We start from the raw sequence: 57,671 nt of genomic DNA, 5'->3' as shown, positions 1-57,671 counted from the left end.
TTGGGAACTCGAAACCAATGCCAAAATTATCCTTAGTAAGTTAGGAATTTTTGACTTTGATGCCGTAATCAGTACCTTATCTGGAGGTTATCGTAAGCGCATTGCTTTAGCAACAGCTTTGCTATCAGAACCAGATGTTCTACTCATGGATGAGCCAACAAACCATCTTGATGCTCTTTCTGTGGAATGGTTACAAAGTTATTTAAATCGCTTTCGTGGCGCACTATTACTCATAACCCATGACCGCTATTTTTTGGATAGGGTGACAAATCGCATTATAGAAATTGACCGAGGTGATATTTTTACTTACGCGGGGAATTATTCATACTACCTGGAAAAAAAAGCTTTAGCTGAAGAATCTGCCATTAGTAGTCAACGTAAACATCAGGGTGTATTGCGGCGTGAATTAGAATGGTTAAGCCGCGGCCCAAAAGCTCGAAGTACAAAACAAAAAGCTAGAATTGAGCGCGTTCACGCCATGCGAGACACTGAGTTTAAACAAGCTCAGGGGAAAGTTGATATTTCTACAGTTGGTCGCCGCATCGGTAAAAAAGTTATTGAACTAAATAATATTTCTAAAGCCTACGATGGCCGGACTCTAATTAATAACTTTACCTACGAATTTAGTCCTGAAGACCGCATTGGCATTATTGGTGGTAACGGTGCAGGTAAATCTACTTTGATGGATATTATCACTGGGCGTGTTCAACCAGATGCTGGTAGTGTGGAAATTGGTACTACCATTCATATCGGTTATTTTGACCAGCATTCTGAGGAATTACTCACAGCTTTAGACGAAAATCAGCGCGTGATTGATTACATTAAAGAAGAAGGCGAATTTGTCAAGATTGCCGATGGCACTCAAATTTCAGCCTCTCAAATGTTGGAGCGTTTTCTATTTCCTGGGAACCAGCAGTATGCTCCCATCCATAAACTTTCTGGTGGAGAAAAGCGACGTTTATTTCTATTGCGTATTCTGATTAGTGCGCCCAATGTTTTAATTTTAGATGAACCTACCAATGATTTGGATGTGCAGACACTAGCAATACTAGAAGATTATTTAGAAGATTTTGCGGGGTGTGTAATTACAGTTTCTCACGATCGCTACTTTTTAGACCGCACTGTAGACACAATTTTTGCCTTAGAAGCAGGTGGTAATTTACGGCAATATCCAGGTAATTATTCAGTTTATCTAGATTATAAGAAAGCCGAAGAAGAGGAAGAAAAACAGCAGCAAGCTACTAATAATAAAGATAAATCCAAAAATCTTGCTGAAGACAAAGTTGCCTCTGTTCCCAAGGATACAGAAAATAAAAAGCGGCGTGGATTATCCAATTGGGAAAAGCGGGAATTTGAACAATTAGAAGGTAAAATTGCTCAGTTAGAAGCTGATAAAGTAGCAGCAGAAAAAGCAATGACGAGTGTTCCTCCTGGAAATTATAGCCAAGTCCAAAAACTCTACGAACAAGTGGAAGAACTTAAACAAGCTATTGATGTGGCTACTGAACGCTGGTTAGAGTTAGCTGAAATTGATTCTTAAATTATGCTCAATAGTCCAATTCAAAACCTCCGTTCTACTGCTATCCAGTTTTTAGAACAAAGTCCCTTAAAACGTCTACAAACTCTACAAGCGCTGGGTATAGGTCGTTATGACTTTTTAACTCAAATGCGCCTTAATGAAGCAAACATAACCTGCATAATGCGATTTTTTCAAAATCCCAACCAGCTAAAATTTCCAAATTTAGCCGGAGCAGATTTATCTGGTTTAGTTTTAGATGAAGTCAATTTTATTCGAGGAAATTTATCAGCAGCCAATTTGCAAAAAACTAGTTTAGTCAATGCAGACTTATTATTTGTAAATTTTACCAAAGCCGACATGAGAAATGCCAATTTAAGTGATGCAACCCTGAATGAGACTATTTGGTTAGATGCTCTGGTAGATGGATGTGAGTTCGGCTTGGGTATAGGTTTGACTGAATTGCAACGTAAATATTTACAAACGCGGGGAGCCAAGTTTAACTTTTCAGTAGATGATTAATTAAAATACAAAACATTGAATTAATTAAAATTAATCTGCATAAATTAATGAATAATTCGATTAAATTACCCAAAAAATTGATGCTGCTAGGTTCAGGAGAACTAGGTAAAGAATTTGTAATTGCGGCTCAACGCTTGGGAAATTATGTAATTGCTGTTGACCGCTATGCCGATGCTCCAGCTATGCAAGTGGCTGACTGTTCTGAAGTGATTTCTATGCTGAGTGCTGATGGTTTAGAAGCTGTAGTAACGGAGTACCAGCCTGACTTTATTGTACCAGAAATTGAAGCTATTAGAACTGAAAAATTGCTAGAATTTGAGCAAAGAGGAATTACAGTTATCCCCACTGCCACAGCAACTAACTATACAATGAATCGTGACAGAATTAGGGAATTAGCACATCAAGAATTAGGCATTAGAACTGCTAAATATGGGTATGCAGAAACTTTAGCAGAATTGATTACTATTTCTCATGAGGTAGGGTTTCCTAATGTGGTTAAACCTGTAATGTCATCTTCTGGTAAAGGTCAATCTGTAGTATCATCTACGAGTGAAGTAGAGAAAGCTTGGAATTATGCGATCGCTAATTCTAGAGGTGATAGTCAAAAAGTGATCGTTGAAGAATTTATCAACTTTGAAATCGAGATCACTTTATTGACAATTAAACAGTGGAATGCACCGACAATCTTTTGTTCTCCTATTGGTCATCGTCAAGAAAGAGGAGATTATCAAGAGTCGTGGCAACCAGCAGCTATTTCTGAAGACAAAATATTACAATCTCAACAAATAGCTCAAAAAGTCACCGATGCTTTGGGTGGAGCCGGGATTTTTGGTGTTGAATTTTTCATCACTAAAGATGAAGTAATTTTTTCTGAGCTTTCCCCTAGACCCCATGATACGGGAATAGTGACATTAATCTCACAAAATCTCAATGAATTTGAACTGCACCTCAGAGCAATTTTAGGCTTACCCATTCCCCATATAGAACTATTAAAAGCATCAGCCAGTGCCGTTATTTTAGCCTCTGAAAAATCAGACTCTATTGCATTTACAGGTGTCGCTGATGCTTTATCCGAAAAAGATGTAGATATTAGACTTTTTGGTAAACCCAGCGCTCATCCTTATCGCCGCATGGGGGTAGCTTTAGCTAAAGGTGCTGATGTACAAGAGGCAAGAGCAAAGGCTACAAAAGCAGCCAGTAAAATCACAATCATCTAGTCAATTTTATTTTATTGGTAGTAAGCAGTAAATAAACAAAAGTTTGTAGCCAGGATTTTAATAATTCAAACCTTTACTACAGACCATGAGGTTCAGTAGGTATGAACGACAAGCAAACAGAAATTTTTTTCCAAATTCATCAGAGTCTTCCCAGAGAAGGCCCTGGTAGTTCTGAATCTACAAAAAATGCTTTTCTTAAAATGATTGATTTGCCACAAAATCCAAATATTTTGGATATTGGCTGTGGCCCAGGCATTCAGACTTTTGATTTAGCTAGCCTGATAAATGGAAAAATTACTGCTATCGATAATCATCCTGTTTATGTCGATGAACTGAAACAAAAAGTCTTTCATAAAGGGTTGTCAGACCAAATTGAAGTCATCAATGCTGATATGTTTGCACTTGATTTCCTTAATACAAACTTTGACATTATTTGGGTTGAAGGTGCAATTTATATTATCGGGTTTGAAAATGGGCTGAAGCAGTGGAGACCCTTGCTCAAACTGGAAGGTTACTTGGCTGCTTCCGAAATAACATGGCTTAAACCATATCCACCAGACGAACTCAAAGAATTTTGGAATACGGGTTATCCTGCCATGCAAAACATTGAAGGTAATCTGCAAATTATCCAAAATTGTAAATACAAGATTATTGACTATTTTGTACTACCTGAGTCATCTTGGTGGAATGACTACTATAATCCTCTTGAAAAAAGATTACAGATAATGCAAAAACATTACCACGATGATGCAGAAGCTCTGGAAGTAGTTAATATGGCACAATTTGAAATTGATTTATATCGAAAATATTTTGATTATTATGGTTATATCTTTTACATTGTTCAGAAATTATCAAATTAACTTCAAAACTTGAATTTTTAAATTATTATTTTAGCGTTGCTGAATGATGAGATGATTTTTGCCTCACGCAAAGGCCAGGCAGCGCGTTGGGCAGACAGCGCCGTGGGCGAAGAGAAGTGCGGTCTTGGGCTTTGCCCAAGTGGAGCAACTTCGGGGTTTCCCGACTTGAGGCGACTGTCGTCGGCTTTGCCGACTTGTAGCGACTGTCGCGCAAAAACGCAAAGAATCTACCTTTGCCCCTGGTCGAAAATCTCAATTCATCCCACAACTATGCAACGCCATTATTTTTAATACTCTAAAATCCTAAATCAACAGCAATGCGGTGGGCGCAGGCAAATCCAGAAAATGCCACTGCATTTAAGCCCTGACCAGGAAAGGTACTATCACCCACACAATAAAGTCCGGGGATAGCTGTGCGATTAAAGGGCATTCCCAATAATCCTCGTAGCTTGTGCCGAGGAATCGGCCCATAAGTTCCATCCTCTCGCCCCAAAAAACGGCGATGAGTACGAGGGGTTCCTACTTCCAAATAATCTAAGCCAGCATCTAAACCAGGAAAAATTTTCTCTAGTCGGTCAATTATCTGCCAAGCTGCTTCTTCTTTCTTCGCCTCATACTCACTTGCAGACAGTCCCTGCCACTCATCAATCCAATTAGGCGTAAACGCATGAATAATGTGATATCCTGCTGGTGCTAAATCTGGGTCAAGCAATGTAGGAATCGAAACAAAGATTGTACCTGCCGATGCTGCCATTTTTTCCCAATCTTCTAAGACAATATGATGGCACTCTGTTCTAGTAGGCAACACTGACTCTTTTACCCCTATGTGCAAACTCAAAAAACTGGGCGATTTTTGATATGATTGTTGCCATTTTTTCTCATTATTAGGTATTTTCTCTACAGGTAGTAATTTATTAAATGTATCCCAGCGTGTAGCATTAGAAACTATGCGTTTACCTCGATAGACTTGACCATTAGCTAATTGCACGGCTACAGCTCGTCCCTGCTGCGTGATAATTTTCGTAACTCTAGCTTGGTACTGAATCCTACCTCCAGCCTTTTCTAAGCCCTCTACTAATTTCTGGGCAATTTGTCCTACCCCTCCTTTGGGATAATTGACTCCGCCATAGTGCCTGTCAGAAAAGACCATCCCAGCATTAATCATTGGTGTCATGTCAGCTGGAACCACCGACCAGCAGTAACACTCCATATCGATAAATTTCAATAACTGGGGGTCTTTAATGTAGCGGCGTGCGACATCCCCAACATTTTGAGGCAGATACTTGACTAAGCCAAGACATGCTAGAGGATGCTGGAAAAATACCCGCATTAAATACCGAGGTTCTTCTAGCGACAATAAATCTATAGTGTTAAGGTAATTGAAAACTTTCCAGCATTCGTCATAAAAGCGACGAATCCCTTTTTCTTCATGAGGGAAATAAGCAATAAGATTTTGCAAAAAATTATCATAAACTCGGTCAACTTTGATGTCTAATCTGTTAGGCAGATGATAATGAATCTGTACCGGGTCGATAATTGTCTGTTGATTAACATTTACAGCCTCAAGGGCGCGGGTGAGTAAGTTGGTTGTGCCATTGTGTCCCAACCCAAAAATCATTGATGCACCCACATCAAATCGATACCCTTGGCGCTCAAAATAGCCAGCACTACCACCTGGAATTAAATAGCGCTCTAATACCAGTACTTTCGCGTTTTTTGCTGCTAACTGGGTTGCTGTTACCAAGCCGCCAATACCAGAACCAATAACAATCACATCAAATAAAGGATCAAGGGAGAAAGTAGTGGTGCTGGAGTTTGGATACATAGGATCAGCTGTTAAATGAAATCAATCAAGAAAATAGTACTGTATATTACTTTGATTTGCATAAATAATACGTACTAAATCTTCTTTATTCTCCAATTAGCTGCTAGATATTAAATATTAAAGGAGGTAGACAAATTTTTTGTTATCACTTTTAACTTGTGGCTTCTGACACCACAGCAAAAACCTATTAAATACAATTAAAAACCGCTATATTTTGTTTTTAATTCCATAAAAAAGAGGGACAAGCCTGCTACCGCTGGCTAATCCCGTCTGCCGATCCTTAAAGAGAGGAGAACACTGAATAATAATATAACCTTGATTGAGAATAGATGTCAACTATTAATGAAAAAGATTTTCAATAAAATTAACGGTGTTGATTTTAGCGCTCAGCAGTACGCGCGAAAGAGTATGATGATGTTTCAGTTCCAGTACAATAAAAGTGCCTATTTCTGGCTATGGTGCCCCAATTGCGTGTTTATGTTCCACCCCATCCCCTAATTAAGCACTGGCTGGCGGTTGCCCGCGATGCTGCTACACCTTCAGTATTATTTCGCAGTGCGATGACTGAGTTGGGCCGATGGCTAACTTATGAAGCTGCGCGAGAATGGTTGCCGACTCTAGAAACGATGGTGCAGAGCCCATTAGATTCTTGTCCAGCAACTTTGATTAATCCTGAGATCCCTGTGGCAGTTGTGCCAATTTTAAGGGCAGGGCTAGGATTATTGGAAGGAGCACAAACGTTACTGCCTTTGGCTTCGATTTACCATCTTGGCTTAGTGCGAGATGAAGAAACTTTGGAAGTTGCGTGTTATTTGAACAAGTTGCCAGAGAAATTTGACCCCCAAACACGAGTGCTAATTACCGATCCGATGTTAGCAACGGGAGGGTCGATCATGACTGCAATGGCAGAATTGACACAACGGGGTATTGATCCAAGTTTGGTGCGAATTGTTTGTGTAGTTGCGGCTCCCCCAGCATTGCAAAAGTTGAGTGCCACGTATCCCGGTTTAATAGTTTACACGGCGACTATTGACGAAACCGTAAACAACAAGGGTTATATTGTACCTGGGTTAGGAGATGCAGGCGATCGCATTTTTGGGACTTAAGCTAGTATGCAGCTAGGGAAGGAAAATAGCTTAACTAAATTTAACAGTTGCAAAATTTCTTCAAGGGGGTAAAGTATGAGTCAGCGCGACGGTTTTGCCAGTGGTTTTTTAGCAGGGGCCTTTGTTGGTGGCGTAGTAGGTGGTATTGTGGGGGCGGCGATCGCTTCAAGGCGTGATGGGGAATTGTTAACTGAGGAAGAATCAGAACTGACCAATAGCCCCGCCGGAACTAAGAAAGTATCAACAAAACGCCGTCAAATTGTAGCCTCAGATAGCGATGGTATGGAAATGGAAACGGCAAGGCGATCGCTAGAAGATAAAATTGCCCAACTCAATGCCACAATTGACGAAGTGCGAAAGCATCTGGGTAATGTCAATGGCAATTCATCTGCGTCTATGAATGACCCTTCCCTCACCAAAGATTCTTAAAAAATTCACCTTTAGCAAAGGTGTTGATGGTGGTTAATACGGCAATAATCTGCAAACATCATGGCGTAGACTAAATTAAAATCAATAATAAGACCATTTTGAGACTTAGCAGGAAACCAAGCCATCCATGAATTTACTGATTACCACACTCGTTACCTTCTTAACGATTTATAGCTATTTACTAATTATTCGGGTTTTGTTGACCTGGTTCCCCAGCATCAATTGGTATAACCAACCATTTAGTGCTTTAAGCCAGATTACCGATCCTTATCTAAATCTGTTCCGCTCAATTATTCCCACATTGGGTGGTATGGATTTTTCACCTATCTTAGCCTTCTTGGCACTTAATTTAGCTGGTGACTTACTGAGAAGCTTGACTACCTTGCCATTTGTACAGGGACTTTAATTACTGTACTTTTCCAACACAGCTTATTTGTAGAGACGTTTTTGAACTAAACGTCTCTACAATTTTTAAGGGCTTCTAAATTACTGATAATCTTTCCTTAGCTCCAAAAGACTGCTCATTTGAATTACAAGTTATCTACGGACTTGGCCGCTAAACCCAGCAGCTTTAAACTGCTTCAGTTGCAGAGGTAATGACTGATTGGCTGGTACAGAAATTCTAAATTCAAAATCGCTGATACCTGGTGGAACCTCACTAATTGAACCAAGACGAGTCCGATTTTGCAATACCGGGTTGTTATTGGCATCATAGATGCGCCCGAAGATATCTGCATCATAAACGGTTTTGTAAGTAGCATTTTCCGCTTTGCCAGTAACAATAAAGCAATTGGCAGCCGCACTACCACTGCTGATCACAGCTCCTTGTGCCAATTCTGGGGGACAATCCTTATAGGAAACATCAGAAAGTTTAATCTGTGTCAATGCTATGGCAGAGGGAATAAACGCCCACGATAGAAAGGTGACGAAACAAGAAAGAAAGACAACCGTGAGTGAGCGCAACCGCATAAAGAACCCCGTGATTTAATCTAAATAATATGCAACTTGTAACCCCAGCTTACCTGAATTTAATTACTTGGGGGTTGTAGACTTGAATTTAACGTTTGTAATAATTAAGGAAACAAACCCTTAAATTTCCATTAAATTATGACTCCAGATGAGATTGAAACAGCCTTGCAAGCAGCCTTTAATAGTTGTGATGCAGCAAGCTGTCCTCTCACTGATATACAAAAACAGATATTACTACAAGTAGTCGAGCAAATTCAGGGAAATTCTAAATCTCGAACGTCAGATGTAGCCAATCCCTTAGATGACCTGACACCAGAAGAATTAGAGATATTTTTACAGTTCGTCAAGACACAAGAACAACAAAACCGCACCTGGAAAGTGCAATTACTCAACGATTGGCTGCATGACAATGACTCCGGAGAAGTAAAATTTATTCGCCAACGCTACGGTTTACAATGGTTAAATCGTCTGCAGTCATGTCATTTCGACAAGTATTCTTACTTTGAAGATGCACTGAAACTGAGAGTAGGCGATCGCATTGAGGTTTCCAATGCCATGTGGGAATGGGTACAAGAAAATGGCCCGTGTAAGCGGGAATGGTTTGGTTGCATCGTCCTTGAGGTTAACGAAATTAACAATGGTGATGATTCTTCTACCAATTGCACTGTCCGTTTCTACAGTGGTGCTGAGTATGAAATTCAAGGCATCTATGAATGGAATCGCTATAATTGGCGCTGGCCTCAGTAATTCGTAATACTCGCCTTTGGCGAGAAGCAAGCTACGTAATTCGTAATTCGTAATTTGCGATCGCTAATTTACTGCCCAAGCTAAAAACCTCTCGGTATGATATAAAGCTAATTGATTGCTTACACCATTGAAAACAGCATCAAAAGCGTGTTCTGCCCAAGGAATTTCGAGAAAAACCGCAGTTTTACCAGATTGAAGTAAACGTTTGTACATCTGTCTGCCAAATCGTACTTCTACTAAATGATCGCGGCTACCGTAAATTAACAAAGTTGGTGGTATGAGACGGGTCAAGTAATTTATTGGTGAAGCAATTTTGTATTGATTGGGTAATTCTTCAAGGGAACCACCGAGAAATCTTCTTAATACAGCGCGGGTATTTATGGGATCTGGACTTGGTGGTGATTTGTATCCTTCAGTTAAATCAACAGGGCCGTAATAGTTCACCACAGCACGGATAGGTGGTGCATCTGGTTGATAAGCCGCTAGCATAGCTAAATGCGCTCCCGCAGAACGACCTAAAAGTACCATGCGTTGTGGATCTGCTTCATATTCACTTGCATGTTCACGAATAAAATCAAGGGCTGTACGCACGTCATCTAATTGAGTTGGAAATTGATATTGAGGTGCGTGTCGATAGTCAATTGAAAATACTGTATATCCACGATTAGCTATATATTGATTAAACTCAGCATTGGCTCCAGGATTGCCACGTTGCCAAGCTCCACCATAAATTACTACCAAGGTTGGATACTTCCCTATCTCTGGAGGTTGGTAAACTTCCATTGTTAAAGGCACTCCCGCAGGCTTAGCAAAGAGAATACCTGTTTGATGACGTGTTTTACTGGATGGAATACCTCTAAAAAAATTAACTAAATTAAAAGGATGGGTTTGCATTTGAGCGCTGACTAGGGCTGGAATTTGCTTGAAATAGTCTCCTCCCAATCCTTGTTTCATCGCCCTAGCCATCTGCATTTGAGTTAGTGGTATATTCACCAGTACCCATCCACAAATTAGCAATCCGATTAAACTCATAATGCAAATTAGACGCTGTAATTGACGGCGATGGATGTAAAAAAAAGCAAGTAACAAACAAAGCAAATTTAATAAAAATAACCAAGGGCTGATTTCTGGCGCTCCCACCCCTAAAGTCAATAAGAACATATTGGGAGCAGGAAGAAAAATCCAAGAACTGAGAAATATACTGCCAAAACTGAGCAATAGCGTCAGCCATGATAAAATTATTTTGGATTTAGAAAACATAAATACAAGCGCTATAATCAATAAATTAACAGTATAACTAAATACTTTATTTTTAAATAACTTGTATTTTTTAGTATTAGTAAAATAGATCAGGGTGTAAATTTAAATTGTCCCAAGTATTGGATTATTCAGAATGCCAAAAGCTCGATTTGCTCCAAATCAAATAATTTGGTCTTCTTGTTTGGCAACAATTTTACCTTTAGCGCAAAACTTTTTCTTCTGTGACTAATTTTGGTGACATCAATAATGTAAAAATTACTGACGGATAATAGTTTTATATTATGCGATCGCTTGCGCTATCCCGCTGCTAAAAATAGATACAATCGAGTTAATAATTACGAATTATCAACTTGATTCTTCATCAACCTTTGTACATTCACCAATGCCCGATTAAATTCATAATTCCGTGTTTGAGAATTTTGTAAATACGCTTGCTGTTCTTCCTCAATCATTTGCACATCTTGAACAACTAAACCATCAAGTAACTTTTGCGCTGCACCAAACAAACTATCTTTCACAAATCGCCGAAACCAAATAGGCAATTTATGCAATCGCCAAAAGGCATTTAATGAAGTGAAATGAATCAAATAAGCCTTTGTTTGTATCTCATTTACTGGACATAATAAACAATAAATTTTAAAATCTTTTCCCAAAGTAGAAACCCAGTGAGGATAAATATAACTTACATCCAATGGCTCAGGATGTAGCCGCCGCAAAGCAGGGAAAAATAGCTGGGATATAGACCAAATTTTATCTATTTTATAATAACTTTGTGCTTGATAATGAGCATCCACCCGGTTAGCATCTTCGTCTATATCTTGCAATGTTGCTTCTGCCCAAGCTTGCAAATCTTGATGCAAATGTCCGTGATACATATCCATCAAATTTTCAATTAAATAAGAATAATGAGCATTGCATTTAATAATTGCAACTGTGGCAATATAATTTAAATGTTCCCATTCTGGTAAGCCTAAAGGTTCTGTAGAAGGTTCAACATTACCAGGAAATAGCCAAATAAAACCGTCTTGTTCTATTACAGGATAATGACGAATTTTACAATTTGGTAATTTCTGATTTGCTGCTAAGTAGGGAACTGTTGTACATTTGCCCTCAGAATTGAAGCGCCAACCGTGATAGGCACATTTTAATTCATCAGCGATCGCCTGACCATGACTAAGTTTCACTTGACGATGGGGACAGCGATCTTCTAAAGCGTGGATTTGTCCTTGACTATCTCTATAGAGTGCGATCGCCTGTTGCCAAATTGTCACACCTAAAGGCTTATTTGTGACTTCATCACTACGTGCAACCACATACCAATGATTGGGGTTAATACCCAACTGGCGGATATCACGATTTTGCGCGGTTTGAAAGATAGATGATATAGGCTCGGACATGTTTTTCTGCGTTAGACTTTAAAGCGTGCTGTGCTGCTCACTTTTTGGATAGCAAGTACAGTTAAAATATCTTACAAGTAATTGCTTACATAAATATCTAGTATTATTTTTTACTCAAGTATTCACAGAAAACTTAATTTAGTATGACTAATGACCAAAATATCACTTAGGGGACTCAAACTAACTGCGCCCACAAGCTATAAAGTATGTGTAGATCAAACAGCTAGTATATTGAGACAAAAATCTGTATGACAAGCTACCAACAAACCCTATCTAGCAACGAACTCGATAATGCTGTCATTATGGAGACAACAAGCATTAATCATGTAGATGTCATCGAAAATGTCATTGACAGTTTAGAACAAGATGACAGTGCAATGGTCAGCCACACGCCAGAGGGCGGTTATCTCTGGAAGTTTAAGTATGGCAGTGTGGAAGTGTTTGTACAACTTACTGGCAAAACTGACGAAGACACCATAACAGTGTGGTCTGTAGTACTAAAGTTACCTGCTAAAGATGAACCCAAGTTGATGCGGCATCTTTTGGAAATGAACTGCTCTGGCACTCTTGAAGCCCGTTTTGGTATTATTGACAATCAAGTGGTTGTGATATCAACACGTACTCTAGAGGAGTTATCTCCTGCGGAAGTTTCTCGGTTGATTACTATCGTAGCCACGATCGCTGATGACAACGATGAAGCTTTACAAGCTGAATTTGGTGGAGCTTGACTAAATAATTACTAATTCGTAATTCGTGAGGTAACCCCCGTCTTGGCGGTTCCCGACGATGGGGGACTACCGAACCCGGAGGGTAATTCGTAATTAAATGGGTTTCAGTCCCCTAGAATCGTAAATATGAATTACGAATTATGTTGACTAAGTAACTAACTTTTAACTCTTGAATTTTAAAGTGTGGCGACTCATTCCTTTACTAGAAACTTCTGGTGATGTGCAGATGGCAATTGATGGGTGGTTGTTAGAGCAACACTTGTCTGGCCACCATCCCCCAACTCTGCGTTTTTACACTTGGTCGCCACCTGCTATTTCTCTGGGATATCATCAACGCCAATATCCGCAATATTGGCAAAACTTGACTTGGCAAGGTCAGAAGCTAAATTTAGTGCGGCGTGCTACTGGCGGTAGAGCAGTACTACACCAAGGTGATTTAACTTATGCCGTCATCACATCGGGGCTAACTGGTAGTCGCCTCCAGGCATACGAAAAAATTTGTGAGTTTTTGATTCAAGGATGGCGATCGCTTGGCGTTGAGTTACACTATGGTACAGCTGGGCGAGGCTATATCCACAACCCTAACTGTTTTGGCACTGCTACAGGTGCAGATTTAGTTTTACCAGATGAAACCAAATTCATTGGTAGTGCCCAACTGCGACGCGGAAAAGCAATTTTACAACATGGTTCAATTCGCCTAAACCAAGATGCAGAATTGTTTGCTCAAGTATTTGGTGCAGAACATTCTACAACTGTGCAACTTCCCCAAAATTTTAAGGTCGAAAACATTATTGCAGCTTTGATTGCCGCTGCTTGTGATTGTTTTGGTATGGAAATAGAAGTGCAACCCCTCTCACAGTCTGAATGGCAAGCAATTTCGGCGCATCAGTCTTGAATTTAAAGGGCTGCTGAAGATTCTTGCAGATACCCTGCTGCTACACAGTCTTCAATTAGTTGAAGAACAAACGGCCAAAGTTCTGGCGCACCTGTTTCTACAGGCGCTACCCGTTTCATCACTTGATCTCGCCTAATGCCATGAATACGCCAAGTTCCGCCCTCAGTTTGCTGATTATGCAATAAAGGTTGTATGCGATCTAAAGCTGCGGCAAACTTAGCTGTGGGTGTTTTCCCTGTTTCAAACTCTTCCCAGAGTAAACGTAACTCACTACCTTGATTTGCGGGCAAAATTCCAAACAGCCTTAAGGCGGCTTGAGCTTCTTTTTCTGCCTTGCTGTGATTACCCTGGACATCATAACAAAAGGTATCACCAGCATCAATTTCTACCAAATCGTGAATCAGTAGCATTTTGATGGCATGAAATAAATCAACTCCTTCTGGAGTATATTCTGCTAATGCGATCGCCATCATCGCCAAATGCCAAGAATGTTCTGCACTATTTTCTCGGCGCGATCCATCGGTGAGCAAGGTTTGGCGAAGTATTTGCTTGAGGCGATCAATTTCAATAATGAACTGGAATTGTTGAGTTAGTCGATTGATTTGCACCTGAAATTTCTCAAAAACCACCTCATTTAGCTTAGACTCAGATCCCCGACTTTTTAAAAAAGTCGGGGATCTTGTTTTTCAGATGATCAGCCACCCATTTCTATCGTTCGGCTGATTAATTTTTTCTGGCCACCCGAACACAATAAATATGTATAAAATAGCAAAGAGAAAAATTCGTGACTGAAGAATTAAAGAAAGGCGATAAGGTGAAGTGGAATACGGCACAGGGTGAAACAACTGGTAAGGTAGAAAAAAAATTAACTTCACCTATAGATATTGGTGGACATCATGTTGCTGCCTCAAAGGAAAATCCACAGTATCTAGTGAAAAGCGACAAAACTGGAAAAGAAGCTGCTCATAAACTTGATGCCCTAGAGAAAATTGAAGAGTAATGTAGCGTTATGAGTAAAGAAATCGAATCAGTAATAGATGAGTTTCATTCTTCAGTCAACATGACACCAAAGGAACTAGCATCTTGGCTGGAAACAGAAGAATCTCAATCTGTGGGACAAAAGAAAAATGACGATGAATCAATTGGGCACAAATCCGGTAAGCGCATCATCGATTTGCTAAAAAAGAACAAAGATAGTTATACAGATGATGATTTATCGCATATCAAAAAAGTCGTTAGTTACATTCATCGCCACTCAGCACAGCAGCCTGGAGGTGATGTTGAAAATACACGCTGGCGCTACTCATTAATGAATTGGGGACACGATCCACTAAAAGGTGAAAGTTAATCGTTCTCGAAAACAAATTTCCCATTGTTAACTATGGGTAACAACGGGAAACGATAAAATTTTCTGTAAACTATCTAGAAGCGACTTGTGGCCCTGCCCAAACTTCTGTAATTTTTTGACCGAAGGTAATAGGTTGATCTGTATCTGTGGTATTTATTGTCTTACCGTCAGTGCCAACTTGTACCAAAGGCCAGTTTTCGTCTCCCATTTCGCCTGCACGGAACAGAACGCGATCTGGTTGATTTTTACTCCAACCTAATAACACAGCAATTTTCTCATGCCCATCTTCTTCTTGAGATGGAGCAACAGTATTGGCATGATCTTTTTGCCGATCCCAAATTACTGCATGATCTGTCGCATCGCCTGTGTTAAATATCCCTTCAAACTTACGGGCTAAAAAGCGATCGCCTTTTTCCGACCAGCTAACAGGAACTAACACCCCTATTTTGCCATTTTTATCTTCTTGTTCTGACGATGCAACATTTGTACTTAATAAAGGATCGTTTACAGAAGCAGTAGAAGCCATCACCCGCAACTTCTTAGTTTGTTTATCTTCTACAAATAGAACACTAGTAACCCTGCTGTTGTACATTTCGGGTTTTACTTCCATTTGTACCCTGCTATAAACCGCATACTTTCCATCAGGAGAAATCACAGGCACACTACGGTAATAGCGCACTCCAGAACTACCTTTGGCACCAATAGTCTCCTGAGTTCCTAAAATCCATTTCCAAGGGATCGGATGAGGACTTCCTATTGGATCTGCTTGTACTGCTTGTTCTTGATCAGGTTGTTTTGTGATTGGTACTTCCGTTGTGGAATTTGGTTGCGATTCTGTAAGAATTGGTGTTATTGGCGCAACGTGAACTGCTGCTAATGATTTAACAACAGGAACTTTCTTGGATAGAGAATTATTTTCTCTTGTCAAAGATTGGATTTTTGCAGCTTTTAATTTTTGTATTACATTTAATTTATTAACAGGCATCTCTGGGATCGGCGCGAGTTCCACTGCTGCCAATGTATCAGCAGTAGCTAAATTGCTACTTGATACGGAATAATCTTCTACTACCAAAGACTCTATTTTGTCTTCTTGTAATATTGGCACTTCCCCAACACCATCCATTGTCAACCGCGCAGAGTCAGACTCTTCAGTTCCAGAGTAAACTTCAGATGGTTTTAATATTTCAGCTAAATCAGGTTGGCTAATAGTAGCCACTTCCTGTGGTACAAAGTCAGAGTCTCCAGTCTCAGAAGCAATTTTTGCTACTGCTTGCGATTGTTTCGCTGAGGTAGAGTGACCTGATGCTGCAATTAAGGGAGCAATCAGCATCACAACAACAACATAATTGAGAAATGGTTGAACGCGGAACCATCCTGACAGCAAGAGGGGTTTAAGCATGTGTGGACTCTCTAGAGTAGAGGGGTGGTTGCTGTGTAAGGAGCAATGACTATGTAGCAAAGGGGAGGTGATGATTACAGGTATAACAACAAACTCAAAGGTTTAACGAGATAATTTCTTTAAGTTTGTAGATTTTTACAAAAGTTCAGTATCATTGTTCACCCTTTTACCTGCCATTTACGATATTTTACGTAAAAAACACCAGCACAAAATAGACGCAGACTCATTAAATAATTACTGGATAAAATAGACTTTTGCTGCTTTTAATATCCAACCGCACCAGATAATTGGCATTGGTTAAAAAGTATTAAGCATATCGTGTAAGCCACAGATACTAGCAGCACAGAAGTGGAGCAGAATATGCTGAACTGTTGGGAATGGCGTTAGCAACAGCTAAACCGCAGGAAACTTCCCTATTTATATCCTGCTACAACAGCACAGACCCTGATAACGGTAGAAGTGAGGCGTTACTTTAAAAGCTGGGAAAGATGACGCACAACATATAATACTCGAAAAGCACCGTTAGCATCCACCATGAAATGGAAATTGCTAACAATCTGTCAAAAATGCGAGAATACAATCCTATTTGAGAACACAACTACACTTCTAGCCAAATAAACTTACAAGTGTACTGTTAATAGTAGGTTATTTGCTAACAACTTGCTCATAAGCTTACCAAATAAACATCAATTCCGCCAAGATCACGCCATCTAATTGCATAACAATAAATTTGCCTTGCAAAAGCCTGATCGAAAATTGTGGTATCAGCTATCATTTGTCAGTGGTTAGTATTGACTATTGGCTCAAAACTAATGAAAGTAGTTTTTTTTGGTACTCCTCAGTTTGCCGTCCCCACTTTAGAAAAGTTACTAAATCAACCAGAATTTGAAGTTTTGGCAGTCGTTACTCAACCAGATAAACGTCGGGAGCGAGGAAATAAACTTACTCCTTCACCAGTCAAAAACGTTGCCGTGGCTCATAATATACCAGTATGGCAACCCCAACAAGTGAAAAAAGACGTTGAAACTTTAACCAAACTCCAAGAATCAGACGCAGATGTGTTTGTGGTTGTTGCTTATGGACAGATTTTATCGCCACAAATTTTAGATATGCCGAAGTTGGGTTGTATTAATGTACATGGCTCAATTTTACCTAAATATCGAGGTGCAGCTCCGATTCAGTGGTGTCTGTATAACGATGAGAAGGAAACAGGCATCACCACAATGTTAATGGATGCAGGTATGGATACTGGGGCAATGTTACTGAAAGCAACTACACCCATTGGATTATTAGATAATGCCCAAGATTTAGGCGATAGGCTATCTGCAATTGGTGGAGATTTATTGCTAGAAACTCTTTGGAAACTAGAACATCAGAAAATTGAACCGATTCCTCAAGATAATTCGCAAGCGACTTATGCACCTTTGATTCAAAAGCAAAATTACGGGTTAGATTGGTCAAAAAGTGCTATTCAATTACACAATCAAATTCGAGGCTTTTACCCAAACTGCATTACTACATTTCGCAACCAACCACTAAAGATAACGGCTACCATTCCCCTTGGTTCTGCCTACGATCGCCAACTACCAAAAGATTTACAAAGCATACTTCAAAAACTGCCTGATTTATCAAATCTATCGGGTAATCCAGGGGAAGTAGTAAGCATCGCCAAGGGAATTGGAGCAATCGCTCAAACTGGCGAGGGTTTGTTGTTGTTGCAAGAAGTTCAGCCAGCTGGCAAACGTCCCCAATCGGGATGGGATTTTGTTAATGGTACTCGCTTAGCTGTAGGAGAAGTGTTTGCAGAAGGTTGAAAGATGTCTTACTTGGTTTTTTCGTAGAAATGGCAACATTCACAAGGCCCGTCTGGTTTGACTGCACAGCGAATAATCTCAGAATGAGCATTGTAGCGACAAGTGGCATCACCTACTACCCAACGTCCTGCTACTAAACTTTTCTCTGCTGGTCTTTGAGCAGATTGCACATACAGGGCTATATTGTTTAAGCGGTAACGTCCTAATTTAAGTTGGTATCTGTGACGGCGTTCTAAAACCGCGTAAGTTTTACCTTCAAAATCGAGATAGTTTCCTGGTTGGGGTGTCCAATCGAGTTGGACTTTGCCGAGTGACTGACGCGGATGTGTCAGAATCACCTCAGTTGCTAAAGAATCTGGCTGCATAAGCTGATGTTATGTGATTTACATTATAAAAATGGTATCGCAGTAGCTTACTCTAGCTTACCGAATTTAGATTATGATTATTGTTTTGCTACATTTGCTGTAAATTTGCACATAGCGATCGCTACATATAAGCAGTTAAATATTTATACCCGATTTTAAAATAAAAGGTGCAGCCTTCTAAATTTTACATCAAGGGTTTTAAAATTTTATTGTCCAAATCTTGAATAAGTTTGAGTAGATTTAATATTTTTATAAAAAAATATTTTACTAAGATTTATTTATCTTAATAAACAGTTTAATAAAAATAAATAAAGTCCGCGATCGCGGACTAAAAGTAAGGGGCAATTGTTACTTTTATGGGTAACAATCTTGTCAGATTGTATATTCATTGTTGATCAACAAGCTTAAAAAATCAAGTAGCAAATACTAATTATTTGGACATAATCTATATATCTTACTTAACCGAATGTATAAACATAAAAATGTCCGCATTTGCGGACATTAGTAAGGCTTTCTGTCACTTTTTGGCTACAATCATGTGGTACATGATGTTTTTAGTTTCAATCATATCTGTCTATAAATCAAGGCAAATAAAACATGTATTTAGACATAAGCTATTGAGTTATATCCTTTATTTTAATATATTTAAATGTAGAAAAAGTATAATTTTTATATTGTGTTTATTCTGGATTAACAATACATGAACTCCAGCCCTAGAATAATCTACGAATTAAAACAAATTTGTGATCAATCGTGTAGAAACACATTTAAATATGTATCAGACACAAATCAGATATTTATGTCTTTGAGAGAGGGGGCATTTTAAAGATTTTTCAATTACAAATATAAAGGTGGTCAGGTTAACAACCCCAGAAATTCCCAGTTCTGGGGTTTTACTTTATTTCCATTTGAAGCTTAAATTTTATGGTGACAGCGTGCTTAAATTATTTGATTGGATGTCTAATGTATTCTCGTATTTACCAATACGAATAGGCTACCTGGATACTAGGATATCAACTGCGCCAAGAGTCAACAAATTTGATTTCTGTGCCTCTGTCAAACTTGTAACACCAAAAATATTCATCTTTTCATACATTTGTTCTGCTTTGAGAGTGGTAATGCACTTTTTCGTCTGCATATCCCAAAATTTAATCGCAGCATACCCACCTCCAGCAATAAGGATATTACCATCAGGGCTAAAAGCAATGCACATGACCCAAGTATTATGCCCTTCTAGGGTGGCAATACAGCGACCCTCTGCGATATCCCAAAGTTTGATTGTACCGTCACTGCTACTACTAGCTAGGATTGTACCATCAGGATTAAAAGCGATCGCCCAAAGCATATCTCGATGGGCTTGGAGAATATGCAGACATTTTCCTGTTTCTATATTCCATAATCTGATGATTCCCTCGACGCTACCGCCAGTGGCAAAAGTCCGGCCATCAGGACTAAAAGCAATCCACCAAACCCAATTACGATGTCCTGTAAAGGTTTGATAACATTGTCGAGTGGCAATATCCCAAATATTCACTGTGTTATTAAAGCTACCAAATGCTAATTTTGTGCCATCGGGGCTAAAAGCCACTGACATTCCTAGATGTACTGGAAAAGTATCAAGAAGTTGTCCTGTTAATGCATCCCACAATCTACTGTTGTTGTCATAACTGCTACTGGCTAACAAACGACCGTTGGGACTAAATGCGACTCCTGTCACCATACCTGTATGCCCTTGCAAGACTTTGGTACACTGATTTGTTGCTACATCCCATAACCGAATTGTTTGATCTGCGCTACCACTAGCGATAGTACTACCATCAAGAGTAAAGTCTACAGCAAAAATTAAATCTGTGTGCCCAGATAAAACACGACATTCACCTTCTGCTGTCCACAATCTAACGGTACGGTCTTCATTACCACTTACAATCATCGGTAGCATCTTTGATTGAGGAGAAGCACTAGGTAAAATGGGACTACAAGCTATAGTTTTTACCCAGTTATTTCTGCCCTTAAATGTCCGCAAACACTCCCCACTGGTAACATCCCATAACCTCAGTGAGAAGTCATCAGCACCGCTAGCAATCAGGGTTCCTTGGGAATTAACAGCGATCGCATCAATAGAATTAGTATGTCCTTGCAGGGTTTTAAGACATTTTTGTGTGGTAATATCCCAAAGTCGAATCGTGCCATCAATACTACAACTAGCTAAGATACTTCCATCTTTGACAAAGGCGATCGCTAGTATGCCATTTAAATGTCCTGTTAAAACGCCAATACAATTACCGCTGTTGATATCCCAAAGTCGAATTGTTCGATCTAAGCTACCACTGGCAAGTATCCCTGATGAACTAAAAGCGATCGACTTGAGCCAGTCAGTATGTCCTGATAAAGTTTTGATACATGAGCCTGTAGCTAAATCCCAGAGTTTGATAGTGTGATCTTCACTGCCACTAATAAGGATGTCGCCTTGTAGATTAAACGCTATTGACCAGACTCTACTGCTATGTCCTTGCAATATTTGGGTGCATTCTCCCAGGCTCAGATTCCAAAGCCTAATGCTAGAGTCGTGACTACTACTAATTAATGTATTCCCATCACGGGTAAAGATAACACAAACGACTCCACTTTGATGGTCTTCTAAAGTTTTCTCACACTGTCCAGTTGTAACATTCCAAAGTTTAATTTTTTCGTCTTGCCCCCCAGTAACCAAAATGTTACCATCTGGACTAAAAACAATAGACCAAATCAAACCGACATGTCCTTGATAGGCAATTAACTGTTGACCGCCGGCGACATCCCATAATCGAAAATAACCGTCGAAATGACCTGTTGCTAAAGTTTTACCATCCGGGCTAAATGCTACAGAAATGACTGTAGAGAATGTTTTTGCAAATACAGATTTTGATAAATCGGTATGAGCGAAGTTAACTTTCTTCAAAGGAGTATCTTGAAGATAAGCTTGCCAAATTGTCAAATAAGAAAAGTCATAACCAGTTAAATCAATTTGCAGGTGACAGAGAAGATTAAGAATATTACCAGCTGTATATCCGGGTTCCGGTTCGGTATAGGGAGATGACTGTTTAAGTGTGTGCAAAATCTGCGTGAGCCGAGTTACAATTGCCTGTTTAGTTCGCAGTTTTTGTAACAAGCGCTCAATTACAGGTTGAAGGATAAGTTTAGTTTGGACAACTCGCAGATAATCTTTGGTAGTAGCTTTAATGAGAGCGTGGCTGTTAAAAAGTGGAGAATTGATCACAGGTTTCCCCAGAATTTCTGCACACACCTGCTGTATGAATTGATCTGTCACATATTCCATTACCGCAGGTTGGAGGGTAAAGTGGACAGCAGTTTCTGGGATTGTCTTTTTTTCAATCAGACTTCGCCGATTGAGAGACTCTAACGCCTCTAACAATTTTATGGATGATACAGGTAAAACTAAATCAGCACATAACTCTGCTAATGTGATAGCTTCTCGATTAATTGCTAGCCAATAAATCAAGTCTTTTTCTAGAGATGAAAGGCGATGAAACTGCTGATTGAGTAAGTCGTATATACTACCAAAAACAGTAGAACCGTGAGCAAAAAAATCAGCGCTATTGCCATTAAATAACTCTTGAATGGTAGTAGCAATAATCTTAAGAGCTAGGGGATTACCTGCGTAGTGTTGAATTAAGTTTTGCCAATCTATATCTGAGCCACAAAAGAAATTTTTAGTTCTTACCAATTCTAAAGCAGCAATCGCACTCAAGCCCGTTAGTTGCCATGAACGTACTGGCAGATTTTCTCCTTCTAAGGCTGCAACTTCTGGGACTTTTTCTCGACTCGTTAACAATACGCAGCTTTGATGTGTTGTTTCTCCTATCTGGTTCAGGAGTTGTCCATAGTCTTCATATCCAGGCTGGTAGTGTCCCGATTGCTCACCACTATCTAAAACTGATTCTGCATTGTCCAAAATTACCAGACAACGGTGCGATCGCAAATGTGCCATGAATTGCGAGATAAGAACTTGCAGATTTTCCGATAAATTGATTGGTTGTCCACTGGCGAAGAATTGGAGTAGGTTTTTTAACAGTTCTCCCAGAGGTGGACTATTACGGAGACTGCGCCACACCACAAACTCAAACTGCTCTTGAATCTGCTGTGCTAGTTTTACTGATAGGGAAGTTTTGCCCATTCCACCCATCCCTAGCAGTGTCACCAAACGACAGCGATCGTTGATAATCCAGTATTTTAACTTACTAAGTTCATCTATGCGTCCAAAAAAAATGGACACATCAACAGCTTCACCCCAGTCCACTAAATTTTTAATTGTTTTTTTAGTCTCTGTATTTAAATTTTCCCGCTTTCTAGAACCTTCCTCAATACCTGCTCTGACATAATCGCTTGGTGTCAGTTCTAAGCTAAAAGCTCTAAAAAAGTAATTAAGAGATTGTTTATCAACTCCTTCTACTCGCGCCAGAATTTTGGAAACAGTAAAAGGAGCTAATTGAGTGCGATCGCTCAGTTCTTCTAAGGTAAATCTGGCTCCATCATTTTCTAAAATCTCGGCTTGATGCCTAGCCTCCTGAAGCTTTTGAAATCCTGGATGGCTAAGGATAACACCACGCCTGCGTCTTTGCTTGGGCAATTCCATTGGATTACAAGGCTAAAGCTAAGTTGAAGTTAATTTTACTAGTTTTGAGACAACAAGCAAAATGCTTGATTACTTTCTCATTTCAGGAGTTCGCGCATTTATGACAACTATGATTGTGTCGCAGAGCTTAAGTTAGCACCTTAACACCTTGATCTTTACTGGTAAACTTTTGAGCTTGATTAGAAACTGAAGATATCAATTTTTCACCAGCAATTGCCAGCATTTCTCCGACGAACATCGCCAAAGCTGCCATTGTTGAAAAACTTATTCAATATTTTAGGGTACTCGACCCATGACAAATACAACTATCAATCCAATTGAGTCTCCCGAAGTAACACAACAACTATCTGAAAATATCATTCTTACAACGCTAGATGACCTCTACAACTGGGCAAAAATGTCTAGCCTGTATCCCCTGATGTTTGGTACAGCCTGCTGTTTTATGGAATTCATGGCTGCTTATGCATCTCGTTTTGACATGGAGCGATATGGCATGATTCCCCGTGCTACTCCTCGACAAGCAGACTTGATGATTACCGCAGGCACAATCACAATGAAGTATGCGCCTAACTTGGTACGTCTGTATGAGCAAATGCCAGAACCCAAATATGTAATTGCAATGGGAGCTTGCACCATTACAGGAGGTATGTTTAGTGTAGATTCTCCCTCTGCTGTTCGCGGTGTAGATAAGTTAATTCCAGTTGATGTTTATATACCAGGATGCCCCCCCAGACCAGAAGCAGTTCTTGATGCTATTATCAAACTGCGGAAAAAAATTGCCGATGAAAGTATTCAAGAACGGCAGAAAACTCAACAAACTCACCGCTTTTACAGTATCTCTCATCGGATGAAGGTAGTCCCTCCTGCTTTTGATGGGCAATATCTTAGAAGCTCAACACGACAGATTCCACCCCCAGAATTAACCACAACACCAGGATTACCCTTAGTCTTATCAGACGCGATTAAATTAGACACAATAAATCGCGTCTCTACATGAGGCTTTTTGGCTTAACTAAAAGGTATTGAGATCAAATTTTAATTTACGAATTACGAACTTGTACTGAGCGCAGCCGAAGTATTACGAATTACCAACCACTAGCACCAATATTTTTGCACACAATTTGCATTGCTTTACCTGGGGAAGAACTGGCGACAAAAGCTACTTCCCCTTTTTTCTGCTCTTCTTGAAGTACCTGTCCTTCTGAGCCGTAAATGGCAATGTGATCGAGAAAAAGCCGTGATTGTCCGCATGATGCCGAGAATGTAGTCTCAAAAATACCATCACCATACATGCCATAAAGCTTATATGTCGTGCCACTAATAGTTTCTATATCTAGAGCTATACGGTTGCCTAATTTATCATGTCCCACTGTGATATATCTTTCTATATCTTCAGCGATCGCAGTACCATTACTGAATAAAGCAGCGATCGCTCCTACAATACCACCTATTTTTAATAACATTGCGTTAAAAGTATCAGATTTGATATCTTTCTACTCATAATCACAGCGATTCTGGCACGGTATAAGCACTGAATTGGAATAAAGTTGAGAAATCATTGACCTGCAATGCCAATACATCGACTTGTAATGCCAATACATCGGCCTGCAATGCCAATACATCGGCCTACAATGCCAATGCATCAACCTGCAATGCCAATGCATCAACCTGCAATGCCAATGCATCAACCTGCAATGCCAATACATCGACCTGTAATGCCAATGCATCAACCTGTAATGCCAATACATTGACCTGCAATGCCAATACATCGACTTGTAATGCCAATACATCGACTTGTAAAAATTAATCTATCCTGCGTTACGCAGCAACTCTAAAAAACTTGGGTGTACAAGGTAGCTTTAGTAGAAAGTAAAAACGTTACTGTTACTTTCATTTGGTAAAGTAATTCTAAACCACTAAAATTTCTCACTCATCCAGAGGCACTGCAACTATGAAAGTCCTTCATGGCACCTGGATACCAAATGCAGACACCGACTTTATGCAGTCAGGTGCTTTTTGCTTGTGGGTAGAAACCTCTACCGTAAAAAAAAGCCGTGCTAATCATCAAAACACTCATCCTGGACATTTACCAAAGGATGAATTAATCGCATTTCTAAACCAAGAGTTGGGAATTAAAGAACCAGCGCCTAAATTAAGTCAGCGGATATCCCCAAAATACTTTGCCCTGCCAACTATCAATAATCAACCCCTCCCTTCACCCGAATTAATTAAGTATTTAGAAGTGGAAATTCCTGAAGATTACGAGGAATTTCAATATTGGCAAGTAGATTGTTATCAAACGGTGATATCTACTAAAGCCGAACCAGCAATCAACGTAATTAAATTCCTCAACGACATTCATTTTTTAGCACTGTATAACTCTGGTGATATTCAACTTGGTTCCGATTTGTTGTTTTGGTATCACTACACCCAAGCTTTTAAGCAAATAATTCTCAAAGATCAATATATTCCGGCGTTGAAATATCGGCAGTTAGCAGCTAAAACGACTAAGAAAAAAAGCAAACTGCCGACTTTGCCGCCATTTGAAATCTACGCCACTTGGGAAATTATTTCTGAAGAATACACAGCTAATATTCAAAAATACCTTGATTACATGCCGCTGATTTGTGTGGCAGGTTCTACAACAGCCAGTAGCATTGAGTTTTTCGATAAAGAAACTTTGTTGCGTCACTTTTCGGAATCTGTACTTAACAATTTGGTAACGCACACACCTTCTACAGCCACTTTTGACAAACAAATTGCCGATTCTCTCATTGATTATTGCTTTTATCCCCAGCGACATAACCCGTTAACAAAAAATGCTGCACTAGAAGAATACAAGCAATGGCAAGCTTGGAAAGCTAAAATTACCCGCACTCAAGCAGACTCTCCCTTTCATCTTTGCTTTCAGTTACATTCCCCTCCTACTGAAAAGATAGATAACTGGCAAATGCAGTTTTTGGTAGCTAACAAACAAGACCCTTCTTTGAAGCTGGCTTTGGCAGACTACTGGAATATGAATAAAACTGCTAAAACTGATGTCTACAAACAATTTGGCAAAGAATTTGAAACTAATCTGCTGTTAAGTTTGGGTTACGCAGCCAGAATGTATCCCAAATTGTGGCAAGGATTAGAAACAGACCAACCTACAGATATGCAACTGACTTTAGATGAAGCCTTTGACTTCCTCAAAGAAAGTGCTTGGGTGCTGGAAGAGTCTGGATTTAAAGTAATTGTACCTGCTTGGTATACTCCCGCAGGTCGCCGTCGCGCTAAAATTCGCCTGCAAGCATCAGGACGTAAACTTGCCCCAACTAAGGGTGAGACAAAAAGCTATTTTGGTTTAGATTCGTTAGTACAGTATCAATATGAGTTAGCGATTGGTGAGCAAGTTGTCACCCCCCAAGAATGGGAACAACTGATTAATGCCAAATCTCCCCTAGTGCATTTTCGCGGTCAGTGGATGGAGCTAGATCGAGATAAAATGCAGCAATTACTCGAATTTTGGCAATCTCACGGCGATGAACAGCCCCAAATGAATTTGCTGGAATTTCTCCAACGCAGTGCCGAAGTTGGGGAAGAATGGGAAATTGAACATGATGATGTGCTGTCAGAAATGATAGCAAAGCTCCAAGATAAAAGCCGACTGGAACCAATTTCTGACCAATTAAATCTGCAAGGAAACTTGAGAGAATACCAAAAACGCGGCGTTTCGTGGCTGGAATATTTGGAACGTTTGGGTTTAAATGGCTGTTTAGCAGACGATATGGGTTTGGGTAAGTCGGTACAGGTGATTGCGAGATTAGTACAAGAGAAGGATTTACAGTCAACTGTTTTACCAACACTGTTAATTGCACCTACCTCCGTTGTGGGGAATTGGCAAAAAGAAATTGCCAAGTTTGCACCTCATTTAAAAACTATGGTGCATCATGGTAGCGATCGCCTGCAAGACTCTAAAGAGTTTAAACTTGCCTGTCAACAGCATGATGTCATCATTACTTCCTTTACCCTAGCCCGCAAAGATGAGAAGTTATTAAATAGTATTGAATGGCAACGCCTAGTTTTAGATGAAGCACAAAACATCAAAAATCCCAAAGCCGCGCAAACTAAAGCTATTCTTAAACTCTCCGCAAAACATCGGCTAGCGTTAACAGGAACGCCTGTAGAAAACCGCTTACTAGATTTGTGGTCAATTTTTAACTTTCTTAATCCCGGCTATCTGGGTAAAGAAGCTCAATTTCGTAAGTCTTTTGAAGTTCCCATTCAAAAAGATAACGACCGCGTGAAATCAACTACCCTCAAAAAGTTAGTTGAACCTCTAATTTTACGACGCGTCAAAACAGACCAATCGATTATTAATGATTTGCCTGATAAAGTTGAACAAAAACTCTACACCAACTTGACAAAAGAACAAGCATCACTTTATGAATTAGTAGTCAAAGATGTAGAAGAAAAATTACAAGAAACAGAAGGTATTAAACGTAAAGGATTAATACTTTCAACTTTAATGAAATTGAAACAAATTTGTAATCATCCAGCCCAGTTTTTACAAGATAATAGTGAATTTTCCACCGAGCGATCGCATAAACTCAGTCGGTTAGCAGAAATGGCAGATGAAGCAGTCTCCGAAGGAGAAAGTCTACTAATATTTAGCCAATTTACTGAAGTTTGCGAAAACATCGAAAAGCATATCAAACATCATCTGCATTGCAATACTTACTACTTACATGGCGGCACTACCCGCAAGCGCCGCGAACAGATGATTAGTGAATTTCAAGAACCAGATACAGAACCATCTGTATTTATTCTTTCACTCAAAGCAGGTGGTGTTGGCATTACCCTAACTAAAGCTAACCATGTCTTTCATTTTGACCGTTGGTGGAACCCAGCCGTTGAAGATCAAGCAACCGATCGAGCTTTTCGTATCGGTCAAAAAAAGAATGTTTTTGTGCATAAATTTGTTGCCATTGGTACTCTAGAAGAAAGAATTGACCAGATGATAGAAGATAAGAAAAAACTCTCTTCTGCTGTGGTTGGTAGTGATGAATCATGGTTAACAGAATTAAATAATGAAGCCTTTAAGCAATTAATCGCATTAAATAAAAGTGCAATTTTGGAGTAGTTTTTATGACTAAATTTAGTCGGACTTGGTGGGGCGATCGCTTTATTAAAGCATTAGAAGATTTTACAGATGATAATCGACTCAAACGAGGACGTTCTTATGCAACTGGCGGTAAGGTTTTGAGTTTTGATATTGACCAAAATAGAATTACTGCTAGAGTTAAAGGCTCAATTAATCCCTATTTTGGTGTTTATAAAGAACCAACATATAATATAAACATTGAAATCAAACCCATTGCCAAAACAAGCTGGAATGAAGCTATTAAAAAACTTTCTTCCAAAGCTAGTATTGTGTCTCGATTACTGCTTAATGAAGTGCCAGAAAATATTGAAGATACTTTTTCTCGCTTGGGATTACACTTATTACCCCATAGTAGTAAAGACTTCACTACTAAATGTTCTTGTCCAGATTATGCTAATCCTTGTAAGCATATTGCCGGAGTTTATTATCTAGTAGCCTCACAACTAGATAACAATCCATTTTTATTATTTGAACTAAGAGGATTATCTCAAGCAGAACTGCAAGCAAAACTCGCTGATTCCCCATTAGGTAAAGCACTTGCAGAAGAACTGAAAGCTAAAGAAATTTCTTTAGAAAATTCCACCTCTTTTTATACCCAATTAGAAAAGCAATCTATTGATCAAAAGCCAACTGCAAGGGAATTTTGGTTAGGAACCAAGCGATTACCACAAACTATTGAAGTTCCCACCCCTAGCGGTGTATCGGCAATTTTGATCAAAAAACAGGGAGATTTCCCTGCTTTCTGGTCAAAAAATAATTCTTTTATTGAAACAATGGAGGAGTTATATCAGCGAGTCAAAACAAAAAATCAAAACTTAATGTAACTCTTCCCTATGCTCTATGCCCCATATTAAATAATAGGCTCTAGTGACTTCTTATAACAACGAGCTGTAATTAAATAAGGGTGAAAAACTTCTAAATAATGTCGTTGAATTGTACGAAAAAACTTTTCTATTACTTGTGGATCTTCTGTATGAAAAGGAAACTCATTATTCAATCCCTGAGAGAAGTACCAATTGACAATTAACTTGCCGTTAGATGAGAGAACATTATAAAAATCTAACAATTGTTGAGTTGGATCTGGCAAATGTTCTAAAACATCAAAACATAAAATAGTGTCAAAAGTTTCTGTAGTAGTAAATTGTGGAGAACAAGTCAGTTTATCCTCTAACCCCAGTTTTTTTGCCCGATATTTGACAAATTCACAATGAATAGGATTAATATCACAATAGATTACCTGCGTTACTTCAGGGCAAAGAGCAGCTGCGATCGCATGAGTACCAAGACCTCCACCAAAATCTAGTACTTTGCCATCAGCTTGATCTGCAATTAAGCATAAGGTATCTCGAATATAGTCTTGGCTTCCTAAATGAAAAGATGCTAAATCAAATAAATAGTTACTACCTACTTGGTTATTATAAAACTCTGTCGCTGTTTCCCATTGGAAATCATTCTGACCTAAATCAGACATCTTTTGTTGGCCTGCAAGCAGCTTAGCTTGTAAAAGGTCTGGCTCTAAATTCAAAAATGTTTGTAAATGATGCTCTAAGTGAAAGCTATTATTCCAGTATGAACTAAAAAAAACAGGGATAGGAAAAGATAACATGCGTTTAGTTTTTGATTTTATTTACGCTAAGCGTGTCAGTTGTCATTTGTTAGTTGTCAGTTGTCAGTTGTTAGTTGTTTTTAATTTGATTTAATATCGCAACGCCATAAGTTTTACTGGGAGCATCCACTTTTGAAAGAAATACCAAGCGATTAGAAATCGCGGCTATAAAAACCAAATTCACCTGCGTGGATTGTGTTGAGCCTGCGGAGGCAGGCTTTGTTTGTCTAGCCCCAGACTTCTAGTCTGAGGGGTTATTTGCCGAAAGTGGATGCACCCGTTTTACTACTGACTACTGGCTTTTGCAAAGCGGTTGACCACTGACCCCTGACCACTGACCACTGACCACTGACCAAACTCTATCCCCTTGTAGGTAGAGTTTTATGCTTTTCTAAGCGTAATTCAAAGCGATCGCCTGGAGTAGGATCAATCACCTGGGTTTTCAGATTATTCTTTTCTAGTAACGAACGAAACTCCTCTACACTCCCCTTAACTTGCAATATTTTCATGAGCAATCCCTCAAACATCACATCTCCTCCGGCTGCTGTGGGAAGCATTACTTGTGGTTGTAAAGATTTTGCCACTTCTAATGCACTGTTTGTTCCTTTAATAATCGGCCCCAGCAAAGGCAGTGCCACATCAACTATTGGTGTAATAATGACATCAACTGCTGCAACTTGTTTAACTTGGGGAGAATGATAACCGTGAGGCTCGTAATAGAGTGTTAAACCAGTTGCTAACTCTTTGAGGAGATAACCATTTTCTACGAGGGTAGGGCCAATTGGAGAGCCCGGAAAAGCTGTAATCTCTAGTTGATTATTTAACGTGAAACTTTCCCCATGAGTCAGGGATGTCACAGCAGTGTAATCTAATTCTTGCACTACTTTTGCAGCACCAGGAGAACCCACAACCTGAATTTTGTGGTCAAGCTGCTTCAGCGTCGGTGGGTGAGCATGATCTTCTAAACCCTGAGACAGCAAAATCAAATCAATATTTTCTGGTATTGGGCGTTCTTGAGATTTAGAGCCTGTAAACAACCAATCCAAGTTACTAAAGGTTAATGAACCAACTAGCCAAGGGTCAATCAGTACCCGTTGATTGCCGATTTCAAGTAGCCAACTATTGCTGTCTAACCAAGTTAAGTACATAACCAAAGCAAATATAACACCTGCCTTTATTATCAATCGTCCAGCTTGGTTGTGAGTTTTGCCTATTCCAATCTCCTACTTCCTACCTTTAAAACACCTGGAGAACACAGAGGTAGTGCAAATGAGTCAGCAGGCATTAGCATTGAGAAAATAAGTCATAAGCTATTACGCCTTTAAATTACACAATCACTTCCTAAGTTTGTTGATTGCTGACCGTTAACAGTCCATACAAAAAGATGTGCAACTTAGATACGTGACAGCTTAGTACAAAAAGACTATGAATGATTCAACATTTACTATCTTTATCGTTTTTGGAATTATTTGGATTTCAATGGCCACCGCAGGTGTAATTGCTGTTCTAAAAGCGGATGGGCAAAAAATCCGTTTTGGCAAAACGGGACTAATTATTATTATTCCTATCATTGTTCCAATTATTGTTACCCTTGCGTATGCTGCATTTAAGGGTACATTTTGAACAATTTATGCTGAATTATTGAACCTCAGACGACTCAAAGTCGTGTGATTCCTAGCTCAGCAACGCCAGCTATCCAATACTACTCATGACTAGAAGCTGGAACCTTTATATTTTGCTTAATCAAATATGGCTCAGGTCGGATTTGAACCAACGACCCCAGGCTTATGAGTCCCGTGCTCTAACCAACTGAGCTACTGAGCCAAGTTTTTCAATCCTTTGTTAATATAGCATAGACATTTCGCAATGGCTAGTATCTTTAGCAATTAATTTTGGTGAGATCTCACCAAAGTCCTTTTCGAGTAGTTTTTTTGGTATAAAGAGATACGTAATATTATTTTGGAACAATTGGAAGATCGCGTAAAAAGTAAAAGCGATCGCTTTTCCAATCACTTCCTTTTTTTCTTCCTAAATAGCCTGTTAATGGTGAAGAAAGTTCAATCAATAAATCATTAACCGCTTCTTCAGCTAGCTTGGGGGTATGAGTGGCATTGTAATGAACACGAATTTCTGTAACTGTAAAACTCTGATGTGTAGCTTTTGAACTTTCGTTGTCTTGTTCAGACAGTTCTTTTACTGCTGTGATAATCTGCGATCGCAAATTGATTTCTTTTTCAGCTTTATCAATATATTTATCAATTTGGTAGTCAATTTGCTCAGGTTGTAGATATTGCTGTAATTCGACTAAATTAATAGCACCTGGATATTTTGCTTTGAGTTCAGCTAGTTTTTGTAAAGTCATAGCGTTAATAATACTTACTTCCCATTCTTTAGCAGCTTTCAGTGTATCTGGCGATGGATTACCAGGGCCGATTACTAACTTAGCTGAGCCTAATAATTGAGTTTTACCTAAATGCATTCCACCCAGCTTAAGTAATTCTTCAACAGTACGGCTAGGAATAAGTTTACCTGCCTTACATTCGCAAACTAGAGGGTAAGGCTGGGAACAAAATAAATCTAGCCCTCCAGCACCACCTTTGTAAGCACTTTCAACTTTAAATCCTAAAAACTCTAGACTCTGACGTGTGATGTTTTCAAAATCTGTACCAGCTTGATAGTTGCTTTTTTTCTCTTCTAGCTCGATGCTGCGATCGCCCAATTTTGCAATATTATTTATCCAAGCTAAATCTGGATCGGGTTGCTTAATTAGCTTGTCACTACTCCAACCTAAAAATATTTTGATATCGTCGTCTAATTGTTTCGCTACTGGTTGGCTAATAGTTAAAGATGCTATCGCACTCTGTAATTCTTCTAGTTCAGGATATAGGGGTGGCTCTAGTTTTTCTAACTGGTGTTTGCGTTGGGCGAAAGTGCGATCGTTTAATATTGGCTTTTCTTCAGAAGCACCAATATTAGGTAAAGCCACAAATTTACCTAGTTTTTCTTGAATGTTGGGTTCAGCTACAACTGCACATAATTGAGGTAAATGATAAACTCGCAAGTAAGCCAAAAAAATATGCGGTTGTTTCTGTAAAATTGCCTCAAATACTTCTGTTTTCCATATAGTTAATTGAGACAAAATATCTAAGTTTTTAGTCGGATCTAGTATTTGGCAATGTTCACATTTAGCCCAAGCTTTAATTGAAACTGTCTCATGAGATAACAGGGGTAATTGTAACTGTTCATCATTTTTAAGTAAGCTTATTTGCTTAGGCTGTAACAAAATACCTTGACTATTTAACTGTGTCAAAGCACTTTGAGCAAGAGGTACAAAATTTGGGTGGTAGTATTGCTCAATTGAAAGCAAACTTGCTGAATAATCAAGGGGATAAAGAGCGAATTTCTGCTCAGTATTAAGCAATTTACGAGGCATGACTGCAATAATTCGCCCTTGTATTAAAGCTTCAATATCAGGAGCAGGTAGACATAGAGCGTTATAAATCAAAATTGATTCACTCATGTTTAATTACAACCCGCTCAATTCGTCTGAGTCTTCTATTTCACTCCTACTAGATAAATCTGTTAATTCCCCTATTAGTTCAGTCTCATCGTCTTCTATTTCACTCCTACTAGACAAATCTGTTAATTCCTTTATTACTCCACTATCATCGTCTTCATCATCAAGTTTAGGAATATTACCAGACGGATTACTTAAAATCTCTCGAAGTAAAAGATTATCAAATGTAATCTTATTCTTAGAAATAAGGTCGAAAATATGCTCCTCTGTTAATTGATAATTTTGCCGCTTTTGAGAAATAGCTAAAATTGCCACAAGTGGACGAATTTGCTCTTCTATCAAATCTACGTGTTCTCCACCTCTTTTTAGTACAAGCTCGTCTAGTAATTTATATGCAGATGAATTATTTTTTATCTGTTTTATTTTGGATTCAGAACGAACTAAACACCCGCGAGTAAGATCATATTTTTCGTAATCTATTAACCATTTTAATCCTGCTGTTAATGTAACTTGAGAAGACTGTATTACAGCTACGCCGATTTTGACTTCTTTTCCTTCTTCATTACCAATAATTTTGAAGTCTATATAATGTTTTATATGATATGCTTTAGGCTTTACATCGGTTGTAACTTCTTCAATCATTACTCCTTCTAAAGTCTGATTTTTTAAAGTTAAAAAGCCAAAATAGAGAGCTTCAGCAATTAGGTCACTATTCTCTAAGTAATCTCCAATATCTGCCTCGCTTTCTCTTTTGAATGCCAGAGCAAACCTCTCAAATGGAGCAGATGGAAGTGGCTCATCATCAATCTTAAAATTATCTGCACACCATCGCAGAGCTTCCCTGACACTGGGCTTACTTACTTTGCCGTATTCTCTTAGCTTACTTTCTTTAAATGGGTAAAGTAGATGAGTAGGAATTAAACTTTTTTTACTGTAAAATTCTTTCAACCAAACGGTGACTAATTCAACCATAGAATCGCCACTAACGTGTTTTAACTCTAGTGGTTTTCTTTGTGTATACTTTGAAATTCTATCAGGCGTACCACCTGGCATAGAATTTACTTTATCTCTCCATGTTTCAGGCAACATTACTGTGAGAATAACAACACCTTGACTAAGTTCAGAATTTTCGAGAGTGTCATGGAGAATTTTGACCAAATTAGCAATTACGCTTTCGGTTGGAAACCCATCCTCAGTAGAGTTATTTTTAACATCTATTTCGTCAAAACAAATAACGACTGGGTTATAAAAACTAACCAGATTCAATATTTGCTGAATATTTTTAAGAGCTTCAGCTTCTCTATCTTGATTTGCTTTGCTAGGATTAGGTAGTCCTAACTCATCAGCATTAACTTGAGCTAATTCTCCACCAGATAACCATTTGATTGCAAAAGGTGCTTGAGTTTCTGAAAGCGTCCACAAAATAGCCCGAAGAATATAGGGATCTGCATTGGTTTTAGTTTTGATAACTTGTTTTTGCAGAGCATTCATCAAGTTTTTGTTTTTAGCCAAACTACTTGCATACACTTGGTCAAATTTTTTTACTAACTCTGCTGGAGTGGAGGAATTATCAGTTTTAACTTCGCTTACCATAGCTGCGGCTACTTCTTGCCACTGCATTACTTCTTGGCTACCACTTTTACTTAGACTATCTGCCAAGGTTTGCTGGAATTGGTACTTAACCAGATTTAAATCTGTATAGTTATTAGCGCTCGCATACACAAATAAAGCACCACCTTCTTTTTCGAGATGATGACGAATGCGACTAAGGAGGTGGGTTTTACCAACTCCCTGCTGTGCAGTTATAGCAATTGAAGTCACTTTGTCTTGACTAGATTGACTTGTTCGCACTAATTCAATTGCTCGAAAAACTGCATCAGAAGCATGGGCATTTAAGCTAGGTACGTCTGGCGATTTCTTCTTCCAAATATCCTGTTCTTTAACAATGCCAGAGTTTATAAATGGATTGTGGCTTTGAATGGCAGCATTGACAGCTTCTATGGGAGACGTAAGGTTATTGGTCATAGTGATTCTATAAGGTGTAACTTAATGCACGGGGATTAGTGGGAATCTGATTAATTCAAACGCTTCGCGTAAGAGCGTAATCCTACTCCAGGTATGGTGATTGAGTCGTCACGTTTATCAGAATTAAAGTCTGGTATCTCTCCAGTCATCAGCTGAAAAATATCATTAGCTTGCGTTTCCAGCAGCCAATCATTAAACTCTGTACGACTAACTCGTTCGCCTATTTCTCTCCTGATGCGATAAATTGGCACAAGATCGTTTAAGTTATAGTTTTGGTTCAGCTTGTCGTAGACTTCCAACGCCACTGATTTAAACTCGTCGTAAGAAGCGATCGCACTCTTACCATTAACTGGTACATCTGCACTAGCGTTCGCAACATCAATCTGACTAATCCACTTCACTAACGCATTCGCCGCCCAAGTTCCGACAATCGTCCCTTCAAATTTAAAATCATCACTTCTCAAACCATCACCCAATACCTCTAAACCCTTGGGAGATGTTAGAGAGTATCCCTTTTTGGAGATTGCGATCGCTCCTTGTTGCTGTAATCCTTCAAATACATCCTGATAATCTGCTGCTTTCTTACCTTTGGCTACAATCCGCTTCGTAAGTTGTCCTTTTTTTACTTCTTGCTGTTTTCCTCCCAAATCCCACAAAGCTAGCAAAAGACGAGTTTGAGTTTGGGCTGTTTTTTTTGATGACATATTGGATATATTCTTTTGACCAAAAAATCACAACTGTATCTTTTTAAATTATTTAGCCCGGATAAATAACCGGGAAATTGCTGAATATATCAGCGTTACAGTGGGACTGATTCATAAAAAATAAACGACACCCAAATTTGGTGTCGCTAAGATAAAAAATTTACATAAATTATTGCTTATTCAAAAGCAAATTTACTAAAAAAACTCCATGTAAACCTATTATTTAATCGCCAAAATTTCTTGCGCTCTCACAATATTTTGACGCACAGATTGAGCCGAAGTATGCAAAGCTTCTCTTTCACTATCACTAAGATTTAATTCCAAGACATTCTCAATTCCACCGCAACCCAAACGACAGGGAACGCCAATTACAACATCTTCTAAACCATATTCGCCTTGCAGATATGTTGCAATAGGCAATAACCGCGATTGATTCAACAAAATCGATTCCACCATCACGCTCGTAGCAGAAGCCGGGGCAAAAAATGCTCCACCTGTCTGCATCAATTCCACAATTTCCGCACCACCATTGCGAGTTCTCTGCACTAAACGTTCAATTGTGGCTGCATCCAGCAATTCTGTGATGGGAATGCCGTTGACAGTGGCATAACGAGACAAGGGAACCATTAAATCGCCGTGACTACCCAATACCATCGCCTTAACATCAGCAGGTAACACTCCTAATTCTAAAGCGATGAAGGTTTCAAAGCGAGCAGAATCTAACACGCCAGCCATACCCATAATTCGCTCTCGTGATAAACCTGTAGCTTGCCAAGCCAAATAAGTCATCACATCCAAAGGATTAGTGACGACTATAAAAATAGCATGGGGAGAACAGGCGATCGCATTCTTGGCTGCTTCCACAACAATCTTGGCATTAGTTTTCAGCAAGTCATCCCGACTCATCCCTGGTTTGCGGGGAAGTCCGGCGGTAATCACCACAATTTGGGAACCAGCGGTATCAGCATAATTGTTTGTACCAACAATCTGGCGATTATGTAGTTCAATTCCCCTAGCTTCCATCAAATCTAGTGCCAGACCTTGGGGCATTCCTTCAACGATATCTAGCAATACCACATCTGCTAGATTTTTCTCTGCAATACGTTGCGCTAAGGTACTACCAACCCTACCAGCGCCAACGATGGTTACACGGGGTAAACGACACAGAATGGGGGACTCAGGAGAAGAAATCATAATTACAGGAACGCTTTCAGCGAAGGCGGGTTAGATAAAGTCTTCAAGTTTAAAGTAAGTTTGTAGTAAGGACTTTAGTCCTGACTCTTCTAAGCACTAAAGTGCTTACCCTTCGGGTGACGCTCCTAACGTCGCTACCGCTACGCTAACGTTAGTCGCTCATGGGGGAAACCCCCAAGACCCTACGGGTTCAGCAGTTGCTTTAAGTCGGCGGCACTTCCTTCAAGTCGGCATAGCCGCCCAACGGAGTGCCTTGGGAACCCGCCCAACGCACTGCTTCACCGCGCTAACTCACTACAAAACTAAAAACTAAAAACTATTTAAACTCTTCGAGTTGATCCAAGCGTAACCAAATATTTGGTGTAGGAACTTTTCCAAACTTCACCAAGGCATAATCACCTTTAACATCTACAATTTCGCCTTGACTTTCAAACAAATACGAAGGAAAGCGAGTATCACTGGCTAGTGCTTCTGTACTGTTTTCCAGGTTGTCGCGCACAGCGCGAACCATATCTCCTTTTTTGACCGCCATGAGTTGCCCTCTAAAAATTCGCAGATTCTTTTACAGAGGATCTTAGCTCGTGATCAACATGCAAATACATTGAATATTAGCGAAACTCAATTAACGCTGACAAGCTAATTATCAAAGATACAAGCCCACGGTATTTCGCTCAAGTCGTAAACTACTCTTTGCAGAACTTTTCGCTGTCTTGAAAAGTTGGGCGCACGGAAACCGTGAAGCGCCCACTTTTCGTTGTAGGGTTCTTAATTTTTAATTTTTAATTTTTAATTCCCCGTAGGGGTCTGACACTGGGGGCAAAAATGACTGGAACGACCAGCTAACTTAATCCGTTGGATCAATTCACCACAAACCCGACAAGGCTCTCCAGTACGGTTGTAAACTAAGGCAACACCACCATAATTACCATTGATCCCCTTAACATTGAGGAAATTACTAAAAGTTGTGCCTCCAGCCTCAATGCTAGTTTCCAATACTTGAATAATTGCACTCCGCAAACGCTCAATTTGCTTTAACTGCAAATTTGTACATAAAGTCTCTGGTAACACTGCACTTTTAAACAGTGCTTCATCAGCATAGATATTGCCTAATCCTGCCACCACAGACTGATCTAACAGTGCAGTTTTAATCGGACGGCGGCGGTTTTGCAGTTTTGCAGCAAGATAATCCACTGTAAATTCTGGTGAAAACGGATCTAAGGCGAGTTTTCCCAAACCAGTAATAATACTTTCTACTGCCACACCTGGGGGAACCCACCACATTTGACCAAAGGTGCGTTGGTCAACAAAGCGCAATTCTTGCTGATCCCCAAAAAATAATCTCACCCGCGTATGCTTGTGTAATGGCTCATCTTGATGCAGCCACAGCAATTGACCAGTCATTCGTAGATGAACTCCTAACCAACAGGTGGCGGGAGATGGAGTAAGTTCAGCTAAGAGATATTTGCCGCGACGATGCCAAGCAGCAATGCTACTTCCTTTTATTCCATAAATAAACTCACCGACAGAAAACGGGTAGGCGATGGTGCGATTGAGCAACACATCTCCACCCGTAATTTCTCGGTTGAGGGTCAATTGATTTAGACCCCTTCGGACTGTTTCAACTTCAGGCAATTCAGGCATTAAAGCTGATTAAGCAAACAATTTGATGTACTTTAGGGATCAAAGCAGACAAGACGAAGAAATATGTAGACACCTCTTGGTAGCTGACCACACTACCAAAAAGAACCCGTAAATACCCGCAGGTCGGTTTCTTGTAGAGTAGAGTAGGCTATGTTGAAGGATGAAAGAAATGAAAGTTTCATACTTCATACTTAAGGCTTCCCTTCATCATCTCATCAAATAATCCCTTTTAGGCTTTGCTGCTTATTTTTTAGGCTTAGCTTTAGGTGCTTCTACCTCGATTAATTCATCCGGGGCAAAGTTATTGGTATTGATACCAGCGTAATTTACCTTTTCAAACCGGACAATTACTGGGTATTTGATGCCGCTTTGATCAACAGAAGCCACGGTTCCTAAATCCTGAAACCAGTAGGATTCGGGGCGGAGAACACGTACTTTAGAACCACGTTGAACCATGATTATTTTCCCTTTTAGTTATCAATCGCCAATATATGGGGCTAATTGATTTCACTCTACAACCTGAAGGTCTCTGCTAGAGGCTTTATTAAGTTATTTATCTAATTGGTTAATGTTCAACGGTCAACAGTCAAAAGTTAGTTATTTACTCCTCCTGCTCCCCTAATGCCTATCTCCCTCTCTCGGTAGTTCTAATCCTCACGTGCCAAACCTAAAATGAGGTCACACCCTCCTTGACAAAGTTCCTACAATCGACTAAGTTCGTTCGCAAATGCTTTATGTAAAAACTCCTATGTTTTGCTTAAAACAAACACACTACCCTCGTTGCCCCTGCCAATTCGCAAATCGCTATCTATATAAGTGATGTCTAACCAGCCTTGTTGTGTATCACTGTTGATGGGAACATCAATTGCCGTAAATTTTTGACCAGCTTCAATTTGTTGGATAAAGTTTTCTGGTGAACTGTACCCAATTAAACGTTGTAAACCGACAATAGACCGCTGAAATTTTACTTGGACACGACGACCTGAAACTGGTTCAAATTTCGCAGCTACGCTCACTAATCCTTCGAGATATGGTAAGCCGTAAATCTCAGCTATGTTGTAAACGCTGGTAGTATTTACCCGAATACACTGATAAATTTGACCAAGTTTACACAAAGGTACGCGATCTAAGTTTAAAAGACCGTTGCTAGTGGTGTATAGTAATCGCCAATTGCCATCTAGCAAGTTGCTTGCTTCCACCGGACACGGTGTAGGGTTAAGGTCTTCTAAGTTAGCGATCGCCACTAAGATAGCCTGTTTTTGCTGATCACTTGCCAGTAAACCGCGATTAGTACCAGCGATCGCATCGATTAAAGCCGCTTTTCCCATCATTGCCTATCACCTATCACCTTTATTAAGTCGATATTAATGTCCTATGTATAAAGCCGTGCAAATTAATAAGAATCTATTTCTAATTGCCTTGCCAGTATTAAATAAAAGATTTTTGCCAGCTTGCGGATTTATCAACCCACGAGTTGAATGTATGAATAACTAAATTCTTCCGTGTCAAGTGATAGACTTCTTAATGTCTAGTTACATAAACCCTCTTGTGTATTGGTCGTATGTTGAATTCTCCTTTACGTGAAGCACCTCGTAACCAGCGAGCTACTGTAATTCCTTTAAAGCAAGAGTCCTCTTTGTTGGACTGGTTGCAAACTAACGGTCGTCTCATAGCCCGTGAAGTTCACGAACGCGATCTTCGGAATGAAGATCACGAAGAAATATCAGATTTTCTCGGTGGAGAAGACGGCATCAACGACTACGATCTTGATGATGACGATGATGTGAGCATAAGCGAAGATTAGCCTGTTGAGGCAGGTTGAAACTTGGTGATATCTATCGTCCCTGCTGTTCAGTTTTGTAAGTGTGGAGTGAAGGGAAATTTCCGTGGACGCTAAATTATCTCCTAACGAAGGATTGAATTTTTCTGGTATCGGTCTAGCTTCTTGTTTAGCCACCGGGCTAGGTGTAGCAGCACTGATTTTTGATTGGATGGGCAATAGATTGCCCTTGCAAGGTATGTCGCTGACTCTGCCACTCTTGTTGGGTGCTGTGAGTTCGGCTGTTATCGGGTACGTAGTCATACCCCTGTTACAAGCACTCAAAACTGGGCAAATAATCCGCGAAGATGGGCCACAAGCTCATTTAAAAAAGGCAGGGACACCAACAATGGGGGGTATATTTTTTATCCCCGTAGCTGTGATAATTGCCTGTGTCTGTTCTGATTTTACTAAAGAAGTACTTGCTGTCTCAGCTTTGACACTCAGCTATGGGTTTATTGGCTGGATTGATGATTGGCAAATCCTCCGCCGTAAGTCTAATAAAGGTATATCTCCCCGGATGAAACTGGCTTTGCAAGTTGGTTTTGCAGTCGTGTTTTGTCTGTGGTTGATGTTTAATCAACCAGCTAATATTACAAATATTGCTTTGCCTGGAGTGGGCTGGGTATTACCATTAGGTTTTTTATTCTGGCCTTTGGCTGGGTTTGTGTTAGTTGCAGAGAGTAATGCAACTAATTTAACTGATGGCATTGATGGCTTAGCCGCAGGAACAGTGGCGATCGCTTTACTGGCGCTAGGCGCATTAGTAGCCCCTACATCTTTAGGATTAATGGTCTTCTGTGCGGCTTTAAGTGGTAGTTGCTTAGGTTTCTTAGCCCATAACCGCAACCCAGCCCGTGTTTTTATGGGTGATACTGGTTCTTTGGCACTGGGAGGAGCTTTAGCGGCTGTAGCACTGCTAACAAACAGCTTAGTAGCTTTGTTTATTCTCAGTGGTATCTTTTTCGTAGAAACTCTTTCTGTAATGGCACAGGTGAGTTACTACAAAGCCACCAAGGGGCCAGATGGGAAAGGTAAGCGTTTGTTTAAAATGGCTCCTCTACACCATCACCTAGAATTAACCGGCTGGTCAGAATTGCAAGTAGTTGCCGTATTTTATATAATCGCCGCTATCTTAGCTGCAATTTGTTGGGCGATCGCGCCATTTTGAATCTTTAATTACAATTAGTGGAAGACCAATGAATAACCCCCGCAAATGCAGGGGTTATTGTTTTTATATATGAAAGGGAATAGAGAATAGGGAAAAATCATCTATCAAAAGGCCTATTTTATTCGCCATAAGTTAGAGACATCACCCTATAAAATTAATAAGTTCATATTAAATTTTTGCATTTATTCGAGATACATTTTAATTTTTGATAAGCTGTAAACGCTGGTATGAGGAGTATCTATCGTATTATGCACTGGTTGTTTACGGGTTGTTTAAGTGTAGATAAATTAACGGTTAAGATTGCGGAACTTCCCCCATCTTTACAAGGTACAAGATTAGTACAATTGTCAGACTTTCATTATGATGGTTTGCGGCTATCGGAAAAAATGTTAGAAGAAGCGATCGTTGCTACTAACGAAGCTGAACCCGATTTAATTGTATTAACTGGTGATTACGTCACTGACGATCCCACACCGATTCATCAACTTGTGTTACGACTCAAACATCTACAAAGTCGCTATGGTATTTATGCTGTACTCGGCAACCATGACATACACTACAGTCACTCCCAAGCAGAAGTTACAGATGCATTCACTAGTATTGGGGTTCACGTCCTCTGGAATGAAATTGCCTATCCATTAGGGCAAGAATTACCACTAGTAGGACTTGCTGATTATTGGTCAAAAGAATTTAGTCCTGCACCAGTTATGAAGCAAATAGACCCAGCCATACCTCGGATTGTTTTATCTCACAACCCAGATACTGCCAAAATATTGGCACAGTGGCGCGTAGATCTGCAATTATCGGGTCATACCCACGGTGGTCATATTGTGATCCCAGGCATTGGCCCTGTGGTTTTTCATTATAAAAAGCTACTGAAACAACTACCCAAAAAAATGCGGCGTTGGGTACCCTTTTTATTAGGAGATTGTTCAAAAGTAGTGCGATATTGGGAGTGGGCGCAGGGGTTTCACCAAGTTGCAGACAATCAATTGTATGTTAATCGTGGCTTGGGAACTTATCGACCAGGACGCTTATTTTGTCCGCCAGAAGTAACTGTAATTACTTTAGTTTAATAAGATGTATTGGGCATGGGGCATTGGAGTCTCCATGTTGATATTGGTCGAAGGAGTATTTTTAAGTCAGCTTTACTACGAATTACGAATTAGTATCATCTACCAAAACACAAGGCGCGATCGCTTCTTGTAACTTTCGGGTTAGTCTGTAAATAATTTTGTAATAAGTTGCAACCCCGCGCTAGTAAATTTTCTAGTTTGATATCTTCCAGATCGCGGAAAATCACTGTACCGTTACCACTACCCGCAGCCAGAGTCTTGCTATCAGGACTAAAGCTGACACTAGTTAACTCTTCTTTATCACCTTTCAAAGCAATTAACAAAGTTCCTTGTCGGTTCCAAAGCCTGACTTTGTTATCACTAGAAGCAGCTAAAGTTTTGCCATCGGGACTAAAACTGACACTAATGAAACTATCGCCGTCCCCTACGAGATTGCTTAACAAAAGTCCGTCCCGACTCCAAAGTTTGACCGTGCTATCAATACTAACTGAGGCTAACTCCTGACTATCAGGCGACCATGCTACCCCGTTGACTCGACGACTGTGCCCATTTAGGGTATGTAGTAATTTACCACCACGGTTCCAAAGCTTCACGGTTTTGTCATCGCTAGCAGAGGCTAAAAGCTTACCATCAGGACTAAAGCTGACCCAATTAACTGCATCTTGATGTCCTTGCAAGGTTTTGATTAGTTTACCGTCTCGGCTCCAAAGCTTCACTGTTTTATCTTTACTAGCCGAGGCAATTTCTTGACCATCAGGTGTCCAAGCCACGCCCAAAACCGCATCTTGATGACCCTGCAAGGTTTTTAGTAGTTTACCGTCACGACCCCAAAGCTTCAGTGTTTTATCTCTACTAGCCGAGGCGATAGTCTGACCATCAGGACTAAAGCTAACGCCCCAAACTTGACCCTGATGACCTTTTAAGGTACTGAGCAATTTACCATTGCGACTTAAAAGTTTGATAGTTTGATCTTGACTTGCTGCTGCTAAAGTGCGATCGCTTGGGCTAAAACTAATACTAGTAATCCAATTGTCATTATTAATTTTGGGATTTCGTAGCAGCACCTCATCCCAATGCCAAAGTTTGATAGTTTTGTCACGACTAGCAGAAGACAGGGTGCGACCATCTGGACTAAAATTGACGCTATTGACCCAATTATTATGTCCTTTTAAAGTTCCTAGCAGCACACCTTGGGAAGTCCAAAGTTTGATCGTTTCGTCGGTGCTGGCTGAGGCAATAGTATTACCATTAGGGCTAAAATTGACACTAGTAACTCCTGCACTATGGCCTGACAAAATCCTCAACAGCTGACCTGTGGTATTCCAAAGTTTAATAGTTTTGTCTAAACTAGCGGTGGCAATAATCCGACCATCCGGCGACCAGGTAATACTTTTCACCGCGTCTTCGTGTCCTTCCCAAGTTTTGAGCAACTGACCATCCCGATTCCAAAGGTTGATACTATTGTCAGCACCAGCAGAAGCGATGGTTTGACCGTCAGGCGACCAAGCTACGCCCAAAACCGCCAGATTATGCCCTTTTAATGTGTGGAGTAATTTGCCGTCTCGGCTCCATAATTTGACCGTTTTATCTGTACTAGCTGAAGCAATGAATTGACTATCAGGGCTGAAACTAACATTATTTACTACACCCTCATGACCAAGTAAGGTGGTAAGCAGCTGACCATCCCGACTCCAGAGTTTGACTGTCTTATCCTGACTAGCAGATGCCAAAAGTTGTCCATTAGGACTAAATGTAACGCTATTGACGACATCATCATGTCCCGATAAAGTCGTCACTAAACTACCATCAAAGCGCCAAAGTTTGATTGTATTATCTGCACTTGCCGAAGCAATTAAAGAGCGTTCGGGGCTAAATGTAACGCTATTTACCCCAGAATTATGTCCTTCTAAACGGTTATATTCTCTCGCTCCTGAAAGTGCTTGATATAGCGCCGTCTGTACTTTTTCTCTCGTAGAAATATCTACCCAAACAGCTTGTTGTAGTTTTTTACCTGCCTTTAAACCTTCTTTTAAAGCATCAAGTCCTTTTTGGGAAGCAAATAGAGCTTCACTAGATACACTGAGGGTTTTAATTTCGCTATCTACTGCTGTAACAATAGAGACGCTTAACCCTAATATGGCTAGAAATGAAGCAGCCAAAGCAATTTTCAGTGTGCGGTTTAATCGCGCTTCACTCAGCCTTTGTTGTTTTTGACTTTCTGCTAGTTGAGCAGTTAATTCTTTTTCTTTGAGTTCAGCTCGCAATTGCTCAATTTCTAACTGACTCAATTCTTCACGCTTGCGTAGTTCTCGTAATTCTGCAACTAAATCTAATCCTGGTTGGGGATGAATATTTATTAGTTTGGCTTGCTGCTTTTTTTGGCTGAGTTCGTTTTTGAGTCGCTCAATCTCAGATTGGCTTTGTTCTACTTTATAACGCAGTTGGTTAAGTTGGGCTTGTAAACTCGATTCTTGTTGTTGGAGATAACGAATCAAGTCTACTAAATAATCATGAATTAGTTGATAGCGTTCCGGCATATCGGGAAACAGTACTACTAAACCGGAACTCACTAAAATGTCCAATACTAACTCTAATTTGGCAGCATCTTCGATTTCAGCTAATTCTGCTGTTAATTCCGCACGAGTTTTAAAAGGGCGTTGCTTGCTTTCATCTGTTAAAAAATACAAGACCAATAACGCTGCTCGTTCATTTTCTGGGCCGCAATCTTTAATTAATTCTTTGATATATCTTTCAATAAGTTTATTTGGTCTATATTGCTGATATTGCTCTAAGGTAGTAATTCGCTCATCTTGGAGTTGCGCTCCCACAACTTGCAATTCAATAGGTCTAACTTCTCCTAATTCTGTTGCTAAATCATCAACTAAAGCATTAATTAAGGCAGGTTCTAAGTTAAATTGAGAACGTCCTGTTAGCTGACGAATAATGGCTTTGGCATATTCTGGAGAAAAATTATTTAATTGGTAGCGGATATTTTTATCGAGAATATTATTGTTAATTGCTTCTAATGCAGAGAGATGTTTAAACTCTAATAACCGATGCAAATAATCTTCTCGTAAGGTGAGAATAACTTTCACAAAGGATATATTTAAACACTGACTAATAAATTTATCAAATTCTTGTTTTTGCTGGCGATCGCTATATCCAAAGAAAAATTCTTCAAACTGATCGAGAATTAAAACGGTGATCAGATGATTATTAGCATTTTCTTGTAATTGTTGGATAATTTCATCAATATTAACGAGTTGGGTAGAGTCAGGCAAATCCTCCGGCGCAAGAGCTACTTCTTTTTTAATATGAGATATAGACTCGCTCAAAGATTTTCCTAATGCTTGCACCCAGTCAGTATAAACTTGCAAGACTACAGGCACGGCAATTTGATCGCCCACTGCCCGATTTTGCAATGCCGGTACTAAACCCGCTGTGACAGTAGAACTCTTGCCTACCCCTGATGGCCCGTGAATTACTGTCAACTTTTGATCGGCGCGGCTAATTCTGCCAATCAAGTTATTAATATCTCGCTCTCGACCAGAGGCGGCAATTTCTAGGGCAATAGTGCTGCTACTTGAGGGAGACATTAAAGCTGGGTTTGTCACTTGGCGTTGGGGTTGCAAACGCCCTGCACCAATGAAAGCCCGAAAGCCATACTGCTGTTCGACAGAACGCCGTTTTTGTCTAATGTAATAGGCTTCTAAATATCTACCTGCTTCAAAATAAAGCGATCGCAATGTCCGCAACAATCGAATATAACGATGGGCATCGTATTGATGAGCGCTATTTTCTAAAGCTTTTGGTAGTTCTTTGCTAGCTTTTTCTAAATATTCCCCCGCTACTTTTCGTTCACCTAAATTTCGCTGTGCTTTTGCTAAAATTAAATAATAAACTTGTGCCAAGAGTAAGGGAAATAAGCAGTGATGGGGATCATTATGTTTTTGCGCTTCTCCTAATTTTAGTAAGCATACATGGGCTAATACACTCGCCTGTACCCATCGTGACTCTTGTACTGCCACTTGTGCTAGAAAACCATAGTCGCAAGCAAGTTGGATTTGACTGCCATAAGTTTGATGTAACTCTAAAGATTGTTCGGCAATAATTTGTAATTCTGACCACTGTTCTAGATGTTGTAAAACTTCTGTAAGTTGACCAATAAACTCAGCAACTATATCTGGACGCTGAGCTACCTGCAAAATATTTAAACATTGCTGAAAATAAGATTTAGCCGCTTCCCAATGGCGGCGATTTTCTGTGCGATTTTGCTCTGCTAGGCGGCAGTGACATAAACCGACATAAAATAGCAAAACTCCCTGTCTTAGTGGAGGTGAAGTGTAATTGTTGACAATTTCTAATTCTGTACCCCAGGAACTTGGAAGTTTTGGAATGTGATTTTCTGGGTGATTTTGCTGTGCTAAATGCTGCCAAATTTGCAAACTTTGGCGAAAATGGTTTAAAGCTATATTGATGCGATCGCTCACATAATTATCAAGACCAAAAACAAATTTTAAACTGGCGTGTAATTCTGGTTCTAAGGTAATGCCGCGATCGTGCAACTCTTTAATGGCAAATTGAAGCTCATCGCTATGTTCCCAGACTTGCTCTAAGGTGGAATGATTATCGCCTACTTGAGTTTTTTGGGGTTCTACAGCATCAGTTGGCAGCACTTTGGCAAACAAAGAATCAGTTTCTTGTTGCAAAAATTGCAGCAACTGGGGAGTTGTCATTTCAAATCTAATTGGTGTAGCGGCCCAACTAGCAAAATCAGGTGCTAAGCGTGCCACTTTTTGCAATACTTGATCATTCACCCATACAATCATGGGAAATGGATGACGTTTGCGAAATTCATCCCGAATCTGATTGACTGAACTCAATAAATCATCAATTCCCTCCACTGACTCTAAACCCAAAACCATCAATGCTAATGGTGGTTGCTCATCAGTAAGTATCTGTAAATGAATACTTGTATACAGAGTCCTGGCATTGTGAGGCAGAACTACCTTTTGAATGTAGTGCGTTCCTAAAAATCTTTCTGCGAGTTGTTGCAGTATTTGCTCTTGCAAGACTCGATAGTTGCAGCACACTAAAACCACAGAAAATTGGCCGTTAGAGAGAGAAATTGCCCTCCCTAGACTCCGCAAAGCCCGTTCGTTAGCTGCTGTTATATTTGCTTGTGGGTGTCGTTCAACCATGATTTAAATTTTTGCGTTTCCTCTAAAACGGGGTTGACGGCAAACCAAGCTCCTTGATGGTCGCGGTATTCAAAAACAAACAAACTCCGCAATAAAGTGTGATATTCTATATCTCCTCTCACCTTTTGCTGTTGCATGACTTGAAATATTAGTTCCCACTCATGGGGATCTATGGCATTAACTCGGTAGTCTCTTTGTCTTTGAATCACCAACTCCACACATTCTCGCTCAAAAGGCGGATCTTGTTCTCGCAGACAGTCATATAGCAGTCCTAGTAAGTCGCGCACATGACCACCACTAATCAGGCACAACCGATCTAATGTTGCTAAATTATCAAATACTTCTGTAATCAAGTTTAAGCGATCGCTTGGCAGAATCTCTGGGAAGGCTCTCGCTAAAACCATCTGGCGGATCATTGCTAACCCTTGGTTGAAAACTTCACCAGAACGCAGACGCACGGGTATCATCGGTAAAACTTTCGGAGCTACTCCACCCCCCAAGCGATGCTGAAGTTCGGCGCTATCGTTGGAAAAAGTCAAGGCTAGGGGAATCGTATAGACGATATGACAATTTAGTTTGCGTAATTGCTCGCCTCGCTGAATAAATAAGTATTCTGGTAGCGATCGCCCGGATGGTAAAGGACGAATTGCTACTCGATCTAGGTTGTCAACAATTACTACTAATCCTGATTTACCCAAGGCTTTGAGTTGTTGATTAGCACGCTCTAATAGTTCTTGATTAATTGACTGCAAAATATTTTGGGTACGCGGTTCTAAATAATCTCTTAACCGCCGCCGCAATTGGGGACTTTCTTTAGTTTTGGCGGTAATTTTGGCGATACCTACAGACAACTCTGCTTCTACCCCTAATTCAATTGGCGTTTGCATAAAATCGATAACCTCAGCAAATAATTTAGTAAAGTAGCTGGGTTTGAGTCGAATTTTCATTGCTTCTAGGCTTTCGCTGACTTGACCTGCGATCGCCAACAAAATATCAGTCACATCCACATCTGCCATTTCTAAGACATGGGTAGACTCAAAATAAACTACATGAAATTTTTGCTCTTCTAACTCTGCTTTCAGTCGCAACAATTCTGTTGATTTCCCACAGCCTAGATGCCCCGTAAATAGCTGACAGGTGGGCGTATTCGGTGATATCCGAGTAATAGTACGTTGCAGAGCCTCAATGATTTTGCCACCCCGCACCGCCGCAAAATCAATATAGTATCGGCGATCGGTAGCATTTCCTATCATTAGAGGTCTGCTCGGATTACAAGCCTGATAAAATCTTTCTAAATCTAGGAGCATAACTAGTCAGGTTCACTTCAGAAATGGGATGACGAAATCTGCTTAATAAATTTGTTTACTTTGTATATTTATGATTTGGTTTAATTTCATCCCATCAAATCAATAACCAAACTAGTATAAATTTGAGATAATTTAAAATATTTATATTTTATAGGTAACACAGCAATTATGCCATTCCTTAAGTCAGCAGCAATACTACTAACAATACAAATTGCCAAAATCTATAATATAAAAATAGGTACTTTTAGGAATATTAAAAATATTCAGTAGAATGAAAGGTAGTTTTATGTAGAATTTTGTAGTACTTCAAACAAATTGAATTTATCTTCCCAGATGCTGATTTCCCCTTTACCACTTCCTTGACACAAATAGCATTTTAGTGGAACAGAATTAATTATGACTGCTTTAATTTTACAATTACCTCCTAATCTCAAATTTACAGATGAGGAATTTGAGCAGATTGTTGCTGTAAATAAAGAGTTGCGTTTGGAGTTAACTGCTGAAGGAGAGTTAGTAATTATGTCACCCACTGGCGGAGAAACGGGAAACCGTAATTTTGATTTGTTAGGTCAACTATGGTTTTGGAATAGTCAAAATAATTTAGGAAAAGCTTTTGATTCTTCCACTGGTTTTAAACTTTCCAATGGCGCAACTCGTTCTCCTGATGCTTCCTGGGTAAAGACGGAACGGTGGGACGCTCTCACACCGCAACAAAAAAAGAAATATCTCCCCTTGTGTCCAGATTTTGCAGTGGAATTAGTTTCAGAAACTGATGATATAAAAGATACTCAAGCTAAGATACAGGAATACTTAACAAATGGTTTACAACTTGGTTGGTTAATCAATCCTAAAGATCAACAAGTCATTATTTATCGTCCTAATCAAGCACCTGAAATTTTGCAATCTCCTAAGCATTTATCTGGTGAAGATGTTCTCCGTGTTTTTGTTTTAAATTTACAGCCGATTTTTGCATAAATAAATGCCTATTCTTGTATAAATTAGTTCCAAATCTATCAATCTTTACAGTCACCAGAGCGCAGGCACTCTCCTGTTTGTTCGTCTCTGGCAAATATCTGCCACGGAAGTAAGTGTAACTGAGTATTTTTACTGTGGACAGTTAAAGCTTTGATTATAGAGATCTGGTCTTGCAAAATTCGTATGTTGCCACTACTAGCAAAGCTGGCCTCGGCAGTATATAAATAAACAGGCAATGCCATTAGTCCAATGTAAATTGTCCTATTCATACAAACCTCAGCAAAAAATTTCCGATCGCGTTATGTATAGACACCATCTTGATAAACCGGAGTTTAAAAACTGAGCATTGTATCTTGATGTTGCGTCAATTTATTTAATGCTACTGGCCGCAGAGACGTGATTTACAAATTATCTGTTCCACCGTTGTTGAGTGTAGATATGTCTACAAGATGGCTTCCCATTAACTTATGCACAGTCCATCCCGCAAATCAGGATAAAATTCCCTAGTAGCCAAAAACATATTTTCGTAGCTGCTTCCCCAGATAAAATAGTTAATAAATGTTGCCTACTAGCGGACTCATGACACCTTCACAAGATGTAGACACTATCCCTACTCCAGATATTGACCAAGAAGAATATGGCAACTTGGAAAATGATCCTTTTGATGAGTTGCCAGGAGAGGTCGAAATGTCTTTGTTCGACCACCTAGAAGAGTTACGACAGCGAATTTTCTACTCTCTGATTGCTGTAATAATTGGTGTTGTCGGCTGTTTTCTGGCCGTTAAGCCGATTGTGCAGTTACTGGAAGTCCCAGCTCAAGGAGTAAAATTTCTCCAACTGGCTCCAGGAGAATATTTCTTTGTTTCCATCAAAGTTGCAGGCTATAGCGGTTTGGTACTTGCTAGCCCTTTCATTCTTTACCAAATTATCCAGTTTGTTTTGCCAGGGCTGACTCGCCGCGAACGTCGCTTACTAGGGCCTGTAGTTTTGGGATCAAGTGTATTGTTTGGTGCAGGGTTAGTATTTGCCTATTTGCTTCTCATCCCCGCAGCTTTGAGATTTTTTATCAGCTATGGAGCAGATGTCGTAGAGCAGCTGTGGTCAATTGACAAATATTTTGAATTTGTTTTGCTGTTGTTATTCAGTACTGGTTTGGCGTTTCAAATTCCGATTATCCAACTTTTGCTCGGTAATTTAGGTATTGTTTCTTCTGAAAGAATGATAGCTGGTTGGCGTTTCGTGATCATGGGAGCAGTGGTTTTAGGAGCCATCCTCACACCTTCTACTGATCCCCTTACCCAGAGTCTTTTAGCAGGAGCAGTGCTGGGGCTATATTTCGGTGGTGTTGGTCTAGTTAAGCTTACAGGTAAATAATGTAACAGGCAATAGGCTTGAAAGTCTTTTGGTATGAAGGTTGTAGGATCGAGTTTATGTCCTAAACTAACTGGCTGGCGATAGCTATAATTGCTTTGCTGATATGCAAAAATTTAACTTTTAAGTAAATGCTGGAAATGCGATCGCTCTGGTTTAAAAAGAACCGATGATCATCCCAGCCAGCAATATAAAACCAATCCATACATTTTGCCGAAACATTATGCCATAAGCAGAATTAGGTAAATCTGGTTTTCGTAATTGGAGAAACTGCCAAAACCAGCCAATACTACCAATTACTAAACTAATCCAAAAAGCCAGCTTCAGGTGAATAGAAATACCTAACCAAGCTAGGAAAATAATTGTACCAACAAAGAAAATACCAATAGCTACAGATGCATAATCTCCAAAAAATAAGGCACTAGATTTAACACCTATGCGTTGGTCATCCTCGCGATCGCTCATGGCATAAACAGTATCAAATCCCAATGTCCATAGTACAGTCGCCCCCCACAGAAACCATGTTGCAGGTGAAAGGTTTTGCGTGACTGCACTCCAGCTAATTAATACGCCAAAACCCCAGGCAATTGAAAGAACTAGCTGTGGAACTGGAAACACACGTTTTGCCCCTGGATAAAGCAAAATTACAGGCACTGCTGCGACACATAACCAGAAACTTAGGGGGTTAAGATAAAATGCCAAACCTGCGGCACATGCCATTGCTACTATGGCAACTACAATACCAACTTTTATAGAAAGGGCACGGGAAGCAAGGGGGCGATCGCGGGTTCTCTCTACTTGTGGATCTATATCTCGATCCCACAAATCATTGACTACACAACCAGCCGCGCTTGTGGCCAAAGTACCCAATATAATCACGCCAACTAAAGGTAAGGGCGGTTTTCCAGAGGCTGCCAAAAACACAGCCCAAAGAGCAGGAATCATTAAAATTAATCGTCCTTCTGGTTTATGCCACCGCAAAAGCTGGACAATAACCAACCATAAAGGTTCTGGGTTGCGTTCTGGCGTACTTAACATAAAAATAAAAAACTAAACTTTAGCATTTTATCAGCAGTGAGGAGAGCAACTAACTCCATATATAGCAATATTTATCCTTAAAGGGAGAATCAAAGATATGCAAGTATGGTAAATATATCGTCACTGAAGAAATGTTTTTGCCTGAATCTTTGATGGTATGACAGATGCAAGAAAGCGGCATGACCAAAACGACTATTATGATTCAAGCCTTACGCAAACTAGTAACCTTTGAAGATTTTGCAGCGTGGCGACCCGAAGGAGGAAGGTACGAATTACATGATGGCGTGATTGTGGAAATGGCACAACCAGCAGGAGACCATGAAGACGTTGTTGGTTTTATAGCAAGAAAACTAACAGTAGAATTTGATCGATTAAATTTACCCTATACAATCCCTAAAACTGCACTGGTAAAACCTTTGACCTCGGAATCTGGTTACTCCCCAGATGTACTATTACTCAATCGCCCTAATTTAGTGAATGAGCCGCTATGGAAAAGAGAATCAACTGTAAGCCTTGCAGCATCAATTCCCTTAGTAGTTGAGGTAGTTAGTAGCAACTGGGATGATGACTACTACACAAAACAGGGTAAGTATGAAGGTATTGGCATTCCTGAATACTGGGTTGTAGATTATCTCGGTCTAGGCGCTAAAAAGTTCACTGGCAACCCCAAACAACCTACTATATCTATTTATCAATTAATTGATGGTGAATATCAAGTTACTCGCTTTAGAGGCGACGACCGTATTGTATCACCTACTTTTCCCCAATTAAACCTGATTGCTCAACAAATTTTTCAAGCTGGTAGTTCCCAAGTGTAGCCTTAACAGGTAAATCTTTGTGAAGTGAAGTGATGTCTGGCGACAAGAAGCAGAGCTTCTACGCACTTCTTAACAACTTCTTCTTTTTACTCAAAACGAAACAAGCTAGATTCGTTATTAAATATTAAAGACAGTATTTTTGAGTATTCCAGAAAAATCATCAGCTAAAACTATTAATAATATGTGATATGGGATTAAATTTAGTTTCACCTAACTGGGAGAGTATTAGTACTCAACTAGTTAAGCAACAACGGATTATTGCTGCCATTGACTTGGGAACAAATTCTCTGCACATGGTAGTAGTAAAAATTGACCCGACTCTACCAGCTTTTAGCATCATCGCCAGAGAAAAAGAAACCGTGAGATTGGGCGATCGCAATATTACTACTGGGGAACTGAAACCAGAGATTATTGAAAAAGCGATCGCAGCTTTGAGACGCTTCCAAGAAGTTGCCAAAACCTTCAACGCTGAAACAATCGTAGCTGTGGCTACTAGTGCTGTACGTGAATCTCCTAATGGACGAGATTTTTTACACAGAGTAGATACAGAATTAGGTTTAAGCGTTGACTTGATTTCTGGACAAGAAGAGGCGCGACGCATTTATTTAGGTGTGTTGTCGGGGATGGAATTTCACAACCAACCCCAGATGATTATCGATATTGGTGGTGGTTCCACAGAATTAATTTTGGGGGACTGTCATGAACCGCGGACTCTTACCAGTACTAAAGTTGGTGCAGTGCGACTCACTAGCGAGATAATCACCACCGACCCCATCAGCAATATAGAGTTTCAGTACCTACAAGCCTATGCACGAGGTATGTTAGAACGTGCTGTAGACGAAGTCCTGGCAAATATCCAGTTTGGCGAATCTCCCCGGTTAATTGGCACTTCTGGCACGATTGAAACCCTCGCCATGATCCATGCGCGGGAGAATTTAGGTTCTGTTCCTTCTACCCTTAATGGCTACCAATTTAGTTTTCAAGACTTACAAGAGTGGGTAAATCGCTTACGGAAAATGACCCATTTCGAAAGGGCTGCTATACCAGGTATGCCAGATAAGCGGGCTGAAGTGATTTTAGCTGGTGCGGTGATTTTACAAGAAGCTATGACTTTGTTGGGTGCTGAATCCATAACAGCCTGTGGGCGTTCCCTGCGGGAAGGCGTGATTGTAGATTGGATGCTAGCCCACGGTTTAATTGAAGATAGACTGCGTTACCAAGGTTCAGTGCGTCAACGGAGTGTCTTAAAACATGCGAATAAGTACCAAATTAAATTAGAACATAGCGATCGCGTGGCTTTATTTGCCCTCAGTTTATTTGACCAAACTCAGGGTACACTCCACAACTGGGGTGTCAACGAGCGACAATTACTTTGGGCTGCTGCGATATTACACAATTGCGGTCATTATATTAGCCATTCGGCCCATCACAAGCACTCTTACTATCTCATTCGTAATGGTGAATTACTCGGCTATACCGAAACCGAGATCGAAATTATTGCCAATTTAGCGCGTTATCATCGCAAATCTGCACCTAAGAAAAAGCACGAAAATTATCGTAATTTGCTGAGTAAACAGCACCGACAAATAGTTAGTCAATTGAGTAGTATTTTGAGATTAGCAGTAGCATTAGATAGACGGCAAATTGGGGCGATCGCCGGAGTTAAATGTGAGTATTATCCAGAATTTAAACAGGTTAATTTGCAAGTGTTTCCATTTCAACTTAATGATGATTGTGCCTTAGAACTGTGGAGTTTAAATTTTAAAAAAGGAGTATTTGAAGAAGAATTTGGCGTGAAATTAGTAGCGAATTTAGAAAAATCTACAATTCCTGACTTTTCTTAAAAACAAGTATGGTGCGTCTTAGCGTGACGAACTGTTCTATTAAAAATCAAATTTTTTTATGTCCCGTTATACTCGCTATCAACCTTTTTTACTGCGAATTCTTCATGGTGTAAGTGGCATTCTAGCGATCGCCGCCATCATTACAGGATTTTTGGTTTACAATACCTTCGATGGTAGATTTGGTAAAATACTAATTCCTCGTGTCGATGCAATTATAGATATTCACGGTACATTTGCAGTCATGTTCTTTGCTGCTTTACCAGCGTTCGCCCTCTACAGTTTTCATGCAGGAAATAAACGGCTGTTGCAAGAAGATTCTTTAAAGAATTTAACTCAAGTTGGTAAGCCAATTTGGTGGGTTAGCTTGCAAAGAATTGCCAATACACTGATGCTGATAGCTTCTGTATTAGCTGTAGTTTCTGGCAGAATGATGAAAGAAGAATGGCTGCCAATAGGAGAGTTGAATCACAGTTGGTATTACCTCCACTTAAGTGCTTGGATTGTGATAGTTTGCTGTTTAGCAATTCATATTTTAATATCTAGTAAAGTGGGTGGTTTACCGTTATTAGTCTCTATGTTTTTGTTGAAGGTACGTCCTGAAGATAGTCCTAGTTATTGGTTGAATCGTGTTCGTAATTGGTGGAGTAATTTATCAGCTAATTTTGGAACAGCCATTAGTAATTGGCAGCAAAATAATTTGCCTTTAAAAATTATAGAAGTAATAGTGGTAGTTGGAATGATTGCAGCGCTTATTTTGCCTTTATTTGCTGGTGGTGAATCCTAGAATTTATTTTTAAACGCAAAGGGGCGCAGAGGTTTACGCAGAGTAACACAGAGGTTTAATTGTTAATTCTGGCATAAATTCACAGACAGGCTAAAGTTTTTTCTAACAGCTTAACTTTTGATCAAAGGTAACGTGACAGTAAATGTCGTACCGAAGCCAACTTTACTATCAACTGCAATTTCGCCCCTGTGTGCATCAACGCACTTTTTAACTATTGCTAATCCCAAGCCGGTACCAGGTGTTGAACCGACGTTTTCGGCACGATGAAAAGGCTGAAATAATTGTTTTTGGTCGTTTTGGGGAATGCCAATGCCCCAATCTTGAATCCGAAATATTACTACATGTTCTTGAGCGATTAGCTCAAACTGGACTTTACCACCTGGTAATGAATACTTAATGGCATTACCAAGCAAATTACCCAAAATGTGGCGCAACAGGTTTTCATCCCATAAAGCATCGCTTAATTCCCCAAAGCTGGCGAAAACTAAAGTGAGATGCTTTTCCCTGACAGTTAGTTGAGCTTCTTCAACAAGTTGGCGGCAGAATGCTTCTAAGTTGAGGGGGCTAAGTTGACACGAAAGTCTACCTGAATCTGCTTTACCGATGAATGACACCTCATCTAACATTTTTGCCATATTTTTGATTGCCGAACGAATCATCTGCAAATGAGTATGTTTTTTCTCTTTAGTTAATTTGTCGTCGTTGTTTTGTAACAATCCAGCAGCCAAGAGAATAGTATTCAAAGGATTGCGGATGTCATGAGAAAGCATCGAAACAAACTCCGATTTGAATTGGTTAAGTTCATTAGCTTTTACCAGTTCCGCAGTTCGTTCTTCAACTCGGCTTTGTAGTGTTTGATTAACGGTGCGTAATGTCTCTAAAACTTGCTTACGCTCGATTGCATAATGCACAGAGCGAACCAAAACATCTGTATTCACCTGCCGTTTGACTAAATAATCTTGTGCCCCTTGCCGTACTGCTTCAATTGCCAGTTCTTCATCGTTGGTATTTGTAAGTACAACGATTGGGACGCTAGGAGCATTAATAATCAAAGGAGGTAAAGATGACAATCCTTGACTGTCAGGCAGTGTAAGATCCAAGAGAATGACATCATAAGTGTCTTGACGTAGTTCTTGGAGAGCTTCCTGCAATCGTTTCACATGAACCAGCGTAAACTCTTTGGACTGTGCTTGCTTCAGAAACTCTTGCAACAGCCTAGCTTCAGCCAGATTGTCCTCAATTAACAAGATTTTTACTAAGTAGCTCGCAGTCATAATCTTGTGGTTTCACCCCTTGGTGCCCCTCTATCCTGAAAGTTAAAAGTTTGGAATTGGGCATAGGACATAGGGCATTGGGCATGGGGCATTGGGAAGAAGGGGTAAAGGGGAATGGGGAAGGGGTAAAGGG

General features: G+C 39.8%; 51 protein-coding genes and 1 tRNA gene (1 of these 52 running past the window's edge). 25 read left to right on the top strand and 27 right to left on the bottom strand.

The window, feature by feature from the left end; all coding sequences use genetic code 11:
* The 4 genes from I8751_RS05925 to I8751_RS05910 form a co-directional block, all read left to right on the top strand.
* Positions 1-1,540 carry the 3' portion of an ABC-F family ATP-binding cassette domain-containing protein gene (locus I8751_RS05925; RefSeq protein WP_214438251.1) on the top strand. Its footprint begins 398 nt before the window's first position, so only the last 1,540 of its 1,938 coding nucleotides appear in the window; the start codon falls outside the window, past its left edge; its stop codon occupies positions 1,538-1,540.
* A gap of 3 nt (positions 1,541-1,543) precedes the next feature.
* Entirely contained in the window at positions 1,544-2,038 is a 495-nt protein-coding gene (locus I8751_RS05920) for a pentapeptide repeat-containing protein (protein ID WP_214438250.1), read from the top strand.
* Positions 2,039-2,085: 47 nt separating this feature from the next.
* Complete coding sequence (gene purT, locus I8751_RS05915; protein ID WP_214438249.1) at positions 2,086-3,255, top strand: formate-dependent phosphoribosylglycinamide formyltransferase; 1,170 nt, start codon at positions 2,086-2,088, stop codon at positions 3,253-3,255.
* Between the two features lie 101 nt (positions 3,256-3,356).
* A complete protein-coding gene (locus tag I8751_RS05910) occupies positions 3,357-4,115 on the top strand; it encodes a class I SAM-dependent methyltransferase (RefSeq protein WP_214438248.1) in 759 nt (252 codons plus the stop codon).
* A 295-nt stretch (positions 4,116-4,410) separates the two neighbouring features.
* On the opposite strand, the gene crtH is transcribed toward I8751_RS05910, so the two are convergent.
* Entirely contained in the window at positions 4,411-5,940 is a 1,530-nt protein-coding gene (crtH, locus tag I8751_RS05905) for a carotenoid isomerase (RefSeq protein ID WP_214438247.1), read from the bottom strand.
* Positions 5,941-6,395: 455 nt separating this feature from the next.
* Here crtH and upp point away from each other — a divergent pair, with 455 nt between their 5' ends.
* From upp to I8751_RS05890, 3 genes are all read left to right on the top strand, one after another.
* On the top strand, positions 6,396-7,046 hold the full coding sequence (gene upp / locus I8751_RS05900; RefSeq protein WP_214438246.1) for a uracil phosphoribosyltransferase: 651 nt from the start codon (positions 6,396-6,398) through the stop codon (positions 7,044-7,046).
* Positions 7,047-7,121: 75 nt separating this feature from the next.
* Positions 7,122-7,475: a hypothetical protein gene (locus I8751_RS05895; RefSeq protein ID WP_214438245.1), complete on the top strand. Its 354-nt coding sequence runs from the start codon at positions 7,122-7,124 to the stop codon at positions 7,473-7,475.
* 127 nt (positions 7,476-7,602) lie between these two features.
* Complete coding sequence (locus tag I8751_RS05890; protein ID WP_214438244.1) at positions 7,603-7,881, top strand: YggT family protein; 279 nt, start codon at positions 7,603-7,605, stop codon at positions 7,879-7,881.
* A 131-nt stretch (positions 7,882-8,012) separates the two neighbouring features.
* On the opposite strand, the gene I8751_RS05885 is transcribed toward I8751_RS05890, so the two are convergent.
* Positions 8,013-8,444, bottom strand: a complete 432-nt coding sequence (locus I8751_RS05885; RefSeq protein WP_214438243.1) for a biotin carboxylase — start codon at positions 8,442-8,444, stop codon at positions 8,013-8,015.
* Between the two features lie 138 nt (positions 8,445-8,582).
* Between I8751_RS05885 and I8751_RS05880 the strand changes: the two genes are divergently transcribed.
* A complete protein-coding gene (locus tag I8751_RS05880) occupies positions 8,583-9,191 on the top strand; it encodes a hypothetical protein (protein WP_214438242.1) in 609 nt (202 codons plus the stop codon).
* A 63-nt stretch (positions 9,192-9,254) separates the two neighbouring features.
* On the opposite strand, the gene I8751_RS05875 is transcribed toward I8751_RS05880, so the two are convergent.
* A complete protein-coding gene (locus I8751_RS05875) occupies positions 9,255-10,451 on the bottom strand; it encodes an alpha/beta hydrolase (protein ID WP_214438241.1) in 1,197 nt (398 codons plus the stop codon).
* Positions 10,452-10,786: 335 nt separating this feature from the next.
* Entirely contained in the window at positions 10,787-11,848 is a 1,062-nt protein-coding gene (locus tag I8751_RS05870) for an aromatic ring-hydroxylating dioxygenase subunit alpha (RefSeq protein WP_225893982.1), read from the bottom strand.
* A gap of 248 nt (positions 11,849-12,096) precedes the next feature.
* Here I8751_RS05870 and I8751_RS05865 point away from each other — a divergent pair, with 248 nt between their 5' ends.
* Both I8751_RS05865 and I8751_RS05860 read left to right on the top strand, forming a co-directional pair.
* Positions 12,097-12,576 carry a YbjN domain-containing protein gene (locus I8751_RS05865; RefSeq protein WP_214438240.1) on the top strand — a complete coding sequence of 160 codons (480 nt, stop codon included), beginning with the start codon at positions 12,097-12,099 and terminating at the stop codon, positions 12,574-12,576.
* A gap of 226 nt (positions 12,577-12,802) precedes the next feature.
* Positions 12,803-13,471 carry a lipoate--protein ligase family protein gene (locus I8751_RS05860; protein WP_214438294.1) on the top strand — a complete coding sequence of 223 codons (669 nt, stop codon included), beginning with the start codon at positions 12,803-12,805 and terminating at the stop codon, positions 13,469-13,471.
* A 2-nt stretch (positions 13,472-13,473) separates the two neighbouring features.
* Here the strand turns inward: I8751_RS05860 and I8751_RS05855 are convergent, their stop codons facing one another.
* On the bottom strand, positions 13,474-14,079 hold the full coding sequence (locus I8751_RS05855) for an HD domain-containing protein (protein WP_214438239.1): 606 nt from the start codon (positions 14,077-14,079) through the stop codon (positions 13,474-13,476).
* A gap of 176 nt (positions 14,080-14,255) precedes the next feature.
* Here I8751_RS05855 and I8751_RS05850 point away from each other — a divergent pair, with 176 nt between their 5' ends.
* Both I8751_RS05850 and I8751_RS05845 read left to right on the top strand, forming a co-directional pair.
* Entirely contained in the window at positions 14,256-14,471 is a 216-nt protein-coding gene (locus tag I8751_RS05850) for a hypervirulence associated TUDOR domain-containing protein (RefSeq protein WP_214438238.1), read from the top strand.
* Positions 14,472-14,480: 9 nt separating this feature from the next.
* Positions 14,481-14,819 (top strand): DUF3140 domain-containing protein, encoded by a 339-nt coding sequence (locus I8751_RS05845; RefSeq protein WP_214438237.1) that lies wholly within the window; start codon positions 14,481-14,483, stop codon positions 14,817-14,819.
* 70 nt (positions 14,820-14,889) lie between these two features.
* Here the strand turns inward: I8751_RS05845 and I8751_RS05840 are convergent, their stop codons facing one another.
* Positions 14,890-16,218, bottom strand: coding sequence for a hypothetical protein (locus I8751_RS05840; RefSeq protein WP_214438236.1), 1,329 nt, complete (start codon positions 16,216-16,218; stop codon positions 14,890-14,892).
* Between the two features lie 812 nt (positions 16,219-17,030).
* Between I8751_RS05840 and fmt the strand changes: the two genes are divergently transcribed.
* On the top strand, positions 17,031-18,032 hold the full coding sequence (gene fmt / locus I8751_RS05835) for a methionyl-tRNA formyltransferase (RefSeq protein ID WP_214438235.1): 1,002 nt from the start codon (positions 17,031-17,033) through the stop codon (positions 18,030-18,032).
* Positions 18,033-18,040: 8 nt separating this feature from the next.
* Here the strand turns inward: fmt and I8751_RS05830 are convergent, their stop codons facing one another.
* From I8751_RS05830 to I8751_RS30025, 3 genes are all read right to left on the bottom strand, one after another.
* Complete coding sequence (locus I8751_RS05830; protein WP_214438234.1) at positions 18,041-18,397, bottom strand: DUF6464 family protein; 357 nt, start codon at positions 18,395-18,397, stop codon at positions 18,041-18,043.
* A 994-nt stretch (positions 18,398-19,391) separates the two neighbouring features.
* A complete protein-coding gene (locus I8751_RS05825; RefSeq protein WP_214438233.1) occupies positions 19,392-23,030 on the bottom strand; it encodes a WD40 domain-containing protein in 3,639 nt (1,212 codons plus the stop codon).
* A 127-nt stretch (positions 23,031-23,157) separates the two neighbouring features.
* Entirely contained in the window at positions 23,158-23,283 is a 126-nt protein-coding gene (locus I8751_RS30025; RefSeq protein ID WP_263973479.1) for a hypothetical protein, read from the bottom strand.
* A gap of 39 nt (positions 23,284-23,322) precedes the next feature.
* Here I8751_RS30025 and nuoB point away from each other — a divergent pair, with 39 nt between their 5' ends.
* A complete protein-coding gene (nuoB, locus tag I8751_RS05820; RefSeq protein WP_214438232.1) occupies positions 23,323-24,027 on the top strand; it encodes an NADH-quinone oxidoreductase subunit NuoB in 705 nt (234 codons plus the stop codon).
* Between the two features lie 88 nt (positions 24,028-24,115).
* Here the strand turns inward: nuoB and I8751_RS05815 are convergent, their stop codons facing one another.
* A complete protein-coding gene (locus tag I8751_RS05815) occupies positions 24,116-24,493 on the bottom strand; it encodes a hypothetical protein (protein WP_214438231.1) in 378 nt (125 codons plus the stop codon).
* A gap of 163 nt (positions 24,494-24,656) precedes the next feature.
* Positions 24,657-24,815 carry a hypothetical protein gene (locus tag I8751_RS05810; protein ID WP_214438299.1) on the bottom strand — a complete coding sequence of 53 codons (159 nt, stop codon included), beginning with the start codon at positions 24,813-24,815 and terminating at the stop codon, positions 24,657-24,659.
* Positions 24,816-24,981: 166 nt separating this feature from the next.
* Between I8751_RS05810 and I8751_RS05805 the strand changes: the two genes are divergently transcribed.
* Both I8751_RS05805 and I8751_RS05800 read left to right on the top strand, forming a co-directional pair.
* Positions 24,982-28,152 (top strand): DEAD/DEAH box helicase, encoded by a 3,171-nt coding sequence (locus tag I8751_RS05805; RefSeq protein ID WP_214438230.1) that lies wholly within the window; start codon positions 24,982-24,984, stop codon positions 28,150-28,152.
* Between the two features lie 5 nt (positions 28,153-28,157).
* Entirely contained in the window at positions 28,158-28,997 is an 840-nt protein-coding gene (locus I8751_RS05800) for an SWIM zinc finger family protein (RefSeq protein ID WP_214438229.1), read from the top strand.
* 26 nt (positions 28,998-29,023) lie between these two features.
* On the opposite strand, the gene I8751_RS05795 is transcribed toward I8751_RS05800, so the two are convergent.
* Together I8751_RS05795 and I8751_RS05790 are read right to left on the bottom strand one after the other, a co-directional pair.
* Positions 29,024-29,779, bottom strand: coding sequence for a class I SAM-dependent methyltransferase (locus I8751_RS05795; RefSeq protein WP_214438228.1), 756 nt, complete (start codon positions 29,777-29,779; stop codon positions 29,024-29,026).
* 359 nt (positions 29,780-30,138) lie between these two features.
* Positions 30,139-30,927 carry an MBL fold metallo-hydrolase gene (locus I8751_RS05790; RefSeq protein WP_214438227.1) on the bottom strand — a complete coding sequence of 263 codons (789 nt, stop codon included), beginning with the start codon at positions 30,925-30,927 and terminating at the stop codon, positions 30,139-30,141.
* A gap of 277 nt (positions 30,928-31,204) precedes the next feature.
* On the opposite strand from I8751_RS05790, the gene I8751_RS05785 reads away from it, so the two are divergent.
* Positions 31,205-31,402 carry a hypothetical protein gene (locus I8751_RS05785; protein WP_214438226.1) on the top strand — a complete coding sequence of 66 codons (198 nt, stop codon included), beginning with the start codon at positions 31,205-31,207 and terminating at the stop codon, positions 31,400-31,402.
* Between the two features lie 127 nt (positions 31,403-31,529).
* Here the strand turns inward: I8751_RS05785 and I8751_RS05780 are convergent.
* The 9 genes from I8751_RS05780 to I8751_RS05740 all read right to left on the bottom strand — a co-directional run bounded on the left by I8751_RS05780 (position 31,530) and on the right by I8751_RS05740 (position 40,191).
* A tRNA-Met gene (locus tag I8751_RS05780) sits at positions 31,530-31,603 on the bottom strand.
* A gap of 130 nt (positions 31,604-31,733) precedes the next feature.
* On the bottom strand, positions 31,734-33,299 hold the full coding sequence (locus tag I8751_RS05775) for a DUF1802 family protein (RefSeq protein ID WP_214438225.1): 1,566 nt from the start codon (positions 33,297-33,299) through the stop codon (positions 31,734-31,736).
* Positions 33,300-33,305: 6 nt separating this feature from the next.
* On the bottom strand, positions 33,306-35,321 hold the full coding sequence (locus I8751_RS05770) for a P-loop NTPase fold protein (protein ID WP_214438224.1): 2,016 nt from the start codon (positions 35,319-35,321) through the stop codon (positions 33,306-33,308).
* Positions 35,322-35,371: 50 nt separating this feature from the next.
* Complete coding sequence (locus tag I8751_RS05765; protein ID WP_214438223.1) at positions 35,372-36,025, bottom strand: hypothetical protein; 654 nt, start codon at positions 36,023-36,025, stop codon at positions 35,372-35,374.
* A gap of 219 nt (positions 36,026-36,244) precedes the next feature.
* A complete protein-coding gene (gene mdh / locus I8751_RS05760) occupies positions 36,245-37,219 on the bottom strand; it encodes a malate dehydrogenase (RefSeq protein ID WP_214438222.1) in 975 nt (324 codons plus the stop codon).
* Between the two features lie 316 nt (positions 37,220-37,535).
* Positions 37,536-37,751, bottom strand: a complete 216-nt coding sequence (ndhO, locus tag I8751_RS05755) for an NAD(P)H-quinone oxidoreductase subunit O (protein ID WP_214438221.1) — start codon at positions 37,749-37,751, stop codon at positions 37,536-37,538.
* Between the two features lie 254 nt (positions 37,752-38,005).
* Entirely contained in the window at positions 38,006-38,860 is an 855-nt protein-coding gene (locus I8751_RS05750; protein ID WP_214438220.1) for a DNA-formamidopyrimidine glycosylase, read from the bottom strand.
* A gap of 243 nt (positions 38,861-39,103) precedes the next feature.
* Positions 39,104-39,316 carry a photosystem I reaction center subunit IV gene (locus tag I8751_RS05745; RefSeq protein ID WP_214438219.1) on the bottom strand — a complete coding sequence of 71 codons (213 nt, stop codon included), beginning with the start codon at positions 39,314-39,316 and terminating at the stop codon, positions 39,104-39,106.
* Between the two features lie 290 nt (positions 39,317-39,606).
* Entirely contained in the window at positions 39,607-40,191 is a 585-nt protein-coding gene (locus I8751_RS05740) for a PAP/fibrillin family protein (RefSeq protein ID WP_214438218.1), read from the bottom strand.
* 230 nt (positions 40,192-40,421) lie between these two features.
* On the opposite strand from I8751_RS05740, the gene I8751_RS05735 reads away from it, so the two are divergent.
* The 3 genes from I8751_RS05735 (at position 40,422) to I8751_RS05725 (ending at position 42,926) form a co-directional block, all read left to right on the top strand.
* Entirely contained in the window at positions 40,422-40,664 is a 243-nt protein-coding gene (locus I8751_RS05735) for a DUF3134 domain-containing protein (protein ID WP_214438217.1), read from the top strand.
* A gap of 82 nt (positions 40,665-40,746) precedes the next feature.
* Positions 40,747-41,850 (top strand): phospho-N-acetylmuramoyl-pentapeptide-transferase, encoded by a 1,104-nt coding sequence (gene mraY, locus I8751_RS05730; RefSeq protein WP_214438216.1) that lies wholly within the window; start codon positions 40,747-40,749, stop codon positions 41,848-41,850.
* Between the two features lie 248 nt (positions 41,851-42,098).
* Positions 42,099-42,926: a metallophosphoesterase gene (locus I8751_RS05725; RefSeq protein WP_214438215.1), complete on the top strand. Its 828-nt coding sequence runs from the start codon at positions 42,099-42,101 to the stop codon at positions 42,924-42,926.
* Between the two features lie 95 nt (positions 42,927-43,021).
* Here I8751_RS05725 and I8751_RS05720 read toward each other — a convergent pair whose 3' ends face one another.
* Together I8751_RS05720 and I8751_RS05715 are read right to left on the bottom strand one after the other, a co-directional pair.
* A complete protein-coding gene (locus I8751_RS05720; protein WP_214438214.1) occupies positions 43,022-48,127 on the bottom strand; it encodes a WD40 domain-containing protein in 5,106 nt (1,701 codons plus the stop codon).
* Positions 48,097-49,434 carry a P-loop NTPase fold protein gene (locus tag I8751_RS05715; protein WP_214438213.1) on the bottom strand — a complete coding sequence of 446 codons (1,338 nt, stop codon included), beginning with the start codon at positions 49,432-49,434 and terminating at the stop codon, positions 48,097-48,099. Before I8751_RS05715 ends, I8751_RS05720 begins: the two co-directional genes overlap by 31 nt.
* 396 nt (positions 49,435-49,830) lie before the next feature.
* Between I8751_RS05715 and I8751_RS05710 the strand changes: the two genes are divergently transcribed.
* Entirely contained in the window at positions 49,831-50,409 is a 579-nt protein-coding gene (locus I8751_RS05710; RefSeq protein WP_214438212.1) for a Uma2 family endonuclease, read from the top strand.
* A gap of 38 nt (positions 50,410-50,447) precedes the next feature.
* Here I8751_RS05710 and I8751_RS05705 read toward each other — a convergent pair whose 3' ends face one another.
* Positions 50,448-50,678, bottom strand: a complete 231-nt coding sequence (locus I8751_RS05705) for a hypothetical protein (protein ID WP_214438211.1) — start codon at positions 50,676-50,678, stop codon at positions 50,448-50,450.
* A 310-nt stretch (positions 50,679-50,988) separates the two neighbouring features.
* Here I8751_RS05705 and tatC point away from each other — a divergent pair, with 310 nt between their 5' ends.
* Positions 50,989-51,783: a twin-arginine translocase subunit TatC gene (tatC, locus tag I8751_RS05700; RefSeq protein ID WP_214438210.1), complete on the top strand. Its 795-nt coding sequence runs from the start codon at positions 50,989-50,991 to the stop codon at positions 51,781-51,783.
* Positions 51,784-51,936: 153 nt separating this feature from the next.
* On the opposite strand, the gene I8751_RS05695 is transcribed toward tatC, so the two are convergent.
* Positions 51,937-52,818: a 4-hydroxybenzoate solanesyltransferase gene (locus tag I8751_RS05695; protein WP_214438209.1), complete on the bottom strand. Its 882-nt coding sequence runs from the start codon at positions 52,816-52,818 to the stop codon at positions 51,937-51,939.
* A 197-nt stretch (positions 52,819-53,015) separates the two neighbouring features.
* Between I8751_RS05695 and I8751_RS05690 the strand changes: the two genes are divergently transcribed.
* The 3 genes from I8751_RS05690 to I8751_RS05680 all read left to right on the top strand — a co-directional run bounded on the left by I8751_RS05690 (position 53,016) and on the right by I8751_RS05680 (position 56,264).
* Complete coding sequence (locus I8751_RS05690) at positions 53,016-53,636, top strand: Uma2 family endonuclease (RefSeq protein ID WP_214438293.1); 621 nt, start codon at positions 53,016-53,018, stop codon at positions 53,634-53,636.
* 188 nt (positions 53,637-53,824) lie between these two features.
* The gene (locus I8751_RS05685; protein WP_214438208.1) at positions 53,825-55,480 is read left to right on the top strand and encodes a Ppx/GppA phosphatase family protein; all 1,656 of its coding nucleotides are present in this window, start codon (positions 53,825-53,827) and stop codon (positions 55,478-55,480) included.
* A gap of 58 nt (positions 55,481-55,538) precedes the next feature.
* The gene (locus I8751_RS05680; RefSeq protein ID WP_214438207.1) at positions 55,539-56,264 is read left to right on the top strand and encodes a cytochrome b/b6 domain-containing protein; all 726 of its coding nucleotides are present in this window, start codon (positions 55,539-55,541) and stop codon (positions 56,262-56,264) included.
* Positions 56,265-56,374: 110 nt separating this feature from the next.
* On the opposite strand, the gene I8751_RS05675 is transcribed toward I8751_RS05680, so the two are convergent.
* Positions 56,375-57,538, bottom strand: a complete 1,164-nt coding sequence (locus I8751_RS05675; RefSeq protein ID WP_214438206.1) for a hybrid sensor histidine kinase/response regulator — start codon at positions 57,536-57,538, stop codon at positions 56,375-56,377.
* Positions 57,539-57,671 lie beyond the last annotated feature (133 nt).

Origin of the sequence: Atlanticothrix silvestris CENA357 (genome assembly GCF_016056295.1) — a bacterium.
In the GTDB taxonomy this organism is placed as follows: domain Bacteria; phylum Cyanobacteriota; class Cyanobacteriia; order Cyanobacteriales; family Nostocaceae; genus Atlanticothrix; species Atlanticothrix silvestris.
The sequence above is the reverse complement of the archived record's forward strand: the minus strand, read 5'-3'. Positions and strand labels throughout refer to the sequence as shown.

Excerpts from the sequence above, each read along its gene's own strand:
- I8751_RS05920 (WP_214438250.1), top strand. The coding sequence starts at position 1,544 with ATGCTCAATAGTCCAATTCAAAACCTCCGTTCTACTGCTATCCAGTTT.
- purT (WP_214438249.1), top strand. The coding sequence starts at position 2,086 with ATGAATAATTCGATTAAATTACCCAAAAAATTGATGCTGCTAGGTTCA.
- I8751_RS05910 (WP_214438248.1), top strand. The coding sequence starts at position 3,357 with ATGAACGACAAGCAAACAGAAATTTTTTTCCAAATTCATCAGAGTCTT.
- crtH (WP_214438247.1), bottom strand. The coding sequence starts at position 5,940 with ATGTATCCAAACTCCAGCACCACTACTTTCTCCCTTGATCCTTTATTT.
- upp (WP_214438246.1), top strand. The coding sequence starts at position 6,396 with ATGGTGCCCCAATTGCGTGTTTATGTTCCACCCCATCCCCTAATTAAG.
- I8751_RS05895 (WP_214438245.1), top strand. The coding sequence starts at position 7,122 with ATGAGTCAGCGCGACGGTTTTGCCAGTGGTTTTTTAGCAGGGGCCTTT.
- I8751_RS05890 (WP_214438244.1), top strand. The coding sequence starts at position 7,603 with ATGAATTTACTGATTACCACACTCGTTACCTTCTTAACGATTTATAGC.
- I8751_RS05885 (WP_214438243.1), bottom strand. The coding sequence starts at position 8,444 with ATGCGGTTGCGCTCACTCACGGTTGTCTTTCTTTCTTGTTTCGTCACC.
- I8751_RS05880 (WP_214438242.1), top strand. The coding sequence starts at position 8,583 with ATGACTCCAGATGAGATTGAAACAGCCTTGCAAGCAGCCTTTAATAGT.
- I8751_RS05875 (WP_214438241.1), bottom strand. The coding sequence starts at position 10,451 with ATGTTTTCTAAATCCAAAATAATTTTATCATGGCTGACGCTATTGCTC.
- I8751_RS05870 (WP_225893982.1), bottom strand. The coding sequence starts at position 11,848 with ATGTCCGAGCCTATATCATCTATCTTTCAAACCGCGCAAAATCGTGAT.
- I8751_RS05865 (WP_214438240.1), top strand. The coding sequence starts at position 12,097 with ATGACAAGCTACCAACAAACCCTATCTAGCAACGAACTCGATAATGCT.
- I8751_RS05860 (WP_214438294.1), top strand. The coding sequence starts at position 12,803 with ATGGCAATTGATGGGTGGTTGTTAGAGCAACACTTGTCTGGCCACCAT.
- I8751_RS05845 (WP_214438237.1), top strand. The coding sequence starts at position 14,481 with ATGAGTAAAGAAATCGAATCAGTAATAGATGAGTTTCATTCTTCAGTC.
- I8751_RS05840 (WP_214438236.1), bottom strand. The coding sequence starts at position 16,218 with ATGCTTAAACCCCTCTTGCTGTCAGGATGGTTCCGCGTTCAACCATTT.
- fmt (WP_214438235.1), top strand. The coding sequence starts at position 17,031 with ATGAAAGTAGTTTTTTTTGGTACTCCTCAGTTTGCCGTCCCCACTTTA.
- I8751_RS05830 (WP_214438234.1), bottom strand. The coding sequence starts at position 18,397 with ATGCAGCCAGATTCTTTAGCAACTGAGGTGATTCTGACACATCCGCGT.
- I8751_RS05825 (WP_214438233.1), bottom strand. The coding sequence starts at position 23,030 with ATGGAATTGCCCAAGCAAAGACGCAGGCGTGGTGTTATCCTTAGCCAT.
- I8751_RS30025 (WP_263973479.1), bottom strand. The coding sequence starts at position 23,283 with ATGGCAGCTTTGGCGATGTTCGTCGGAGAAATGCTGGCAATTGCTGGT.
- nuoB (WP_214438232.1), top strand. The coding sequence starts at position 23,323 with ATGACAAATACAACTATCAATCCAATTGAGTCTCCCGAAGTAACACAA.
- I8751_RS05815 (WP_214438231.1), bottom strand. The coding sequence starts at position 24,493 with ATGTTATTAAAAATAGGTGGTATTGTAGGAGCGATCGCTGCTTTATTC.
- I8751_RS05805 (WP_214438230.1), top strand. The coding sequence starts at position 24,982 with ATGAAAGTCCTTCATGGCACCTGGATACCAAATGCAGACACCGACTTT.
- I8751_RS05800 (WP_214438229.1), top strand. The coding sequence starts at position 28,158 with ATGACTAAATTTAGTCGGACTTGGTGGGGCGATCGCTTTATTAAAGCA.
- I8751_RS05795 (WP_214438228.1), bottom strand. The coding sequence starts at position 29,779 with ATGTTATCTTTTCCTATCCCTGTTTTTTTTAGTTCATACTGGAATAAT.
- I8751_RS05790 (WP_214438227.1), bottom strand. The coding sequence starts at position 30,927 with ATGTACTTAACTTGGTTAGACAGCAATAGTTGGCTACTTGAAATCGGC.
- I8751_RS05785 (WP_214438226.1), top strand. The coding sequence starts at position 31,205 with ATGAATGATTCAACATTTACTATCTTTATCGTTTTTGGAATTATTTGG.
- I8751_RS05775 (WP_214438225.1), bottom strand. The coding sequence starts at position 33,299 with ATGAGTGAATCAATTTTGATTTATAACGCTCTATGTCTACCTGCTCCT.
- I8751_RS05770 (WP_214438224.1), bottom strand. The coding sequence starts at position 35,321 with ATGACCAATAACCTTACGTCTCCCATAGAAGCTGTCAATGCTGCCATT.
- I8751_RS05765 (WP_214438223.1), bottom strand. The coding sequence starts at position 36,025 with ATGTCATCAAAAAAAACAGCCCAAACTCAAACTCGTCTTTTGCTAGCT.
- mdh (WP_214438222.1), bottom strand. The coding sequence starts at position 37,219 with ATGATTTCTTCTCCTGAGTCCCCCATTCTGTGTCGTTTACCCCGTGTA.
- ndhO (WP_214438221.1), bottom strand. The coding sequence starts at position 37,751 with ATGGCGGTCAAAAAAGGAGATATGGTTCGCGCTGTGCGCGACAACCTG.
- I8751_RS05750 (WP_214438220.1), bottom strand. The coding sequence starts at position 38,860 with ATGCCTGAATTGCCTGAAGTTGAAACAGTCCGAAGGGGTCTAAATCAA.
- I8751_RS05745 (WP_214438219.1), bottom strand. The coding sequence starts at position 39,316 with ATGGTTCAACGTGGTTCTAAAGTACGTGTTCTCCGCCCCGAATCCTAC.
- I8751_RS05740 (WP_214438218.1), bottom strand. The coding sequence starts at position 40,191 with ATGATGGGAAAAGCGGCTTTAATCGATGCGATCGCTGGTACTAATCGC.
- I8751_RS05735 (WP_214438217.1), top strand. The coding sequence starts at position 40,422 with ATGTTGAATTCTCCTTTACGTGAAGCACCTCGTAACCAGCGAGCTACT.
- I8751_RS05725 (WP_214438215.1), top strand. The coding sequence starts at position 42,099 with ATGCACTGGTTGTTTACGGGTTGTTTAAGTGTAGATAAATTAACGGTT.
- I8751_RS05720 (WP_214438214.1), bottom strand. The coding sequence starts at position 48,127 with ATGGTTGAACGACACCCACAAGCAAATATAACAGCAGCTAACGAACGG.
- I8751_RS05715 (WP_214438213.1), bottom strand. The coding sequence starts at position 49,434 with ATGCTCCTAGATTTAGAAAGATTTTATCAGGCTTGTAATCCGAGCAGA.
- I8751_RS05710 (WP_214438212.1), top strand. The coding sequence starts at position 49,831 with ATGACTGCTTTAATTTTACAATTACCTCCTAATCTCAAATTTACAGAT.
- I8751_RS05705 (WP_214438211.1), bottom strand. The coding sequence starts at position 50,678 with ATGAATAGGACAATTTACATTGGACTAATGGCATTGCCTGTTTATTTA.
- tatC (WP_214438210.1), top strand. The coding sequence starts at position 50,989 with ATGACACCTTCACAAGATGTAGACACTATCCCTACTCCAGATATTGAC.
- I8751_RS05695 (WP_214438209.1), bottom strand. The coding sequence starts at position 52,818 with ATGTTAAGTACGCCAGAACGCAACCCAGAACCTTTATGGTTGGTTATT.
- I8751_RS05690 (WP_214438293.1), top strand. The coding sequence starts at position 53,016 with ATGATTCAAGCCTTACGCAAACTAGTAACCTTTGAAGATTTTGCAGCG.
- I8751_RS05685 (WP_214438208.1), top strand. The coding sequence starts at position 53,825 with ATGGGATTAAATTTAGTTTCACCTAACTGGGAGAGTATTAGTACTCAA.
- I8751_RS05680 (WP_214438207.1), top strand. The coding sequence starts at position 55,539 with ATGTCCCGTTATACTCGCTATCAACCTTTTTTACTGCGAATTCTTCAT.
- I8751_RS05675 (WP_214438206.1), bottom strand. The coding sequence starts at position 57,538 with ATGACTGCGAGCTACTTAGTAAAAATCTTGTTAATTGAGGACAATCTG.